Below are 54,548 nucleotides of genomic sequence, written 5' to 3'. Positions count from 1 at the left end.
CAGCGGTGACATCAACTTCACCGGCGGCACCATCTCGGTCAACGGCGCGCGCGTGCAGCTTGCTGCCAGCAACGTCGGCGTGGCCAGTGTTGCCGGCAGCAATGGCAGCCTGAATGGTGACTTCTTCGGCACCGGTGCCTCGGCCGTGGCCGGCACGGTGAAGTTTGCCGACACCAGCAAGAACACTGCGTTCGGCGGCAGCAAGAACTGACCCCGGCTCTCCCCAGGCAAGGGCAGCTGCAGCTGCGTGTACCCCAAGGAGAACGGATGCGCTTGCATGACCGGCAGGGGCTGGCGGACGCCGCCCCTGCCTTTGGCCCTGAATGACGCCGGACCCGGCAGGAACGATGTACAGGATCCACTTACCATTGATGGCTGGCACGGTTGCTGACAAGGCTGCCGGTCTCCCTGCTGTCCGGGTGCTCGCCGGGTTGCACGTGCTGCTGTTGCTGTTGCTGGTCGCGGGCAGGGCGCATGCCCAGGACGATACCCGGCGTTTGTTGGAACAGGGCGCACGCCAGCAGTCACTGCAACGCGAACAACAGCTGCTGGAGCAGGCCACGGCCGGTGATCGGCCCACGTTGACGGTCGATGGCAAGACTTACCGCGTGGAGAACACGGCCAATGATGTCGGCCAGGCCCTGTACCTGATGCTGGCGCAACGGCAGTGGACGTTGGCCCGTGGCTTCCTGCAGGAATACCGGCAGCTTGCCGATCATGATCCGTTGCTGCTGCATTACGCACAGGGATTGCTGCACCGTGTCGATGATGAACATGCACGGGCCATTGCCGAGTTCACTGCGCTGCTGGCCTTGCAGCCGGACTTCATGCTGGCGCGGCTGGAGCTGGCGCGCACCTTGTTCGAGGACCAGCAGGACAGGGAAGCGGCTGCGCTGTTCGACAGCATCCAGGCATCGCTGGCGGTGGAAGACGCGCGCAGCGCCGGTGTACGCGGGACCGTGGCACTGTTCCAGCAGGCATTGCGCAACCGCAGCCGCTGGGAGGGCTCCGTGGCGTTGGGGCCGCAGTGGAATGACAACCTCAACCGCAGTTCGGCCAGCCGCATCTGCCTTTACCAGCTGGGCAGCGAATGCCTGCTGGACCGGCAGACACCGGCTGCGCTCAGCGGCAGCGGCGTGGAATACGACGCCACATTGGCAAGGCGCGCGGCCGTGGCAGGGCATCACGGCGTATACCTGCGCTCGCTGCTGTACGGGCAGCTCTACCGGGACGCTGGCGCCTACAACGAGGCCAGCTTCGCCGCACAGGCCGGCTACAGCTACCGCAGCGCCAGCCACCGGCTGTCGCTGGCTCCCACCTTCGACTATTACCGGTGGGGCAGGCAGACCCTGTACGCCGGTTGGGGCGCACATGCGGAGTGGAGCTGGACGCCGCGGCCCCGCCACCTGCTGCGCCTCGAAGCCGACAGCAAAGCGCTGCGGTACCGCAATGGCGGTCTTGCCGACAACTACGACGGCAGCCAGAACACGCTGTCGCTTACCTATTTCAATGCCTTGAACGAGCAGTGGACGCTGTTCGCTGGCGGTGATCTTGCCGACAGCGGCGCAAGGCAAGGCGTCAATGCCTACCTGCAGCGGGGCCTGCGTACCGGCGCGGTACTGCAATGGCCCGAGGGCTTTGCCACCACGGTGATGGCCTCGCTGCGGGAACGTCGCCATGACGCCTTCAACGCCCTGCTGGACAAACGGCGCGAAGACACCGAGCAGAACTACACGCTGGTGATCAAGGCCAGCCGCTGGGCCATGGCCGGTTTCGTGCCGGTGCTTACCCTGCGCCGCACCGTCGCCCGCAGCACGGTGGGCTGGTTGTACAGCTACGACAAGAACGTTGCCAGCCTGAAGCTGGAACGAGGCTTTTGACCTTTACCGGAGACCCCCATGAACGCGCCCATCGTCTGCCTCAATGCACCCCGCAGCCAGCGCCTGAAAACCGCGACACACCAGACACATGATGCGCTGGACAAACGCATCATGGCGGCCGACATCTTTGCCAGCAGGGAGCACTTTGCCGGCTTCCTGCGTGTGCAGTACCGCTTTCACCGCGACATCGAGCACCTGTATGCCGATGCAGCCCTGGCGGCGCTGCTGCCGGCACTGGCCGAGCGCGCAAGACTGCTGAAGATCGCCAATGACCTGTCCGACCTTGGCCACGGGGTGCCGGAACCCGGCGCGCCGCCAGCGACGCTCGGTCAAGGCATTTGGCACTCGCTGGGCTGGTTGTACGTGGCCGAGGGCTCCAACCTCGGCGGGACGGTGCTGTTCAAGATGGCGCGCGACCAGTTGGGCCTGCACCGGGGCTTCGGCGCCGGTCACCTGGCGGGGCATCCGGAAGGTGCGGCACGGCATTGGCGGCAGTTCACCCAGGCCTTGGACAGCATCGTCATGGATGATCTGCAGGAGCAGCAGGTCATCGACGGTGCATGCCAGGCGTTTGTCACCGTGCGCGGCTACGTCGAGCAGGAACTGCCACGGGTTGCCGATACGCAGGCATCGCCGGCGTGAGCGGCATTGTGGCTTGCAGCACCGGCAGCCGCTGCATCAAGCGATGCGTCCGCTGACCATGCGCCCCGCCAAGCCACGGCGCGGCAGGTTGCAGCGCGCCTTGTTGCAGCTGCTTGCAGTGCTGTGCCTGGGCATTGCCTTCATCGGCGTGGTGACACCGGGGCTGCCCACCACCGAGTTCGTGCTGCTGGCAGCGTGGGCAGCCGCGCGCAGCTCGCCACGCCTGCACGCCTGGATCCTGCGCAACCGGTTGCTGGGGCCACTGCTGCTGCAGTGGCAAAGCGGCAAGCTGCCACGGCGGGCGAAATGGGCGGCAACGGCATCGATGTGCGCCGCCGGCACCTTCGCCGCCCTGACCATCCCCCATCGGCCCAGTGTGTACTTCATCGTCCTGTGCATGGCCTGTGTCCTGCTCTGGCTATGGCGCAAGCCCGAGCCTTGAGCGTGACGCCAACCATCGCCTGCTGTCACTCCCCTTCTCCCTTTTCCAATGGATCCGCCGATGTCATCCGTGACAAACCAGCTCCCTCCCGACCTCAGTCCTTGGCAGATGTTCGTGCATGCCGACCCGGTGGTGCAGACCATCATGGTGGTGCTGGCGTTGGCTTCGTTGTTGACCTGGACCGTGCTGCTGGCCAAGGGCATGGAATTGCGTTCGGCGCAGCGCGAGCTTCGGCATGCCTGCAATGGTGTACTGCAGGCCGAGCAGCTGGCGGACGCCAACGTGCTGGATGCCGGGATTGGCCGCCGTCTGCTGGATCACGCGCAGGACGAGTTGCAGCGATCAAGCGGCTTGAGCGACAAGGCGGCAATGAAGGAACGCCTGGCCTCGCGGCTTGAACGCGCCGAGCTGGCCCATGCCAGACAACTGCGGCGCGGTACCGGAGTGCTGGCCACCATCGGTGCAACCGCACCTTTCGTGGGATTGCTGGGAACGGTCTGGGGCATCATGAACAGCTTCGTGGGTATTGCGCATGCCAACGCAACCAACCTGGCCGTGGTTGCGCCGGGCATCGCTGAGGCATTGCTGGCCACCGCGTTGGGCCTGGTTGCGGCGATTCCCGCGGTGGTCATCTACAACTACTTCGGGCGCCGCTTGACCGCCGCACGTGCCGAGCTCGGTGACCTGTCCGCTGGTGTGGAGCGCCTGTTCTCGCGTGACCTGGACCGCCAGGGCATGCCCGGTAAGGGCGCCGGCGACGCGCCGGTCCGCTGAGGGGCAACACGATGGCGCGCAGAAACCACGAAGAGCACAGTGAGCTGGAAGAGAACCACGAGATCAACGTCACGCCCTTCATCGACGTGATGTTGGTACTGCTGATCATCTTCATGGTGGCGGCACCGCTGGCGACGGTGTCCCTGCCGGTGGAACTGCCGGTAAGCAGCCAGCAGACGCCGCCGGACCCGGACACCCCGCTGCAGGTCACGTTGGCGGCGGACCGCACGCTCAGCCTCAATGACGCATACGTTGCCCGTGACCAGCTGGCCCAGCAGCTTGATCTGCTGTCTGGCAGCAACCGGGAGCAACGGGTGTTTGTACGCGCGGATCAGCGCGTTGCCTATGGCGAGCTGATGCAGCTGATGGATCAGCTGCGCCAAGCGGGTTACCTGAAGGTGGCGCTGGTCGCGCAGGAGCAGGGCAGGCAATGACGGCCCGGTCGCCGATGCCGCCTGCAGTGCGTTGGGCCGGCAGTCTATTGGTGGTGCTTTTGGTACATGCGTTGCTGATTGCGCTGCACCTGCTCTGGCCCAGCGATCGGCTGGTGGTGATACCCAACGCGGCACCGCAGGCGGTGATGCTTGAGCTGGCACCGCTGCCAACCGCGGTGGCGGCCGCGCGCAGTGAGCTGGCGCCAGGCCCGCTGCAGCAGGATTCTGCCACCGCGCAGCAGAGCGCGAGGGAGCAGGTTTCACCTGCCATGCCACCGCTGCCATCGATTCCCGCGCGTGTTGCCATGGCCCGCCATGACCCTGGGCAGACCGATGCACAGCACGCCACGGCCGAGCCCGCGCAGTCCTCATCGCAGGCAGCACAGGCAAGTGCACCGGCGCACAGCGAGGCGGATGTGGCGGCGACAACGGCGGCGCCCGCTTCCAGCGTAGGTGGCAATACGCCCGCGTCCGCCGACTGGCAGTCGCGCCTGTTGGGGCACTTGCAGGCTTTCAAACGTTACCCACGCGCCGCACAACGCAGGCGATATGAGGGTGTTGCGCAGGTGCGCTATACGGTGGACCGACGCGGTACGGTGCTGTCCGCGCAGCTGGCCGGTGGCAGCGGATACCCGGCGCTGGACGAGGAAGCAGTGGCCGCCGTGCTGCGTGCAAGCCCGCTGCCACCGCCACCGGCCGAGGTGCCCGGTCAGGAGATAGAGGTGACCACGCCGGTGCAGTTCCGGCTTCGCTAGGGCGGGGGCGCGGCGGTAGATCATGGCTCGGCTGTGATCGGCCACGCAGCAATCTCCGTGGCATCCGCGCATGGGGACGTACGAATCCTGCGGCCATGGTTGTTGGCAGGTTGGCTGTCGGCAGCTTGACTGCCGCAAGAGTGAACCGGCAATGACGGTGCCATGCCTGCCGACCCCGGGAAAGTGGCTGCCGGGCCCGACCGTGGTTGGTTGTCCAACGCGTGAACGGGCCGGGTTCTTTCTTCACGTGGGATTTCCTGCGTTGGGGTGAGCGTTGCAGGGGATTCGAAACAAGGTTGGTCCCATGGCACGCCCTATCTGGAGTGGCACCCTGTCGTTTGGCCTGCTCAATGTGCCCGTGTCGTTGATGAGCGGGGAGCGGCGGGTGGATATCAGCTTCCGCATGCTGGACTCGCGCGACAAGAAGCCCATCCGCTTCGAGCGGGTGAATGCGGAAACCGGTGAAGAAGTGCCGTGGAAGGACATCATCAAGGCATTCGAGTACGACAAGGGCAGCTATGTGGTCGTCGAGAAGGAAGACATCGCCTCGGCGGCACCGCAGACGCATGAGTCCATTGATGTGGAGGCCTTTGTCGAGCGCGAAGCCATAGGACTGCGCTTCTATGAGAAGCCTTATGTGCTGGTGCCCGGGAAGAAGGCCGAAAAAGGGTACGTATTGTTGCGAGAGACGCTGAAGAAGACCGGAAAGGTAGGTGTTGCTCGCGTGGTCATCCGTACCCGTGAATACCTTTGCGCAGTCGCGCCGGAAGAAGATGCGTTGGTGTTGCTGATGCTGCGCTATCCGCAGGAACTGGTGGAGCCGTCCGACTACAAGTTGCCGGTTGGCAAACCGGCGGATTTCCGCATCAGTGCGCGCGAGGTGGAAATGGCCGCCAGCCTCATCCAGTCGATGACCACGGCGTGGCAACCGGAAAACTACGAGGACGAGTTCCGCAAGCGGTTGCAGGCCATCATCCGCAAGCGGCTCAAGGCCAAAGGGGCCACTACCCGCATCCGCGATGAGCAGGTGCCCGAGCAGGAGGACGCTGCCACCAATGTGGTTGATTTCATGTCGCTGCTGCAGAAGAGCCTGGATGAGAACAAGCGAACGCCTGCCCGCAAGCGCGCACCGGCAGGCAAGGCAGCCGCGGTCACAAAGGCATCCGCGAAAACAGCGAAGAAGACAGGAAAGAAGGCAACCCGGGCGCCGCGCAAGTCGGCGGCGCGGTGATCATGGGCGCCGCGACCGGGCAACCATCGTTGGTCAGTTCAGGCAGGCGCCTGCGTGGACGCACCTTCCTTTACCTGCTGCCTTGCGCCTACGAGGACCATGCCAAGCTGGGTATCGCCGCTGATCCCATGACACGGATGCGCGCCTTCTCATCGCGCTACTACGAGTTCTTCGACCTGGCGCAGGGCTGGCTGGTGGAGGCCGATACGGAACAGGAAGCGCGGGGCTGGGAAACGCAGTGGAAGCGCCAGCTGCGTATACATGCTGCCCCCCCTCCGTTGGGGGTCCCAGCCCGGGCCGGTGGGCACACGGAATGGTTGCGCGGCGCATCGGCCGCGCTTGCGGACCTGCGCGGCACGCTGCAGGCGCAGGGTTTCACCGTGCATGCTTGCCTGCATCGCTGGGTCGGCGAACGTCTTGCGCAACAGCATGACTATCTGGCCAGTGGCGAGCAGGCTGCACTGGCCAGATTCGGGCCGCCGCAGCTTTGGCCCTGTGCAAGTATGCAGTCTGGCTTGCGGCCGCTGCGTGATGCGTTGGACGCCTATGTCTACATGCAGTTGCCGCTGGAGGCATCGTTGTCTGCCGAACTGCGGGCGTGGCACAGGCGCAACAGCCTGCTGCCGGCATTCCAGGACGGGCCGTCATGAGCCTGCAGGAATACCGCCGCAAGCGTCATTTCGGCATCACGCCGGAGCCGCAGGCGGCCACGGGAAAGCACCTGCGCCAACAGCCCATCTTCGTGGTGCAGCTGCATCATGCCAGTCACCGGCACTACGATTTCCGCCTGCAGGTGGGGGATGCCCTGCGCAGTTGGGCGGTGCCCAAGGGGCCCAGTCTGGATCCGTCGGTGAAACGCCTTGCCGCGGAGGTGGAAGACCACCCGCTGGACTACGCGCGCTTCGAAGGTGAGATACCTGCAGGCCAGTACGGCGCCGGCCATGTCGCGATTTTCGACCATGGCACATGGCATACCGATGGGGACCCGCAGGCACAGCTTGACAAGGGGCATCTGCGCTTTGAACTGGACGGCACGCGGTTGAAGGGCGGCTGGCATCTGGTGCGCAGCGGCAAGGCAGGGCGCAAGCCGCAGTGGCTGCTGTTCAAGGCAAACGATACCTATGCAGCGGCCCGCGACGCGGATGACCTGTTGGCCGAACGCCCGGCCGATCCCAAGCCCACCGCTGCAGCACGTCGTGGACGGCAGACATCCGCGCGCCTGCGGCACGCCGCGCTCACCCTCGCCGGCGCCAAAGCGGGTGCGCCGGCGCCACGCTTCCAGGCACCGCAGCTGGCGCGTCTGGTGGATGCGGTGCCGGCCGGAGAGCGCTGGCTGCACGAGGCCAAGTGGGACGGCTACCGGTTGCTGGCGCAATGCGTGGCAGGCAAGGTAAGGCTGTGGTCGCGCAATGCGCGTGAATGGACGCACAAGCTGCCCGATATCGTTACCGCATTGCAGGCGCTTGGCATGGACCTGCTGGTGGACGGCGAGCTGGTTGCAGGCCTGGGCCGGCAGCAGGATTTCGGCCTGCTGCAGGCGGTACTGTCCGGTGAGCGGCGTGCGCCATTGTCCTATGTTGCCTTCGATCTGCTTCAGCTCGCCGATGTGGACCTGCGTGGTTGTCGGCAGGACGCCCGCAAACAGCTGCTGCAGCGCCTGCTTGCCGGCGTTCCCACTCCGCTGGTGTACAGCTCGCACGTGGCCGGGGCAGGCGAGCGCGCCCTGCAGGTGGCGGCGCAGCGCGGATTGGAAGGGATCATCAGCAAGCGTGCCGATGCGCCTTACCGCAGCGGAAGGGGCGATGATTGGCGCAAGATCAAACAACGACAGTCCGAGGAGTTTGTCGTTGTCGGTTATACCGCGCCCAAAGGCAGCCGCGCCGCGATGGGCGCTTTGCTGCTTGCCAGCCCGGATGGCGCCGGTGGCTGGCGCTACGCCGGCCGGGTCGGTAGTGGCTTCAGCCAGGATCAGCTGGTGGACCTGAAGCAGCGCTTCGCCCCGCTCAAGCGCAAGATAGCGGAGTTGGAGGTGCCGGATACGCTGCCTGCATCCGTGCAGTGGCTGCAGCCCAGTGTAGTTGTTGAAGTCTTCCATCACGGCGTGGGCAACCAGGGTCTGGTGCGGCAGGCATCGTTCAAGACATTGCGCCTGGACAAGGGCTTGGGGCAGCTGCAACCCCTTGCCAGCACCGCACATGGGAAGGAGGCGAAGATGCGCGGCAGTGAGGATGAAGTGGATACCGATACCGATGCCGATGGGAAGGTGGTGCTCAGCAGCCCGGATCGCATCGTGTACCCGGGTGAGCGCCTGCGCAAGGCGGATGTATTTGCCTACTACCAGGCGATGGCACCCTGGTTGCTGCCGGAGCTGTCCGGCCGGCCGCTATCGGTGGTGCGCTGCCCACAAGGGGTAGAACGGGCATGCTTCTTCCAGAAGCACATGGCCGCAGGCATGCAGCATGTGCAGGCGCTGCCGCTCCAGGAAGAGGACGGCGTGCATGCCGACTACCTGGTGGTGAATGATGTGGCCGGCCTGTTGGAGCTTGTGCAGTTCAATGCGCTCGAGTTCCATCCTTGGGGCGCGCTGGCGGATCAGCCCGACAAAGCAGACAGGCTGGTTTTTGATCTGGACCCCGGGCCGCAGGTGGCGTGGGCACAGATGCTCGCCGCTGCGCGGTGCGTACGCGATCGCCTGCAGGCGATGGGATTGAAATCCTTCGTGCGCACTTCCGGCGGAAAGGGATTGCATGTTGTCGTCCCATTGCGCCCTGCCTGCCCCTGGCCCGGGGTAAAGTCATTTGCACGGGCCTTCGCCGAGGCGATGGTGGCATCCGACCCGCTGGCCTATGTGGCCACCGCCAGCAAGAAGGCACGCAAAGGGCGGATATTCATCGACTACCTGCGTAATGGCAGGGGTGCGACAAGCGTCGCATCCTTCTCGCTGCGCGCCCGCGAGGGTGCACCCGTTGCCATGCCGCTGCGCTGGGAAGAACTGGGCCGGGTGAAGCATGCCAATGCCTATACCCTGGTATCTGCACCACGGCGGATGGTACGGTTGAAGTCGCATCCCTGGGGCGACTACATGCGCGTGCGCCAGGATCTGTCAAAGGTGGTCAAGGCACTCGACGCTGCCGCCAATACAAAGCCGACGCGCCGCTGAACCCCTCAATGCGTTCAGCGGCGTGCATGGCTGGCCCAACATTTTCCGGACTGGACGCTAACGGGCACGGGCGCACTCTTCGCCTGCGGTATCCCAGCCGCGACAACGAGATGAAAGCCATGTCCAGCCAACAGAACATTCCGCAGCGAGATGCCCGGGATCCACGTGACCCGCAGCAAGGCCAGGCCCAGCAGAATCCGGACCAGCAGCAACCCAGGAAAAATCCGCAGCACGACGACGAGGAAGAATGAACCTGTCGTGTGGCTCTCAACAACACCGCGGCCCGGTTCATCGGAGCGTTACCGCGCCACGGCAACCGGGCCATGATGACCCGGCCAGGCGGGTGCCGGTCAAGGAGCCCCCGCCGCATCAGCCTGATACACGCAGGTCGCCACCCGCAAAGAAGGCACCTGGCGATGAACCTGACAGAAAGAAGAGCGGCCCCTGAGGGGCCGCTCTTTGGTAACTGCATTGGATGCACTGCCGGTGTCAGCGTGCAGCCGCCGTCAACGCCGACGAGTCGACGCGCGTGACGCCTTCCACGCTCTTGGCAGCGGCGATTGCGCGATCCACCTCTGCCTGGCTGGCAACGGTGCCAGTCAGCGCCACGACGCCATTCACCGTTTCCACCTTGATCTCCAGACCGGAGACATCCTTGGTGGTGAGCAACTCGGCCTTTACCTTGGTGGTGATCCAGGTGTCGGTGCCGGGCTGTTCGGATTCATGGCCCTGCATGGCCTGGCCTGCTGCCTGAGCGGTAATGGCCGCACCACTGCATGCCAGGGCGAGAACGCCTGCGAACAGCAGCTGCTGCGTCTTGCGGATGGTCATGACACGTCTCCAAACCGAGCAACGGTGCTCACTGTCGATACTGCAGGGACTGCGATTAACGCGCTGCGTGCAAACGGTGACGGGCAGGTGCAGGGTTTGGCAAGATTCCGTCGCCCCGGGCTCAGGCAATCACCAGATCCCACGGCAGATTGGAGCCCTGGAACTTGAAACGATAGCCATCGAAATCGATCTGGCGTGCGATGTTGCCGTCCTCATCGATCATCGTATGGAAACAGATCCTGTTCATGCCGGGCGTGGCAACGCGTCGTCCATCCGAACTGCCCTTGGCGACCTGTCGCGACTCGGTGGCCAGCAGCGTTACCAGCCTGCGCTGGCGGCCAGGGCCTTCCAGGAACAGCTTTACATTTTCCATTGCGCTTTCTCCGGTATGTGATCCCCCCGAACCAAGCCATTCATCTATAGCGGTGCGCACAGGATGCGGCAAGGGCTGAATGCGCAGAAACGTCTTTGTCATCCGTTTGCATGCATCGCTGTGTCGCACCGCGTCATGTCATGCGGCGCAGACCATCACCACGGTGCTATGGAGACGATGACCACCAGCACGATGATCACCACACCGATCAGGATGATGTTGCGCTTGCTCAGCCTTCTGGGCTTCATCCGGGCTGCTCCTGTTGCAGGCAATGTTGCCTGCAACAGGCTATAGCACAGCGCCTGCAAAGCATGTGGCAAGAGCGGACAGCGCAGGTGACATCAGCGTGTTCGCCGAATCGCCTGATGCAGGCGAATCAGTCGACCACCGGCAAATTGATGAAGCTCGGGTGCTCACTGGTGTTCCAGATGCGCTGCGTGGCCTTGCGGTAGTCGCCGGGCTGGGCAAAGAAAATATTGTCCACGTACTGCTGTGGATTGCGGTCGTAGAGCGGGAACAGGCTGGATTGCACCTGCACCATCAAACGATGCCCGGGTTGCAGGGTCTGGTTCACGTTGGGCAGGTCGAACGTGTAGGTCTGCGGTGTGTCGGGGGTGATGGCCTTGGGCTGGCTGAAGCTCTCGCGGTAACGGCCACGAAAAATGGTGACCGCCAGCGGCAACTGGTAGCCGGCCATCTTCGGGTTGTCCGGGTATTGGTCGGGGTAGACGTCGATCAGTTTGACCACCCAGTCGCTGTCGCTGCCAGAGGTGGAAGCACTCAATTGAACCTGCGGGATGCCGGCCAGCTTCATTGGCTTGTCCAGCACCGGCCCGGTATAGGTGAGCACATCGGTACGGCCATCGACGAAGCGCTGGTCGCGCACCAGCCAGGTGGTCCAGACATCGCGATCGCCCATGTTGACCGGGCGCGGTACGAACGGCACCGGCTTGGCCGGATCGGCGATGTACTCGGCGTACTGCGCGCCGGTACGGGTGCTGTTGAAGTCCAGCTGCGCATCGGTGTTGAGATAGAGCCGGCGTGCGTTGCTGGTGCAGCCTTGCGTGCAGCTTTGCGGCCAGTTGTTGTAGGTCTCCCAGCGATTGCTGCCGGCGTTGTATACCCACACCGGCGGTGTATTGGCGGCCGGCGCGCCGTCCTTGAGGTACTGGTCGAAGAAGGGCTTGAGCACATCACGCCGCCACTGCAGTGCGGTGTCGCCGTTGAAATCCAACGCGCCCAGCGCGCTGCCGTTGTAGTTGGCACCGCTGTGCCGCCACGGCCCGATCACCAGGAAGTTGCGGGTGTTGTCGTGGTCCTTGGATTCCAGCGCCGCCCAGGCGGTATGCGCGCCGTAGATGTCTTCCTGGTCCCACAGCCCTTGTTCCCACATGGTGGGCACGCGGATCTCCGGCAGCTTGGCCAGGAGTTTGTCCAGCGCCTGCTGCTGCCAGAACGCGTCATAGGCCGGGTGCTGGCTGACCTTGTGCCAGGCCGGGATCTGCTCCAGCCCCTGCGCCTTGGCAAAGGCACCGACCGAACCGGCCTGCAGGAAACTGCTGTAGTCATCGCCGCCGGGCATGGTGATTCTTGCACCGGCGCCGCGCGCGGTCATCTGGCCGGTGAAGTAGCCCAGGTTGATCTGCCGATACGCACCGTGCTGGAACCAGTCATCGCCCATCCAGCCGTCGATCATCGGGCTCTCCGGCGCTGCGACTTTCAGTGCCGGATGTGGATCAAGCAGGGCCATCACCACGGTGAAACCTTCGTAGGAGGAACCGAGCATGCCGACCTTGCCGTTGGATTCGGGCAGGTGCTTGACCAGCCAGTCGATGCTGTCCCAGGCGTCGGTGCTGTGGTCGATCTTGCTTGGGTTGAGCGGGCCGCGCGGTGGCCGCGTCATCACGTAGTCACCTTCGGAGCCGTACTTGCCGCGCACGTCCTGGAATACGCGGATATAGCCGTCCTCGGCAAACACGGTGTCGCCCTGTGCGAGCGCATCGACCAGCCCCGTCGCGCCCGGCGTGCGGTCGACGCGGCCGGCGGCGTTGTACGGCGTGCGGGTGAACAGGATCGGCGCGTTGTGCGCGCCCTTGGGGATCATGATCACCGTATACAGCTTGACCCCATCGCGCATCGGGACCATCACCTCGCGTTTCTCGAAATCGCGGGCGGGCTGCGGGGCGACAAACTTCTTGCCGGTGATGTCCGGCGTCATCGGCGAGACCTGCGCCGCGGCGGGCGTTGCCATGCCCAAGCAGGTGATCGTGGCGATGGCTGCAGCCAGGGTCAGGGTCCGCATTGCTCTACCTCAAGCGCGTGAGTAAGCGCTGACGCTATGCCTGTGTAGTGGCAGTTACACATGGCAAAGGTCATGGGGTGGTGAAGCAACAGCAGGGGCAGAGCAGGAGCTACCCCTCCCCAACCCTCCCCTTGCCTGCGGCAAAGGGAGGGGGCTGTTTGCTGCGTTCTGTCAGTGCATCGCAGTGCCGCGTTTGCCCCCTCCCTTGCGCCTGGCGCAGGGGAGGGTTGGGGAGGGGTGCTTTTGCGCTATTGCTGTTGCTTCTACCTGCAGGCAGCAACAAGCCAGCACCCGTCACCCAGCCAGCAACTCCACATGCTCCCCGGCAGGTCCACGCAGACTGCGCCGCTCAGCCGTCACCGTCACGGCCCAACCGGCTTCACGCAGCACGGTGTCATCCACAGCCGGCAGGCGCAGCGCCAGGCTGTATTGCCCGGCATGCCTGAGGTTGGCCATCGCTGGCAGTTCCACCTGATCGATCTCCACCATGCACTGCCCCGGCATCGGCACCACCGCGACCGGGTAGCGGCCTTCCAGCGGCTTGCCGTAGGCGCGGTTGAGCACGGTGATCCTGGTGTCGAACGCCCAGCCCTTGGCGCCGAGCAGGGCCGACCAGGCGCGCTGCGAGGCCTCGCGATCCGGCGTGGTCATCACTCCGATAAAGGTGTTCGCAACCGTCGCGTCGGTCATCGGCAGGTCGAACGGTGGCACCTGCGCCTTGATCTGGGTGAGGTAAAGCAACTCACCGCAGGGGCCCAGTACCTGGGCGGCGCGGATGGCATCGCTCAGTTCCAGATTGGCGGCAGGGCCCAGCACCTTGAAGGGGGCATGCAGGCCGGCGGCCAGCGTATCGATGTCCCCCACCAACACCTCCAGCGACAACCAGCCGTGGCGGAACATGGGTTCGGCAACAACCGCCGAGGCGTCCTCGATCACCCGCAATACCGGCTCGCCGGCGCTATTGGCCAGCCACGCCAGCGGCACGCCAACAAGATCAGCCAGCCCCAGCGCGGCGGCATCGCCCGCATCCAGCGTGGTGCGCTGATGCACCTGCATCGCCAGTTGGCCGACATAGGCATCGCAGACCTGCTGCAGGTCCCGGGCAATCAGGGTGGCGTGGAGGATGCCCTGTTTCATGTGCGGCGCTCCGCGGCCAGTTTGCGTTCCAGCCAGGGCATCAGGCCGCCACCGGCGACGATCTCCATCAGCTGGGGCGGGATTTTTTCACAGTCGAATTCGCGCCCGGTGCTGTGGTTGATGATGCGGCCCTCGACCGGGCGGACTTCCAGCGCGTCGCCACGCGCGGCCTGCAGGTCGGCGCAGACCAACGCCGGCACGCCGAGGTTGAGTGCATTGCGGTAGAAGATGCGCGCGAACGACTTGGCGACGATGGCGCCCACCCCCAGTTCGGCCAGGGCCTGCACCGCTTGTTCGCGGGAGGAGCCAATGCCGAAGGATTCACCGCCCACCACGATGTCGCCAGGGCGCACTTCGCTGGCGAACGCCGGGTCCACCGCTTCCAGGCAGTGGCTGGCGAGCACGCGCATCGGTTCGCGCATATACGGGCCGGGTGCCAGCACATCGGTGTCGATGCGGTCGCCGAAGACGAAGGCCTTGCCACGGACATTCATGCGCCTACTCCCAGCAGTTCGCGCGGATCACAGATTTCGCCCTTCACCGCGGCGGCGGCAACACTGTACGGCGAGCCCAGGTAGACCTGTGCATCGGCCGAGCCCATGCGGCCCTTGAAATTGCGTGCCGTGGTGGACATGCAGACTTCGCCACTGCTGAGCATGCCGGCACCCATGCCGGCGCAGGCGCCGCAGCCGGATGGCAGCAGGATGGCACCGGCTTCGGTCAGGGTGGCAAGGGTGCCTTCGGCCGTGGCCTGGGCGGTCATTGCCACCGAGGCCGGGGCGATCAGCAGGCGCGTGCCCTTGGCGATCCGGCGGCCCTTCAATACCTCGGCGGCCATGCGCAGGTCGGTGAGCTTGGCACCGGTGCAGGCACCGATATAGGCCTGGTCGATGCGGACCTTGCCGTGCTCGCCCACCGGCCGGCTATTGGCCGGGCTGTGCGGCGCGGCTACGTGCGGTGCGATCTGCGCGGCGTCGTAACGGTAGTGATGCAGGTAGTTGGCGCCCTCGTCGCTGCGCCACTGCGCAGGATCGCCGAGGAAGGGCTTGCCGGCCTGTTCCAGTGCGGCCAGCGTGGTTGCGTCGGGCTCGACGATGCCGGTCTCCGCGCCCAGTTCGGCGGCCATGTTGCACAGGGTCAGGCGCTCATGCATCGGCATGGCCTGCACGGCGCTGCCGCCGTACTCGAAGACCTGGCCTTCGTTGCCCATGCCGTACTGGCCGCACAGCATCAGCATCACGTCCTTGGCGCTGACGCCGGCGGCGAGCCTGCCATCGAGTTGCACGCGGGTGGTCTGCGGCACGCGCAGCCAGACTTCGCCGGTGACCAGGGCGCCGGTGATGTCGGTGGCACCCATGCCCACCATGAAGGCGCCAAACGCGCCGCCGCTGGGCGAGTGCGAGTCACCGCCCACGCAGAACATGCCGGGCTGCACATGGCCGTGTTCCTGCAGCACCACGTGGCAGATGCCGAGCATGTCGTAGTGGGTAACGCCCTGCGCCTGCGCCCACTTGCGGGTGAGGGCGAGGATGTCGGCGCTTTCCATGTCCACGGCGGGCACGAAGTGGTCCGATACCACCACCACCTTGTCCGGGTCCCACACCTTGGCGCCGAGCTTTTCCAGCCGCGAGGCCACCCGCCGTGGGCCGCCGGAGTCGTGCATCATCAGCAGGTCGAGCCTGGCGGTGAGGATTTCACCCGCGCGCACGGTCTCACGCCCGCAGGCACGGGCGAGGATCTTTTCGGCAAGCGTTGCACTTACAGTCGCACTCAAACGGGCGTCTCCGGGTTGTTGGCTTCGTAATCCAGGCGCATCTGGTAGCGCAGCTGGTCAGGGCGGTATTGGATTTCCAGCAGGTCCTGCAATTGCTGGTTGGCATTGAACGAGCGCCGCTCCAGGGTCATCACTGCCTGGCCGGTGGACATCTGCAGGTGCATGGCCGACAGCGCGCCCACGCGTAGGGCCGACACGGTCTGCTGCACCCTGGCCACATCGATGCCGCAACGGCGGAACAGCTCGATGCGCGAGCCATGGGCCAGGTTCTCGGCGTTGAAGTCCGGGTGCACGGTGCGGGTCCAGCTGGCGTAGTAGCCGAACGGGTGGCCGTGACGGCTGCGCACGCGCACGCAGCGCACCAGGGTTTCGCCGGGCGCGCTGCCGAACAGCTCGCGGATGGGCTCGGGCGGTACCACCCGTTCCCAGCCCAGCAGGCGCACCTGGGTGTTGCCGGCCAGGGTGTCCAGGCTGTGCATCAGCTCGCCCAGCGGGGTCTTCAGCGGCATCGGGATGGTGGAGGTGCGCACCTTGCCGCCGACCACCCGCGTGCCGCGGCCGCGCTGGCGCACCAGCAGGCCGTCGTCGGCCAGCAGCTGCAGGGCCTGGCGCACGGTGACCCGCGAAATGCGCAGACGCCTGGCCAGTTCCTCCTCGCGTGGCAACTGCTCGCCGTCGCCGATCTCGCCGCGCTCGATCAGCCCGCGCAGGAAGCCCTGCAGCTGGTGGTAGAGCGGCGCATGCACGTCGCGGCGGAGGATGCCCTCCAGGGATTGAGTGGTGAACGGGTCCAAGGCGAGGGTTCTGGCAGAGTCAGAATAATCTTAATGATATAACTATATAACTATATTTGACCGGTGCCGCAATCACCGCTGCGGGCTACATACGGCGCCCGCTCTGTGCCATTCTTTGTCCGGACATTGTTGTAGTGGCATGCGTTCCCCGTTCACCCTTACGCAACAGGTGTGCCGATGAAACGTTTCTACCCGTGGCTGATCTGCATCGTGGCCATGCTGATGCTGGCGATCTCCAATGGCATGACCATGACCGGGATCACCGCCTTCGACCCGTCACTGCTGGACGAGTTCGGCTGGAGCCGTGGCCAGCTCAAGTTCCGCGACATGTTCAACCTGCTGCTGGCGGCGCTGCTGTCGCCCTTCGTCGGTGCGCTGATCGATCGCATTGGCGTGCGCAGCTTGGCCCTGTTCGGCAGTGTGCTGCTGGCGATCCTGTACGCGGCCTACTCGCAGGTGCATTCCATCGCCCATGTCTACCTGATCCATGTCGGCTTTGCCGCGGTGGTGGTGAGCAGTGGCCTGAGCGTGGCGGTGATCATGGTCTCGCAGTGGTTCCAGACCCGCCGGGGTACCGCGCTGGGCATTGCGCTGGTGGGCAGCAGCCTGGGGGGCATGCTGGTGCCCAAGATCATCGTCGCCTTGTTGCCGGCGCATGGCTGGCGCGGCAGTTTCCTGCTGATGGCGGTTATCCCGCTGGCCCTGTTCGTGTTGTGCCTGGCACTGGTGCGTTCACCCGATGGCAAGGGCCTGCGGCGCTGGGGCGAGGGCCAGGCCGTGGCCACCAGCAGTCCGGGGCGCTGCAGCCTGCTGCCGGACCTGAGTTATCGCCAGGCCCTGCGCACGCGCACTTTCTGGGCGTTGGCACTGGTGGCGGTGACCACGTTCTGGGGAATCATGTCGCTGTCCTCGCACCTGATCCTCAACATGAAGGACCTGGGTTTCAACGGCAAGCAGGCGGCCGATGGCATGTTCCTGCTGTTCGGGCTGGGCATGGTCGGCAAGTTCCTGTTCGGCTTCCTGGCCGATGTGACCACCTCCAAGAAGGTATTTGTCTGCAACGTGGCGCTGATGGCGGTAGGCGCGGTGATCATCGCCCTGCAGCAGGCCAGCCTGTTGTGGACCGGCTTGATCGTGATGGGTCTAGGCTGGGGCGGGCTGTACGCGATACTGCAGCTGCAGATCGTCGAAGCCTTCGGGCTCAGCGCGGCCGGCAAGATCCTTGGCACCATCTCGCTGATGGACGCCACCTCGGCGGGTCTGGGCATCTGGCTGACGGCGGTGATGTTCGATCACTTCGGCAACTACCACGTCGCATTCACGGTGATCGCGGTGCTGGTGGTGATTGGTTTGCTGGCTTCGTTCTTCGTCCGTGACGAGCGGCGCCTGGCGTTTGCTGATGCGGCAGGCGAGGGCGCGCAGGCATCAGGGCAGGATTCGGCCGTGGTGCGCGGAATGGTTTGACACCCCGCTCGCCACACCCGATCACGTCGACGCGCTGTCACCGTAGCCCGGGCAAGCGCAGCGCACCCGGGAAATGGGCCGCAGCTGCAGGACCGGCGTAAGCAGCGAAGCTGAAATTGCGGAGCGTTGCGCCATCTGACGATCTGCATGCTTCACGGCTTACGCCGCTCTTACAACAGCAATCAGGCTACGCGCTTTCGATGTTTCCCCGGGTGCGCTTACCCGGGCTACGTTGGTCATGGGTAGGGCTGTACAACGACAAAGGCCCGCTTGCGCGGGCCGTTGTCGTGCACGTCACCTGGCAGAATTCAGAACGGCTTGAGCTTGCCCAGCACCATGATGGTCAGGATGATCAACCAGATGCACAGCACCGGGATCTTCACCCGCGCCACCAGCTGCTTGAGCGACTGCTGATCAGCATCACTCGCCGTGCCGGTCACCACCTTGCCGAACAAGGGGCCGAACGGACGCAGTTGAATGCGCACCAGCAAGCCCATGCTGATGATGCCGGCGAACAGGATCAGCTTGGCACCCAGCCAGCGGCTCTGCACGATGAAGCCACCCTCACTCAACGCATCGATGCCCGCGGCTACGCAGCCGACCAGCACCAGCAGGCGCAGGTAGAAATCCACGCGCGCGATGCGCAGGCCGGCGGCCGAGTGTTCCTTGAGGAAGGCTGCCCAGGCCAGGCCCAGCCACGCCAGCGTGCCCAGCCATACCAGCCACAGCCAGCCCTGCAGCGGCAGCAGCCCGGCCTGTGTGGCCACGGTCAGCCCGGTGCCCAGCGCCATGATCAGGCAGGTACGCGGGATCATGTCCAGCAGCATCATGGCCTTTGCCGAGAACAGGCGCACCGGCAGCGGCTGCGCAGGGTCGGCGATCTTGCCGGCGATGTAGAACACACCCAGGTCGCCGCCCAGCCAGTAGCCGCCGATCAACAGGTGCAACAACAACAGCAGTTGGTAATCCATCGTGGTCTCCAAAAGACATCGCTCCCGTGTGGGAGCGATGTGTGGGGCAAAGTGGTGGTGCTTACCAGAAGCGGTACTTGAGCTCGAGGCCGTAGGTGCGCGGCACATTGGGGTAGATCACACCGATGCCCAGGCCGGCAATATCAAAGCCACCGGTGGAGGAGAACTCGTTGCCCAGGTTCTTGCCCCATGCAGCCACCGACCAGTTGGCATCACGCGGCTCGTAGGAGATGCGTGCGTTGTACTCGGTGTTGGCGCGGGTCATGATCAGCCGCGAGGTGTCCTGGTTCTGGTAGTACTCATCGGTATGGCGGGCCTGGCCACTGAACACCAGGTCGGCGTTGCCGACCGGCTGCACATAGGTGGCTGCCAGGGTCCACTGCATGTCCGGCGAACTCTTCATCGAGCGGCCCTTGAAGTAGGCCGCATTGACCGCAGCATAGTCCTTGTACTCACCGTCGATGGTGCCGATGCTGGCATCCACGCGCAGCTTGCTGGTCAGCTGTGCCTGGGCGTCCACCTCGAAGCCCTGGATCAACGCACCGGTGGCATTGGTCATCACGAACACGCCATCGGAGTTCACCGCGGTCAGCTGGATGCCGTCGTAATCCAGGCGGTAGTAGTCGGCGTTCAGACGCAGGCGGTTGTCCCACAGCGTGGACTTCACGCCTACTTCGTAGGCGCGCAGGGTCTCGGCATCCACCGGGGTGACAGTGTCATAGGTGGTGCCGCGGCCGTTGAAGCCGCCGCTCTTGAAGCCGGTGGTGACGCTGGCATAGCCCATCACGTTGTCGTTGAAGTCGTAGGACAGCAACACCTTCCAGTCGGGGCGGTTCCAGCTCTTCTCCAGCGCCTTGCTGTAGTTCGGGTCACCGTTGGCCTTCACCGAGCGCACCAGGAAATCCTTGTTCTCGTAGCTGTAGCGGCCGCCCAGGGTGAAGGTCAGCTTGTCGGTGAACTTGTAGTCGCCCTGTGCGTACAGCGCGTACGCGGTGGTGTCCTGCTTGACGTAGTTGGTGCCACCGCGGGTGAAGATGTCATTGCGGGTGGGCTGGTCGTTGTGCTCCTTGAAGGCGAAGACACCGGCCACCCAGCTGAACGGCCCTTCGGTCTGCGAGGTGAACTGGGCCTCGTAACCGCGCTGGTTCTGCTTCTGGTCCTGTTCCAGGTGGTAGCGCATCTGCTCGGTGCCATCCACGTCCATGTAGAAGTGATGCTGCAGCTCGCGGTAGTGCAGGATGCTGCGCCAGGAGAATGCGCCGAAGTCGGTTTCGTTGGTCAGGGCGACGCCGAACTGGTCCAGGTCGTTGATGCCGAGCGTGTCGGTGCGGGTCCTGTAGAAGCTGCCCAGCTTGGGCGTGACCTTGTCCGTGTTCGGGTCCAACGCCACCGGGGTACCCCAGGCCGGGGTGGAGCGCTCGCGCAGGCGGTCGATGCTCAGGGTAGCGTAGGAGGCTTCACCCCAGGTGCTGGCCAGCGACACGCGCCCGGCCACGACCTTCTGGTCGTTGACCATGCGGTCATGGGTCAGGTCCTTCATGATGCCGTCGCGGTTGCGGCTGAGCACGGCCGCCGACACGTCCAGGGTTTCGCCGATGCGGGTGGCGAACATGGCGCGGCCATCCAGCCGCCCGAGGTTGCCGGCGCTGGCATCGAAGGCCAGCTTGTCTTCGCCGGTCGGCTTCTTCGAGATGTAGCGGATGGCGCCGCCGGTGGCATTGCGGCCGTACAGGGTGCCTTGCGGGCCGCGCAGTACTTCGATGCGGTCCACGTCGTAGAGGTCGAGCATGGCGCCGTTCTGGCGTGCGATGTAGACGTCGTCGATGTACAGCGCCACGGCCGGGTCGTTGGTGAACATCGACTCGTCGGCGCCGACGCCGCGCATGATGATCTTGGCGCCCGAGCTGGTGCCGGTGTTCTGTTCGATGATGATGTTGGGCGTGGTGAACTTGACGTCATCCACGCGCTGGATCTGCATGCGGTCCAGGGCCGGCCCGCTGATCACGCTCATGCTGAGCGGTGTTTTCTGGATCTGTTCTTCGCGTCGCTGGGCGGTCACGCTGACCTGGTCCAGCTGCACGGCTTCCTTGTCAGACGACTGGGCGTAGGCATCGCCGCTGCCGATGGCCGTCATGATCGCAACAGTCAAAGCACTCCGGTACAGAACATCTTTCATGACTCGCCTCGTAGCGTGATGAAGGAAAAGCTCGTTCGGGTGGGGGGAAAACATCAACATATAGATATATCAATGCTTCCTAACGAGTATTCCGCCATTTGTCCGGACAATCAACCGGACTATTGCACGTTTTTTACATGCGGCAAGAACGTGTTGAATCCACTGTAACCACATGAATCAAAAGAATTTATATAAAGTTAATGGGCTTTATTGTTTGTCTTATAGGTTTGGTTGTTAGGTCAATTGAAGATTGATTGCTGCGGGTGCAGCACATCATCCAGGTGCGGCAAACCGTGGGCACGGTCACACACGACCCTGATTAGATTATTGATATAACAATAGTCATATCCGCCAATGGGTCCGACCATGCACAGCACCCGCAGCCGTCGTCAGTTCATCCGCATCGGTGATCGCGCCGTGCACTACCGTTATGCAGGGCAGGGGCCGGTGTTGATGCTGTTGCATCAATCACCGCAGAACTCGCGCATGTGGTTGCAGATGATCGAGCGCTTCGCTGATCGCTATACCGTGATCGCACCGGACACGCCGGGCTTTGGCTATTCCGATCCACTGGCCGATGCGGCACCGGGCATTGACCGCTTTGCCGAAGCCACCCTGGAGCTGGCCGATGCGCTGGGCATCGAACGCTTCGCATTGTTCGGCATGCATACCGGTGGCCTGATCGGCATGCACCTGGCGTGGAGGGCACCGGAGCGTCTGCACTGTCTGATCATCGATGGCTATGCCTTGTTCAACGATGCCGAGCGCGCACGCTATACCGATCGCTACCTGCCGCCCTTCGTTCCCAGCTGGGATGGCGGTCACCTGCGTTGGCTGTGGTCGCGCATGCGCGAGCAGCTGTACTTTTTCCCATGGTGCGATCCATCGGCCGAGTGTGCGATCGCGTTGCCACCGTATGACACGCAGGGCACGCACGACGCTGCAATGGACATCCTCGATGTGGGTGACAACTACCGCAGCGGCTACGGTGCGGCGTTCCGCTACACCCAACGGCAACGTGTGGCCGAGCTGCAGTGTCCGGCATGGTTGATCTACCGCCATGATGACGTGCTGCTGAGCCATCGCGCGCGGCTGCCGGCGCTGCCGGCCAATGTCCGCAGCGAGGAAGAGCCCGATGGTGTTGAAGGTCTGCATCGGCGCATGGACAGCCTGCTGCAGCAGTCCACCCAGCCGCTGCTGGCGCCTGTCCCGCTGGCTGCGCGCGAGAAGGACGGTTGGACGCGTCGCATCATCGACACGCCGGTAGGCGAAGTGGCGGTAAGGTTGCGCCGCGGCAGCAACGGTGCGGTGTTGCATATCCATTCGCCCGGGCAGGCACCGTTGCCGGTAGCTGTATTGCAGGTCGATGCGCGCACGCAGATAGCGGTGGAGTTGCCGGGCCATGCAGGCTCGGCGGAAATCACCGCGCCACTGACGGTGGAGACCATGCAGACTGCCCTGTGTGCGGTGCTTGAGGACGTGGTGCCCGGACAGGCCGTGGCGGTGCAGGCATACGAGGCGGCGGCAGCCTACGTAGCGGACCTGGCGGCCTACCTGGGCGCACGTCTTACGGAAGTCGCCTTGCACAGACCGTGGCTGTTGCAGGCGGACGAATGTGCCTGCCTGCTCGCGCGCCTGCCGGACCCTGCGCTGCATGCCGCAGGCGGGCATATGGCCGAGGCCTGGCAATGGGAGCGGGAGCGTCACCTGCTGTGGCCGTGGCTGCCAGCCAGTGCCGCAGCGCGCCGTCTGGTGGCCGCGCCGGATGCCGCGCAGGTGCATGCCAACGTGGTTGAGCTGTTGCGTCTGGGGGCGCAGCTGCCACTGGTATTCGCCGGGGTAGCGGTGGCCGACACCGGCCTGCGCTTGTCAGCCTTGCGCGTACCGGTGACGGTGCATGCGGATGCGCAGGACGACTACCAAGGCCGCAGCGCGGCCCTGGTGACAGACCTGGCGACGCGTTGATGGCCAGCGGCGCAGCCGCCTTGCAGCGGCTGCGCCGGTTACTCACACCGGTTGCAGCAACTCCAGCTGTTCCCCGTCCGGGCCCAGCAGGGTGGCGATGGCGCAGGGGCCAAACCCGGGTACATCCAATACTGCACGCGCGATCAGTTCAGCACCCAGCTGTTGCAGCTGGGCCACATCGGCGTCCAGCGCATCGCTGAGCAGGGTGGCCGAGAGGATGCCGATATTGGGTGGCACCGCGAGGTCGCGCAGCGGTGCATCCGGCAGGTGCTCCATGTCCAGGTAGGCGAACATTTCCACCCGTCCCGGCACGATGTGCCCGTCCTTGATCAGGTTGACGTTGTGGATGCGCACCGGCCGGTCGGTGCCGAGCAGGGTCTGCAGTTCGGGGAAATCGAGCACGCGGTCGAACAGCACCTCGAAGCCCAGGGCGCGATAGAACGCAACCGAACGCGCTACATCGCGGGTTGCCAGGGCAATGGTCTGCACCACGCTGACATCGGTGTTCAGGGGGCCGCGCAGTTCGCCGCCTTTTTCGTAGGAGAACACGTCAAGACGGATACCGTCCGGATCGTCGTTGATCGAGTCGCGCACCGCGACCTGCTCGCTGACCTCCCAGTAGCTGGGTTCGTGCGCACTGCTGCCGCCGGCAGCGGTAATGGCCTGCATGGTGGCCAAGGCGTCCCGGCAGCGGAAGTTGAGCGCGTAGTAACCACTGCCGTTGTAGAGATTGCCGGCGTTCCACAGGCGTTGGCCCGGCGCGTCGAATGCAACCAGGCGGATTCTTCCCAGGCCCGAATCATCGGGCGCAAGCATGGCGTACTCGCCACGCAGGCTGGAATCAAAACGCCATAGCGGTGCCAGATCCGGGGCAAGCGCGGCGCGCGTCTGCACGCGATAGCCCAGTGCGTTTTCGTAAAAGGCGCAGGCTTGCTGCAGGTTGCTCACGCCAAGGGTAACTGCCTTCACTTCGGACAACATGCCGGACTCCTGCAACAGGAACGTGGAAAGGTCCTACCTGTTCCGATCCTGCAATATGTCCGGACAAATTGTCCAGTGATGCTGGTCGTATCGCGCACCACGGTAGCGTCGGGGTCACCCATGTAGTGCCGAGCCATGCTCGGCAAGGGGTTTTACCGGGGAGTGCGTCTGCCGAGCATGGCTCGGCACTACACCGGGGAAGCGTGTCTGCCGAGCATGGCTCGGCACTACGGGAGGGGCTTGTGGGAGCGCAGGCAGCAGCCCCTCTCCCGCCTGCGGGAGAGGGGTTGGGGTGAGGGTGCTTCTGATTGCGCAGTTGCGGCGGCCTGCCGCCCTCAGGCGGCAGCGCAGGCCTCAGTCATGCCCGCCAGCATCCACATCCAGTGTCATCTGGTAGGTGAACTGGTCCGGGCGGTACTGCACGCTCAGCAGGTCGACCAGGTTGCCGTCGCCGTCATAGGAGCGGCGTTCCAGCGACAGCAGCGCGGTGCCGGGTTCCACCTTCAGGTGCATGGCGGCAATGGCATCGGCATTGACCGCCGACAGCACCTGTTCCACCTGCTTGATCTGGATGCCCACGGCCTGGAACAGCTTCAGGCGCGAGCTGTTGGCCAGCTTGGACTCGTTGAAGTCCGGGTGGTCGGTGCGGGTCCAGCTGTTGTAGTAGCCAAACGGGGTGTCGCCACGCAGGCGCAGGCGGATGGCGTGTACCAGCACATCGCGGGGGCCGGTGTCGAACAGCGCCCGGATCGGCTCCGGCGGCACCGCACGGCGGAACTGCAGCAGTTGCACCTTGGTGTGCTCGGCCAGTACCTCCAGGCTTTCCAGCAGCCCGGTCAAGGGGCTGTGCATGGGCTTGGGCCGCGAGCGGTGGATGACATGCGTGCCCTTGCCACGGCGGCGCTCGACCAGACCCTCGGCGGCCAGCTCGTCCAGCGCCCGCTTGGCGGTGATGCGCGATACACCGAAACCTTCGGCCAGGTCGAACTCGGTGGGGATACGTGCACCGCGCGGGATCTCACCATTGAGGATGCGATCACGCAGCAGGCTGAACATCTGGTGGTAAAGCGGCGTCGGCAGGTCGTTGCGCAGCAGCTTGTGCGCGTTGGAACTCAGCAATGTGGCCAGCGTCTCCTGGGACATCGTCGCTTCACCCTCCTTTGGCTTAATGCTATAACGATATGACAAATAGGGTAGATCATGATCACTGAAGACACTGTGATTTGCTGGAGCCGTGACGGAGCGCTCGCTCGCATCGGTATCCACCGACCGGACAAGCGCAACGCCCTGGCCACCCGCCACTGGGCCGCGATCGAGGCCGCACTGGACGAAATTGCCGCCAGTGACGCCCAGATTGTGGTGATCTCCGGCGTACCGGGTGCCTTCAGCGCCGGTGCCGATATCGACGAACTGGGCCAGTTGCTGGCAGCGCCGGCGGCCTTTGCCGCCAACAATGCCCAGGTCCAGCGCACCCAGCTCAAGCTGCAACGCCTGCCGCAGACCACCCTGGCCGTCATCGACGGTGCCTGCGTCGGTGGTGGCCTAGGCCTGGCGCTGGCCTGTGACCTGCGCCTTGCCAGTGCCCGCAGCCGGTTTGCCATCACCCCAGCCAAGCTCGGATTAGTTTACAGCGCCGACGACAGCCGCCGGTTGGTCAATACGGTCGGCATGGCGCGCGCCCGCGAAATGCTGCTGACCGGGCGCCTGCTCGATGCCCAGACCGCACAGGCCTGGGGGTTGGTCAGCCAGTTGGCCGGTGAGGAGGGTATCCAAGCGGTGGAACAGGCACATGTCCAGCAACTGCTGGCCACCTCCGGCCAGGCGCGGCGGGCGATCAAGACCGTGCTCGGCCACCTGGGGGGGGACGCCAGCATCGATCTGGCCCAGGCCGATGCGGCCTTCAACGATGCCTTCAGCAGTTGCGATTTCGTCGAAGGCGCCGCTGCCTTCCTGGAAAAGCGCGCCCCGCGCTTCAGCTGAGTACGCCATGTCCGCCTACCTGATCATCGAAGCCCACATCACCGACCCGCAGCGTTTTGCCGCCTATGCCCGCGCAACCCCCGAGGTGGTGGCGCGCTACGGCGGCCACTACCTGGTGATGGGCGGCGAGCAACAGAGCCTGGAGGGCGAGCACGCCGCGGCCCGCACCGTGGTCTCGCAGTGGCCGGACCGCGCCGCCGCGCTGGCGTTCTGGCACAGCCCCGAATACACCGCGATCAAGCCGCTGCGTGCGGGCACCGGCACTTTCCGGGTGCTGCTGGCCGACGGCGCGCGCATCCAGATCCTCAACGACACCGCTACCGAAGGTAACGCCGCATGATCGACGCCTATCGCGCGCTGGCACTGCAGACCACCTGCCGTGCCATCAATGCCTGCACCACGCCGGAGGACGCCGCTGCCACCGTGGCCGACAACATCGCCCGCGTCGGCCGCCAGATCCGCGCCTCCAAAGCCTTCATCGGCGCCGACCTGAAGCTGGTGGTGCTGCCGGAATACTTCGCCACCAGCTACCCGCTGGGCGACACCATCCCCGGCTGGGCAGCCAAGGGCTGCTTCGCGATGGATGGCAGCGAGTACGAGCAGCTGGGCCGCATCGCCCAGGACAACGGCGTCTACCTGTGTTCCAACGCCTACGAGCGCGACCCGCACTTCCCCGAGCTGTACTTCCAGTCCTCGGTGATCCTGGATGACAGCGGCAACCAGATCCTGCGCTACCGCCGGCTGATCTCGCTGTACGCGCCCAGCCCGCATGATGTCTGGGACAAGTACCTGGACGTGTACGGCATCGACGGCGTGTTCCCGGTGGCGCGTACGCCGCTCGGCCGCCTGTCCTGCATCGCCTCGGAGGAAATCCTGTATCCGGAAATCGCGCGTGCGATGGGCCTGCGTGGCGCCGAAGTGTTCCTGCATTCCACCAGCGAAGTCGGCAGCCCCGAACTGACCCCCAAGGACATCGCCAAGCGCGCCCGCGCGCTGGAAAACATGGCCTATGTGGTCTCGGCCAATACCGCCGGCATCAGTGGCGTGGACATCCCGCTGGGCAGTGCCGATGGCATGAGCAAGATCGTCGATGACCAGGGCCGGGTGCTGTCCGCCGCCGGCACCGGCGAGTCGATGGCCGCCTATGCCGACCTGGATATCGCCGGCCTGCGCCGCCGCCGGCTGCGCCCGGGCATGGGCAATTTCCTCTCGCGCTTGCCGCAGGCGGCAATCAATGCCGGCCTGGGCAGCACCGCCTTGAAGCCCAACGCCCTGCTGCAGGGCGACAGCTTGAAGATCCCGCAGCGGGCCGACTTTGCCGCCCGCCAGAAAGCCACCCTTGATGCACTGTTGAGCGCCGGAGTACTGGGCAATGACTGACGCAACCACGCTGCCACTGCGCAACCCCCGCACCGGGCTGTCCGACGGCGAGCTGCCGATCACCAGCGCCAGCGAAGTCGCCGTGCTGGGCGCGCAGCTGCGCCAGGCGCAGCTGGCCTGGGCCGAGCGCAGCATCGAGGAACGCTGCGCGTGCCTGGGCGCCCTGGCCGACGCGCTGGTCGCGCGTCGCGATGGCTTCCTCGATGCATTGCTGGCCGATACCGGCCGCTGGCATGAATCGCAGATTGAAGTGGACGGCACGGTCGGCGCGATCCGCCGCTGGGCGCAGCAGGCCGCAGGCTGTCTTGCGGAAAAGCCGGCCCAACAGGAAGCCATCCCTTTCATCCAAAGCCAGCAGACCTGGGTGCCGTATGCGGTGGTGGGCGTGATCAGCCCGTGGAACTTCCCGCTGATGCTGACCCTGATCGATGCCGTGCCGGCGCTGGCCGCCGGCTGCAGCATCCTGGCCAAGCCCAGCGAGGTCACCTCGCGCTTCGTGCCGCTGTTGCGTGAAGCCCTGGACGAAGCGGGTCTGGGTGCGGTGTTCAAGCTGGTCACCGGTGCCGGTGCCACCGGCCAGGCGGTGATCGAGGCCAGTGACCAGATCTGCTTCACCGGTTCGGTCGCCACTGGCCGCAAGGTGGGCGAAGCCTGTGCGCGCCGCTTCATTCCGGCCTCGTTGGAGCTGGGTGGCAAGGACCCGGCGCTGGTGCTGTCCGATGCCAACATCGCACATGCCGCACGCGCACTGGCCTGGGGCAGCTTCGTCAACGGCGGCCAGAGCTGCATGTCGATCGAGCGCGTCTACGTGGAAGCGCCGGTGGCCGATGCCTTCATCGCCGCGTTGGTGAAGGAAGCTTCCGCACTGGAGCTGGCCTGGCCGGACCCCAAGCAGGGCCAGATCGGTCCGGTGATCGCGGCCTCGCAGGTCGAACTGGTGCGCGGCCAACTGGCCGACGCCAAGGCCAAGGGCGCACGCGCGTTGACTGGTGGTGAGCTGATCGAGCAGGGTGGCGTCTGGTGTCCGCCAACGGTGTTGGTGGATGTCACCGACGAGATGGCCGTGGTTGCCGATGAGAGCTTTGCCAGCGTCCTGCCGGTGATGGTGGTGGCGGATGAAGCTGAAGCCATTGCCCGTGCCAACGCCACCGAGTTCGGCTTGTCGGCGGCGGTGTTCACGCAGAGCCCGGAGCGCGCCCAGCGTGTGGCGCGCCAGCTGCAGGCCGGTGGCATCTCGATCAATGACGCCTGCCTCACCGGCATGGTGCAGACCGCCGAAAAGCAGAGTTTCAAGCTGTCCGGCATGGGCGGTTCGCGCATGGGCACGGCCTCGATCCGCCGTTTCGTGCGCGCGCGTGCCTTGCTGATCAACAACGGTACGGCATCGCCGTGGTGGTTCCCCGCCGCGTGAGGCTCAGCAGGCCAGCACGAACTGGCCGAGAAAAATACCGGCGCCCAGCAACCACATCGCCAGCATCGCCGGGATGCTGACGATGCGCAGCGCCCAGCGTGGCCCGCGCGCGGCCACGCGGGTGATGCGGAACATCAGGAACGACAGCACCAGGCCGCCGAGGAAAAAAGCAGCAAACACGCCCCAGCCCAGGGCCCAGAAGGCCATGGATTTCGGCTCGAACTCTTCCGGACACTGGGCCATGGCCAGCGCTGACGGTGACAGTACGTAGAGCCCGAAGGCAAGCAGGCCCAAGCCCAATCTGGTTGAACGACACAGCATCAAGACGGTTCTTCCCCAAGAGACGTCGTAAGAGAATCCTGCCACAACTTCCGGGTCAAAGCTCCAACACGCCCGGGTTCATCTTTGTCTGCGGATCCAGTTGCTGCTTGATGCCACGCAGCAGCGCTGCGGGCGCATCGTCCATCACGGAAAGAAAAGGATAGGTGCGCCCAATCTGGTTGGACGCACCGCCGAGCTCGGCGAACAGGTCGCAGGTCTGTTGCCGCAGATCCGCCACCAGCGCACGCGCAGTGGGATTGTCCGGGCCGCACGCCAGCTTGGCCGCCGCGTCCGGCGTCAGCTTGGCGGCATGCAATGGCTGCCAGTTGTCCTGCCAATGAAACACTGCTTCAAAGCTGAAGCTGTAGTTGCACAGTGCCGAACACAGGTAGGTGACGCGCACGCCGCAGACGTCCATCGCCGCACGCTGCGCTGCGATAAGCTGCTGGTGCGCGCGGATCAGCGCGGTGGCGCGTGAGTGCGCCACTTTCACATTCAACGCCGCCCAGCGGCTGCCGGTGGCACCGAGTACCGCATTGAGTCCGGGGAAAGGATCGGCACGCGCGATGCGTGGCACGGTGGCGGCAATGGCGATGCCGCTGTGCTCATGGGCAAGGCGCTGTGCGCTGGTCAGGTCATGCGCCACCGCTGCCTCGCTGTTGCCTGCGGCCACAAGATGCAGGGTGAATGCATCGGCGGGCACCACCTGGCGTCCGGCCCGCGCCATCCCCAGCAGGGCCCGGCATTTGCCACCGACGCCGGTGGCCGTATGCAGCACCTGGCGCACCGCACGCAGCGCGGCGCCCAGGCTGCGGTCGTGTTCGACATTGGCGGCCACGGCACCGGCATCCAGCACATAGGCTTCCTCGGCGATGCCGGCCCGTGCAATTGCCGACAAGGCCAGCCCGGCGCGCTCGAAATCGGCGAAGGCGAACGAGGCATAGCCGGTGTGCGCCGGCAGCGGAATCAGGCGGAACGCGGCACGGGTCTTGATGCCGAAGGCACCGCCGTCATGCATGAACAAGCCGGTGGTATCCGGCCCGAAGTTGCGGAATACCGGCTCGGCCTCCACCTTCAAGGCCCATTGCCCGGTACGCAGCAGCCCGCCATCGGCGGTGACGAGCTCGACCCCCAGCACGTTGTCGGCGGCAGCGCCGTAACGCGCGCTGCCGAAGAACAATGCGCCATGGCTGAGGCCGCCACCGATGCTGGCACCGGCACCGGAGAACGTACCGAAGTAGGGCAGGCGCAGGCCCAGCGGTGTGAGGGCGTCGTGCAGTTGCTTCCAGGTCACGCCGGCCTGGGCGACGACGTACATGTCCTCGGCGCTGATGTGCTCGATGCGGTTGAGCGCGGACAGGTCAACCAGCACACTGCCACTGTCCTGGCAGCGGTAGCCGCCGGTATAGCTCAGGCCGCCGCCGCGTGGCACCACCGACAGGCCGGCCGCGCTGATCCGTGCGACCGCCTGTGCCAGCGCCGCGCCATCGGTGGGGCGGATGACCGCCACCGGTGCGGGCCCCCTGCTGTAAAGATCGCCGGCCATCAGTTCGAGGGTGGCGGCATCGCGCAGCACGGCGGCTTCGCCCAGTACTGCGCCAAGCTCGGCCAGCAGCGCGGCGTGATCGGTCATGGTCATGTCGGCTTGAAGATGCTGACGACGACGATCGCCGCGATGAACAGCCACAGCACCCCCAACACCGAGGTCGCCTTCACATAGGTGCGGCGGATGATGGCGTTGGTGACCGCGGTGGGCCCTTCCTGTGCCATCACCTTCCAGGTACGGAAGTGGCTGATCAGCGCCAGGCGGATGCCGACACCCGAGGCCATCACCCCGGCGTACAGCGCCAGCTTCAGGCGCAGCCACAGCGGCATTTCCCAACTGCCGCCAAGCAGGCCGGTAGCCAGTGCGACCAGCAGCGCCATGAAGACATAGCGCGAGCCGCGATCAATCGCACCCAGGGTGGTGCCGGTGCGGCTGTGGCGCAGCCGGTGCACGGCTTCGACAAAGCCAAGCCACAGCACGCACAGCACGCCGGCGATCTTCGCCGTGGTTTCCGCACCGGGGATCAGCCCGTACAGCGCGGCCAACGAGAAACCCAGCCCGGCCTGCAGCACCAGCGCGTAGCGCACATGCTGGTCCACGTGCATGACGTGTTCCATCAAGCGGTTGCGCTCGGCGAAGGGGATATGGCTGCCATAGGAGACATAGCGGTAGGTGCTGTTGATCACCAGCTCCGAGCCCAGCCAGTAGCCCAGCACGGCGATGTGTGCCACCAGCAGGATCTGCAGCAGCATCTCAGTGCTCCACCACGGCATAGCTGCTCAACTCGTAGGCGGTCTGCATGTAGCCGGTGACCGCGGCCCGCAGCAGGATGTAGTGCTCGTCGGCGGTCACCCACAGATCGTAGTCCGGGTGTTCCTCGGGCATGCCGACATCGAGGATGCGGAAATGGCGTGCCCTGAAACGCCCGGCAATGACCTCGATGTCCTCCTCGCCCACGTACTCGATGGCCAGCTGCACCGGGAAGATCATCGGCCCGGTGGCACCGCGGTGGTCGGGAGAGGACAGCAGCATGAAGAACGTCTGCTTGCCGGGCCCCTGGGCCAGGTCATACAGCGACATCGCATAGGCATCGTTGATGATGGCGTGGTTGCCGAAGGCCAGCAGCGGCGCCTGCAGCGGGAAGCGCTGCGACACGCGGCCTTCCACCGTGGTGGTGGATTCGCACTGGGCTTCGTTGGCGTTGAAGGCAAACCAGCCCGAGCCGCGGAACTGCCCGCCCACGGCGATGCGCACGAAGCACTCCTGCGGTCGATTGTCCGCGTCCAGACGCAGGTTGACGTCGCGGACTACGGCCGGTGCGTCATCGATTTCGCAGTGCGCGGCGAGTACCCGCGAGCCGTCGCGGTGCACATCCAGCCGGAAGCTCTCGCGGCCACGCTCCGCATCCAGGCGGTGGCTCTGCTTGCTGGTGTACTGGATGCTGCCGGTGATGGAACGGGTGATGCCGGTCATGCCGTGGTCTCCTCGGGAAGCGGGTCGATCTGCAGGATGCTCACCGGCACGTTGTCCGGGTCGTAGACGATCATTTCGCGGTACAGGCCAGCCGGTGAACGCGCGCTGGCGGTGCGCTTCGGGTAGGCCAACGGCGGGGTCAGGAAGCGATGGCCGGCGGCCTGCAAGGCGCTGTGCAGCGCATCGAAGCGCCGGCAGGACAGGACCAGCGCGCTTTGCCCGTAGGCAGGCTTGCCCAGCGGTGGCGCGAGCGTCTCCAGCGCGGTCTGGCTGATCTCGAACAGGCCCAGGATGACCGGCGCATCCGCGCAGGCGGCCAGCAGCGCGATGCGCATGCGACAGGCCGGCAACTGCAGCAGGCCGCCGGCCATCGGGCCTTCCAGGGTTTTTTCTTCCACTACCACAAGGCCCAGCGCATCGCGATAGAACCGCAGCGATGCCTCAAGGTCACGACAGAACAGGGTGAACCGCTCGAACTGAAGTTCCATGCCACTCCTCGTTGCCGCAAGGGACTGCGACGGCCGCGGTATCCGCAGCCGCACTGCCACGGAAAGAAAGATCAGGGGGCTGACAGGTACTCGATCAACGCCTGCCGCCGTGCCGGGTCGGGTACCGCAATCACCATGCGGGTGCCGGGCACGTGCTTGGCGGGTGCGGCCAGATAGGCGTCCAGCTGGGCCGCATCCCAGGTGATGTTGCTGGCCTTCAGGGCCGGGGAGTAATCAAAGCCGGGATTGCTGCCGGCCTTGCGCCCGACAACCCCCCGCAGGTTGGGTCCCATGCGCTGAGGTGCACCGGCATCGCGGCTGTGGCAGGCCACGCACGTGGCAAAGGCCTGTTCGCCGCTTATTTGTGGCGTGGGTGCGGGTGTGGATGCAGGTGCCGCAGCGACAGGCGCTGCCGGGGGCGAGCCGGCGGCAGCCGCGGCGGGCACAGGGGCGGGCTGCTGGCTGCAGGCTGCGGCCAGCAGTGAAACCGCGATGATCGACAAAGAGCGCATGGCAGGTCCTGGTGGAGTATCAGAAGGGCTTGACCACGCCAAGGAAGGCCGTGGCCAGCAACATCAGGTAGACAAGCCACACCCAGAGGCGGGTGCGGTTCATGGTGCGCAGCAACGGCAGCTCGGTGGCATCGCTGCTGCCTTGCTTGAGCAGCGCGCCCAGTTGCGCGCCGACCGGCTTGAAGGTGACGTCGATCATGATGGCGGCGGCAAAGATCACGCCGAACATCAGCGCCTTGCTGGCCAACCACAACGGGGCCAGGGGCGCGCCCTGCAGCAACGAGGCCAGCCCCAGCCACAGATAGAACAGGGCCAGCAGCCACCGCAGTACCGACTCGATGCGGCGGTTGCGCGCGGCCCGTGGGGTCTGGTCGTGGCGATGGGCGTCCCACACCAGCCACAGCCAGAACGCGCCCACCAGCCACGCCAGCAGCAGTGCCCAGCCCGGCAGCGTCCAGTAGCCGCCCACATGCACCACGCTCAGGCTCACCGGCACCATCAGTGCCCAGGCGCTGCGTGGCACCATGTCCACCTCCACCAGCAGTTTCAGCAGCGCGATGCGCTGCTCCAGCGAGTAGGACTGGCGACGCCGGAAGTGCTGGCCAAGCAGGAATACGCCGACATCGGCGCCCAGCCACAGCACGAACAGCAGCAGGTGCCCGAACACCAGGATTGGATACTGCAATGCAGCCACGTCCCGTCCCTTGCCCGCATGGCGGGTGCTTATATTTGTCCGGACAAACAAATATCAGAACGGGCGGCACAAGAAAAGCTGCTAGGTCGCATTACGTGCGCCAAGCGTTTCCGCAAGGCGGAAAGCGGCAGGATCGGTCCGAGCGCCCTGTTCATTGCGGTGTAGCCTGTGCAGGTGCAACATCGGATGGATACCGACATCTTCCTTCCAGCAGGAGCCCGTGATGAACGTGCAAGCCCATTTCGACCTGAGCGGAAAGGTGGCCATCGTCACCGGCGGCGGCAACGGCATTGGCCGCGCCAGCGCGATGATGCTGGCGGCCTACGGTGCGGCGGTGGCCATCGCCGACCTGAAGCCGGCCGCCGCCGAGAAAGTGGCGGCGGAGATTGTCGCTGCGGGCGGCAAGGCCTTGGCGCTGGAGTGCAATGTGCTCAAGGACGAGGACCTGGTGCGGGTGGTGGAGCGCACCGCCAATGAACTGGGCGGCATCCACATCCTGGTCAACAACGCCGGTGGCGGCGGGGCGGGCCGCGAGAGCCCGTACAAGATCAGCCTTGAACAATTCGAGCGGCCATTCCAGATCAACGTCTTCAGTGCCTGGCGGCTGTCGCAGCTGTGTGCGCCGCATATGCAGAAGGGCGGCTACGGCTCGATCATCAACATGTCGTCGATGAGCTCGATCAACAAGAGCCCGGCGATCAGTGCCTACGCCGCATCCAAGGCGGCGATCAACCATATGACGGCGAATCTTGCGCATGACTACGGTCCTGCCGGCATCCGCGTCAATGCGGTGGGGCCGGGCGCGGTGCGCACCGATGCGCTGGCTACCGTGCTCACGCCGGAGATCGAAGAGCGGATGCTGTCGCATACGCCGATCAAGCGCCTGGGTGAGGCCGAGGATATTGCCGGCGCGGTACTGTACTTCGCCGCACCAATATCCAACTGGGTCAGCGGCCAGACCTTGTTCGTCAACGGCGGCGGTGTGCAGACGCTGGATTGACGCCGGGCCTATTCGGGCAGGGTGGACAGGAACTCGATCACGGCCTGGCGGCGCGCCGGGTCGGAGGTGGCGTTGACCATCTTGCTGCCCGGCACCTGCTTGGTCGGTGACTTGATGAAGGCGTCCAGGGTCTGCGCATCCCAGGTGATGTCGCTGGCCTTCATCGCTTCGGAGTAGTTGTAGCCGGGGGCGGTGCCGGCCTTGCGGCCGATCACGCCGTGCAGGTTGGGGCCGACACGGTGGCCGAGGTCGGCGCGGGTGTCATGGCAGCCGGCGCAGATGGCGAAGGCGCGTTCGAGCTCGCGCTGGTGCGGGTCGGCGTTGGCTGAATGATTGAAGGCATCGCGCTGGCCGCAGGCGCTGAGCGTCAGGCAGGCGAGGGCGATCAGGGGCAGACGGGGCATTGCATTCTCATTGCGCTGGCGGTTGTGGCTGTGCGGCGCTGGCAATGATGGCCGGTGCTGGGAGGGGAAGCAAAGGGCTTGGGTTTTTGGCAGGCTGGGGAGCTTTGAAGGAATGGCTGAAGCAAAGGCCGAAGCCGAAGCTCCCCTCATCCGCCCGTTGGGCACCTTCTCTCGCAAGCGGGAGAAGGGAGACTTCACGCTTTTTTTGAGCCGTTGGAAAAAGCAAAAGCAAAGGCAACAGCAACAGCAGGGGCAAAGGCAAGAAGCCAAAGCCAAAGCCAAAGCCAAAAAGCAAAGAGCAAAGAGTAAAGCCCTTCACCTGACGTTGAGCTTCTAGAGCTTAGACGCGGGCCGCTTAAAAACGTTGATCGAGTCTGCGGCTCTTCGCCTCCGGCTGTGGTTCGTAGAGCGGCCGAAGCCAGCAATGCCGTCCTCAGCAAAATTTTGCCGAAGTAGTCCCCTCTCCCGTTTACGGGAGAGGGGTAGGGGTGAGGGCAGCTCTTAGGCGTTTGTCCTTTAGGGTTTTCAGCTTTCAAGCTTTCAAGCTTTCAAGCCTTCAGCTTCAACGCACCGGCCCCCCAACACTCACTTCTTCGCAGCAAACGTCCTATCCAGACTCTGCTCGAAAGTGTGATACCCGATGCGCTCATACAGCTCCTCGCGGGTCTGCATGGTCTCCACCACATTGCGCTGGTGGCCATCACGGCGGATCGCGGTGTACACGTTCTCCGCGGCCTTGTTCATCGCGCGGAACGCCGACAGCGGGTAGATGCACATCGCCACGCCCACCGAACCCAGCTCCTCGGTCGAGAACAGCGGGGTCTGGCCGAATTCGGTGAGGTTGGCCAGCACCGGCACCTTCACTGCATCGACAAAACGCTTGTAGGTCTCAAGGTCGTACGAGGCCTCGGCAAAGATGCCGTCGGCGCCGGCTTCCACGCACGCCAGCGAGCGCTCGATCGCCGCATCCACGCCTTCCATCTGGATGGCGTCGGTGCGTGCGATCAGGAAGAAATCCGGGTCGGTCTTGGCATCGGCCGCGGCCTTGACCCGGTCCACCATCTCGCCCAGCGACACGATTTCCTTGTTCGGGCGGTGGCCGCAACGCTTGGCGCCCACCTGGTCCTCGATATGGCAGGCCGCCGCACCGGCCTTGATCAGCGACTTCACCGTGCGCGCGATGTTGAATGCGCTCGGGCCAAAGCCGGTGTCGATGTCCGACAGCAGCGGCAGGTCGCAGACGTCGGTGATGCGGCGGATGTCGGTGAGCACGTCGTCCATGGTGTTGATGCCCAGGTCCGGCAGGCCCAGCGAGCCGGCGGCGACGCCGCCACCGGACAGGTAGACCGCACGGAAGCCCGCCCGCTTGGCCAGCAACGCATGGTTGGCGTTGATGGCGCCCGGGATCTGCAGCGGGCTTTCTTCCTTCAGCGCCGCGCGGAAGCGGGCGCCTGGACTGACAATGCTCATCGAAACTCCTGTGGTTGGTTGGCGATGCTTACATCGCCGGGTAGTTCGGTCCGCCGCCACCTTGCGGGGTTACCCACACGATGTTCTGGGTCGGGTCCTTGATGTCGCAGGTCTTGCAGTGCACGCAGTTCTGCGCGTTGATCTGCAGGCGGGTATCGCTGCCTTCGCCGACGAATTCGTACACGCCGGCCGGGCAGTAACGCGCTTCCGGGCCGGCATAGGTGGCCAGGTTGACCTTGACCGGAATGCTGGGGTCCTTCAGCGTCAGATGGCTGGGCTGGTCTTCCTCGTGGTTGGTCGAGGACAGGAACACCGAGCTCAAACGATCAAACGTCAGCACGTTGTCCGGCTTGGGATAGCTGATCTTCGGCTGGCTGGCGGCCGGCTCCAGGCATTCGTGGTCGGCCTTGGTACGGTGGATGGTCCACGGCGCGTTGCGGATGCCCAGCTTGGGCAGCAGCCACTGCTCGATGCCGGTCATCAGCGTGGCCAGGGTGCGGCCCTTCTTGAACCACTGCTTGAAGTTCTTGGATTGCAGCAGCTCGGCCTTCAGCCAGCTGTTCTCGAAGGCCTCCGGATAGGCGCTCAGCTCATCGCGCGAGCGGCCGGCGACCAGCGCGTCAAACGCGGCCTCGGCGGCCAGCATGCCGGTCTTGATCGCGGCGTGGCTGCCCTTGATGCGGCTGACGTTGAGGTAGCCGGCCTCGCAGCCGACCAGGGCGCCGCCCGGGAACACGGTCTTGGGCAGCGACAGGATGCCGCCGGCGGTGATCGCACGCGCGCCGTAGGCGATGCGCTTGCCGCCTTCCAGGTGCTTGCGGATGGCCGGGTGGGTCTTGAAGCGTTGGAACTCCTCGAACGGGCTCAACCACGGGTTCTTGTAGTCAAGGCCGACCACGTAGCCGATCGACACCTTGCCGCCCTCGGCGTGGTACAGGAAGGCGCCGCCGTAGGTGTCGTTGCCCAGCGGCCAGCCGGCGGCATGCACCACCAGGCCCGGCTCATGCTTGGCCGGATCGATCTGCCACAGCTCCTTGATGCCGATGCCGTAGGACTGTGGGTCCTTGCCGGCGTCGAGCTTGAATCTGCTGATCAGCTGGCGGCCGAGGTGGCCGCGCGAGCCTTCGGCGAAGATCGTGTACTTGGCATGCAGTTCCATGCCGCGCTCGTAGTTCGGGCCCGGCGTACCGTCCTTGTGGATGCCCATGTCGCCGGTGGCCACGCCCATCACCGCGCCGTTTTCGTCGTACAGCACCTCGGCGGCGGCAAAGCCCGGGAAGATCGACACTTCCAGCGCTTCGGCCTGCTGCGCCAGCCAGCGGCTCACTTCGCCCAGGCTGATGATGTAGTTGCCGTCGTTGTGGAAGCACTCCGGCAGCAGCGCGTGCGGGGTGGCCTTGGCCTTGGTTTCGTCCAGGAACAGGAACTCGTCGCGGGTGACGGCCTGCTTCAGCGGCGCACCGCGTTCCTTCCAGTCCGGGAACAGCTCGTTGAGCGCGCGCGGGTCCATGATCGCGCCGGACAGGATGTGTGCGCCCGGCTCGGAGCCTTTTTCCAGTACGCACACCGACAGCTCCTGGCCCTTTTCCACGGCCAGCTGGCGCAGGCGGATTGCGGTGGCCAGGCCGGCAGGGCCGGCGCCGACGATGACGACGTCAAATTCCATCGCTTCGCGCGGCGGCAGGGCGGTGTTGGCTTCAGTGTTCATGCAAGGGCTCTTGGGTAAAGGCCGCCGCGTTGAGGGCGACGACGGTTGCCTGGAACCGCCGCCTCAACGTGAGGCGGCGATGATCTGCGAAGGCGCAGCGTTCCAGATCAGCCCTGCGTTGTCTGCCAGATGGGCGAACACGCGTTCCAGGTGCTTGATGCGGTGCGGCTGGCCCATCACCCACGGATGGATGTTGAGCGCGAGCAGGCGACCCTGTCCGCTGCGCTGCGCTTCCTCCAGCAGGAAATCGCAGGCATCGACCATCTGGTCCGCATACTCGGCCTCGGCATGCAGATTTTCGCCGACGATGAAGCGATCTTCCAATTCCAGTGACAACGGCAGGGCGGTGAGCGGGCCATTGGCGGTCTGGAAGGGGTAGGGCAGCTCGTCGTTGATCCAGTCGCCAAACCACTGCAAACCGGCCTGTTGCAGGAGTTCCGGGGTGTTCTCGGACTGCGAGCGGGCCGGTGACAGCCAGCCCTGGATGGGGCCGTCGGCATACGGGGTCAGCGCGGCCAAACTGCGCTGGATGTATTCAGCTTCGCGCGCCGGGTCCAGCCCGCCGTAGTGCACGCTGTCCATGTTCCAGCCGTGCGCCACCAGCTCGGCGCTGCGCGCCTTGAGCCGGCGCAGCAGGGCCGGGTAGCGCTCGGCCAGTTCGCCGTTGACCGCGGTGCTGGCGCGTAGACCGTACTTTTCCAGCGCATCCAGTACGCGGAACACGCCCACCCGGTTGCCGTAGTCGCGCAAGGTGTAGTGGCGCAGGTCCGGGTAGGGCATGACCATGGAACCGTGCGGCTTGAAGCCCTCACCCTTGGGGTTGAGCGGGAAGTGTTCCAGGCTCAGGTTGATCCACAGTGCCAGCGGTTTGTCGTCGGGCCAGCGCACGGCCGGGCGTTCGGCCAACATCGACCAGCTATAGCGCGCGTGGTCCATGCCGTGGCGCAGGCGCGGGTATTCCAGGAAGCTGCGATCTAGGCTCATGCCGCGTCCTCCGCGTTGATCGCCGCCATCGAGGCCAGCGCGTCGTCGTAGTGATTGGCCAGGTAATGCTGGGCGATCTCGCGGCCGGTGGCCTTCCACACCTTGTCGTGGCTGCAGATGTAGTCCATGGCGTCGTGGAAGGCCGCCAGCCGGTGCGGGTGGCTGACCTGGTAGGCATGCAGCGGCACGCACATCACCGTGCCGGAGTGTTCGCCTTCGGCGTACAGGCGGTCGAAGGCGTCCTTGATCATCTGCCCGTAGCGGCGCGGCTCGATCTTGTTGGTGACGTAGACGATGGTGTCGTTGAGCTCCAGCGAGTACGGCACCGACACGAAGCGCTTGCCGGAGCGGGTCTTCACCGGCGTCGGCTGGTCGTCGTGGAACAGGTCGCAGGTATACAGGCCGCCGGCCTCGGCAAACAGGTCGATGGTGGCGTCCGAATGCGACAGCGCCGGCGCCAGGTAGCCATCGCAGTGCTGGCCGGTGTGCTCGGCGATCAGCGCCATCGAGTGCGCGATCATCTCCCGCTCCTGTGCCTCGTCCAGGCCATAGGTGTAGCGGGTGTTGTAGATGCCGTGGCTGAAGAATTCCCAGTTGCGCTCGGCCGCCATCTGGATCACTTCCGGATGGTGCTTGAGCATGGCCGTGGACAGCGACACCGAGCCGCGCAGGCCGTACTGGTCCATCACCCGCATCATCCGCTGGTGGCCGACACGGTTGCCGTAGTCGCGGGTGCCATAGCCCTGGATGTCGGGTAGCGGGCGCGGCCACGGCTTGCGTGCCGGGTTGGCCGGCGGCGCGTACTCGTAGAACTCGATGTTGGGCGCGATCCACAAGGCCACGCGGGCGCCGCCCGGCCATTCGATCTTCGGCCGGCTGTCGTAGGGCCAGTAGTCGAACAGGCCCGGGTCGGATTTGCTCGCGGTGCTCATGCGCGCAGCGCCTGCAGCTGCGCGGCCACGTGATCCACCGATTCCACGTCGCCGTACTTGAGCATGATGTCGCTGAGGTTGGCGAAGTGCGGGATCTCGTGCTTGTCGGCCACGCATTCTTCCGGAACGATGCTGCGGTAGCCGCGCGACAGGCTGTCGATCACGCAGGCGCGCACGCAGCCGGAGGTGGAGCCGCCGGTGATGATCAGCGTGTCGATCTTGTGGAAGGTCAGCAGCGACCACAGGTTGGTTTCGAAGAACGGGCTGGCCATGCGCTTGTGCATGACGATATCGCCAGCCTGCACATCGGCGCGGGGGTCGAACTGGGCGCGCTCGGAGCCGTGCTTGATGTTCTGCAGCGAGTCCGGGGTATTGGTGCGGGTGCCCCAGGTACCGGCATCCTCGCCCGATTCCAGGTAGGCCACATAGGTCCACACCACCGGCAGGCCGAGCGCGCGCACCTGCGCCGACAGCGCATTGATGTGCTCGATCTGGCGCGGATCGGTCTCATAGGCGGTCTTGAACGCGGCCAGGTCGGTATAGGCGCGCTGCACATCGATGTTGACGATGGCCGGGCGCGCGCCGAAGCCGAACCTGGCACGGTTGGGGTTGGCCTTGACCTGCTCCCAGTACTGGCGGGCAGTGAGGTTGGACGTTTCCATCACGGGCATGGGGTCTCTCCGTTGCAGCAGTGGGGGTCAGGCCTTGGCGGCGCGGGCACGTTCGTCGCGCACCAGGGTGGCGGCCAGCAGGGCCAGCACGATCAGCCCGCAGATCAGGCTGAAGGCGACGTGGTAGCTCTTGGTGAGGTCGAAGATCTTGGCCGTCACCCAGATGCCCAGGCCGGCGGTGGTGGCATCGAGCAGGGTGATGGTGCCGAGGATCTTGCCGGCCGCGCTGAGCCCGAAGGCGTTGACCGCCAGCAGCTGGATCATCGTGTACAGGCCACCCCAGCCCAGCCCGAACAGGGCCAGCGAGTACCAGATCAGGTCGGCGCGCAGGGTCGCCAGGATGACCGCGCCGGCGGCCATGATCGCCAGGTTGACCAGAAACACGCGCTTGGGCGGCAGCACGTCGGCCAGGAAGCCGAATAGGAACTTGCCCACCATCGCCAGGCCGAACATCAGGCCCAGGCCATTGCCGGCGGTGGCCGGTTCAAAGCCCAGGTCGCGCATGTGCAGAAACAGGTTGGAGGCCACCGCCATGATCGAGAAGAAGGTGGTCATGGCGACGAAGGCCAGCACCCAGAAGGTGCGGGTGCGCATGGCCTGCTGGTAGTTCAGGTCCGGCAGCGAGGCGGCGGCCGGCTTGCCCGCAGCCGCCTTGGCGGCCAGCGTGTCGGCGCCCCAGGGCTGGATGCCGCCCGGGCGCGGGCTGCGCACGAACAGGAAGGCCAGGACCAGGAAGACCAGCGGGATGGCGGTTTCCCACAGCAGCGCGGCGCGCCAGTCCATGCTCTGCATCAGCTGCACGCCGAGCTTGGGGAACACCATGCCGCCCAGGCTGGTGCCGACCAGGGCAATACCGATCGCGGTACCGCGGTGGGTGGCAAACCATTGCGAGACAAAGATCACCGCCACATTCAGGCCGCCGGCGACCAGCACGGCGGCAAAACCGACGTGGATCCAGTACAGGTGGGCCAGCGAATGGATGTGGGCATAGGCGGCGTACAGCGCGGCCAGCAGGGCGATGCCGGCCAGGATCAGCTTGCGCGGGCCGACCTTGTCGATCAGTGCACCCAGGAAGGGCGCCATCCAGCCGGCCAGCACCAGGGTGATCAGGTCGCGTAGCTTGAGCTCGCTGCGGGTCCAGCCGAAGTCCTTGAGCAGGGATTCGTCAAAGGCGGTCAGGCCGGTCACGGTGAGGCCATTGGAGACCAGCAGCACCAACATCCCCATTACCGCCATCAACCACGGGTAATAACGCTTCATCAAGCACCTCAATCGTTTGGGTTACGGCAGGTAGATACGCCGGTGGGGGATTTCCGCCTCCGGCGTTGACCGGGGACGAATGGCATGCCTACACTTTGTCCGGACAAAGTGTGCCACAGTCTTTTACCCGGGAGGAAGCCATGCAAACCGTCATCGTCCTGTTCAACCTCAAGCCCGGCGTCAACCGCGAGGAATACGAGGCCTGGGCCCGTGCCAGCGACCTGCCGGTGGTCAATGCGTTGCCGTCGGTGGAAAAGTTCGAGGTACTCAAGGCCAGCGGTCTGTTGATCGGTGAAGGCAGCTCCCCTTACGACTACATCGAGCTGATGCGCATCCCGGACATGGCGGCGTTTGGCGCTGACCTGGCCGACCCGGCCGTGCAGGCCGGTGCGGCGCAGTTCCAGCAATACGCTGACAATCCGTTGTTCATCCTCACCAGCGCGCTGTAAGCGCACAAGGAACATTGGTCATGGCTCGTTTCCCCGAATTGCAGGGCAAGGTCGCACTTATCACCGGCGCCGGTCGCCGCGCCGGGCTGGGCGAGGGCATTGCCCGCCGCCTGCTGCAGGAAGGCTGCAAGGTGGTGCTGACCGACATTGGCAAGGTGCGTGGCGCCGAAATGCCGGTCACTGCGGTCGGCACCGGCGAGGAAATGGCGCAGGTGGCCGCCGAGCTGGCTGCCAGCACCGGCGGCGAATGCGTGGCGATGGCCCTGGACGTGCTGGAAGAGGCGCAGGTGGAAGCGGTGGTCAAGGCCACGGTGGAACGCTTCGGCCGCCTCGACATCCTGGTCAACAACGCCGGCATCGGCTATCTGATGAAGTCGCTGGTCGACATCGAGGCCAGGGAATGGGACGCGGTGCTGGGTGTGAACCTGCGCGGCGCCTTCCTGACCATCAAGCACGCTGGCCGGCAGATGATCGCCCAGGGCGGCGGCCGCATCGTCAACATCGCCTCGCAGGCGGCCAAGTCGGCGTTCCCGCATGCGGCGGCCTATTGCTCGTCCAAGCATGGCCTGGTTGGCCTGACCCGGGTGGCATCGCTGGAACTGGCCGGGCACGGCATCAACGTCAATGCGGTCTGCCCGAACCACGTCACCACCGGTTTGGGCGCGTGGCAGAACGAATACTTCGCCGAGAAGCAGGGCAAGAGCGTGGAGCAGTACCTGGCCGACATGCGTGCGCGCATCCCGGCAGGTCGCCCCGGCCTGGCCTCGGACACCGCGGCGGCAACGGCCTTCCTGTGTTCGGACGATGCGGTTTACATCACTGGTGAGGCGATCAATGTCTCCGGTGGTGAGGAGAACCATTGAGGTAAAGGCTTTCCCAGGAAAATTTTCAGATCGTCATTCCCGCGGAGGCGGGAATCGCTCTTGGCTCCTCGCCTTTGCCCTTTCGCTTTCGACAAGGAAGCCCAAAGCCAGAGCGATTCCCGCCTCCGCGGGAATGACGGCACAAGAGCAGAAGCAGCAAAGCAGAAGCAGCAAAGCAGAAGCAGCAAAGCAGAAGCAGCAAAGCAGAAGCAGCAACGCAGAAGCAGCAACGCAGAAGCAGCAACGCACACCACCACGCACCCCATAAACGTACCGAGATTGCCATGTCCAAACCCGTCTACCAGTGGCCCAACAACGCACGCCTGGCCTTGTCGGTGGTCGTCAACGTCGAAGAGCTGTCCGAGTACAACGTCGGCCAGGGTGACAAGATCACCGAGCCGGTGGACGAGCTGCATGTGACCCTGTCCAAGCCGGTGCGCAATTACGGCAACGAGTCCAATTACCGCTACGGCGTCAATGAAGGCCATGCGCGCGTGGCCGCGCTGCTGGACAGGTACAACGTCACCAGCACCTATACCGCTGCCGCGGTGTCGCTGGAGCGTGCACCGGAAATCGCCGGCTACCTGCGCGGCAGCCGCCATGAGGTGTGCTCGCACGGCCACCGCTGGATCCACCAGTTCCGCTTCAACGAGGAACAGGAACGCCAGTTCATCCGCGACGCCGCTGACAGCATCGAGAAGACCACCGGCGTGCGTCCGGTTGGCTGGCTGTCGCGCTACCTGCATACCGCCTCCACCCGCCGTCTGCTGCAGGAAGAAGGCTTCCTGTACCACATGGATGACTACTCGGCCGATGCGCCGTTCTGGGGCGATGTCGACGGCAGCGACAAGCCGATGATCGTGGTGCCGTACCAGCTGGACACCAATGACATGAAGATGTGGGTGGCCCCGTCCTACCTGCCCAGGGATTGGCTGGACTACGCCATCGACAGCTTCGACACGCTGTATGCCGAAGGCGAACACAGCCCCAAGGTGATGTCGCTGGGCCTGCACCTGCGCATCATCGGCCGCCCGGGCCGCATCGGCGCGTTCGAGAAGTTCCTGCAATACGTCGCGCAGAAGCCGGGCACCTGGTATGCCACCCGCCGGCAGATTGCCGAGCACTTCGCCAGCCAGGTGGGTGCGGCATGAGCGCAGCACTGAGCACGCCGCGCCGCTGCCTTTTGTTCGTGCCGGGCTCGCGCCCGGAGCGTTACGCCAAGGCCGTGGCCACCGGCGCCGACCAGGTCTGCATCGATCTGGAAGATGCGGTTGCGCCGGGTGACAAGGAAAGCGCACGCGCTTCGCTGTTCGCCTTCCTTGCCGCGCTGCCGCAGACCCGCAGCGAGATCGGCCTGCGCATCAATCCGCTGTCCAGCGCGCTGGGCCAGGCGGATCTGCAGGCACTGGCCGCCTCCGGCCTGAAGCCGGCTTTCGTGATGCTGCCCAAGGTTGAAACCGTGGCCGAACTGCAGCAGGCCGATGCCGCGCTGGCAGCCATCGATACCGTCTTCATCGCCCAGATCGAAACCCCGAAGGGGCTGCTGGATGCACGCGCGCTGGCCACCGCCATCCCGCGCCTGCAGGCACTGATGTTTGGTGGCTTCGATTACATCGTTGCATTGCGTGGCCGCGCCAGCTGGGAGAGCTTCTTCCATCCGCGCGTGCAGCTGGCAACGATTGCCGCCGAAGCCGGCGTCGGCTGCATGGACGTGCCCTACCTCGACATCAAGGACGAAGCCGGCCTGGTCCAGGAAACCGAGCGCGTGATCGACCTCGGCTTCACCGCCAAGGCCGCCATCCACCCGGCCCAGGTCGACCCCATCCAGAACGCCTATCTCCCCACCGCCGCCGAGTACGACCGCGCCCAGCGCGTGGTTGCCGCGCTGGCGGCCAGCGGCGGCGAGGCCATCCAGCTGGACGGCAAGCTGGTGGACCGCCCCATCGAAATCGCAGCCGAGCGCGCCATCGCGCTCGGTGCGCTCGGCGTCCGCGCCGGCTGAGCACGCCGCTTCATTGAACGCCTGATCACACCCCTCTTTGACCAAGCTGCGCCCAGCGCCAGCCCAACCCGCACCAAAAGGACATTGTCATGGTTCAGAACGTCAAGCAGATCTCCGAAAACCGCTTCCGCGAAACCTTCGGCCGTTACTACGAAGAGTTCAATGTTGGCGACATCTACGAGCACCGCCCCGGCCGCTCCATCACCGAAACCGACAACACCTGGTTCACCCTGCTGACGATGAACACCCATCCGATGCACTTCGACAAGGAGTACGCCAAGGCCTCGGAGTTCGGCAAGGTGATTGTCTGCTCGCCGTTCACGGTGGCCCTGATGGTCGGCATGAGCGTCACCGACGTCAGCCAGAAGGCCGTGGCCAACCTGGGCTGGAGCGACATCAAGATGACCCACCCGCTGTTTGTTGGCGACACCCTGGTGGCCGAGTCCAAGGTGCTGGACAAGCGCGAATCCAAGTCGCGCCCGGGCGCAGGCATCGTCACCGTGCAGACCGACGGTTTCAACCAGGACGGCAAGCTGATCTGCAGCTTCAACCGCACCATGCTGATCGCCAAGCGCGGCCACTCGGTGGAAGACAAGGTCAACTACTGAGGAGCCGATGATGAGCACCGAACAGGAACAACTGTGGGGCCCGGACGAAGAGCAGGCATTGCTCGACTCGATTGACAACTGGGTGGAGAAATCCGTCGCGCCCATCGCACAGGAGTACGACCAGGAAGACAAGTACCCGCATCACCTCGTTGAGGAGATGAAGGACCTGGGCCTGTTCGGTGCCACCATTTCGCCCGAATACGGCGGCCTGGGCCTGCCGGCACGCATCTACGCCAAGATCGTGATCAAGGTATCGGCGGTGTGGATGGCGCCGACCGGCATCTTCAACTCGCACCTGATCATGGCCGCGGCCATCGAGCGTTGCGGTACCGAAGAGCAGAAGCGCAAGTACCTGCCGCGCATGGCCACCGGCGAGCTGCGTGGCTCGCTGGGCCTGACCGAGCCCAACGCCGGCACCGACCTGCAGGCGATCCGCAGTGTTGCCAAGCGCGAGGGTGACCATTACGTCATCAACGGCGCCAAGACTTGGATCACCAATTCCATGTATGGCGACATGGTGTTGCTGCTGGTCAAGACCGACCCGGAGGCGCAGCCGCGCCACAAGGGCATGACCATGTTCATCGCCGAGAAGGGCGAGGGCTTCATCGTCGCCAGGAAGCTGAAGAAGTCCGGCTACCGCGCCATCGACACCTGCGAGCTGGTGTTCCAGGACTACAAGGTGTCGGCCGACTGCATGTTGGGCGGCGTTGAAGGCCAGGGCTTCCAGCACGCCGTGGGCGGCCTGGAGCTGGGTCGCATCAACGTGGCCGCACGTGGCTGTGGCATCGCCGAAGGCGCACTGCGCCTGTCGGTGCGTTATGCACAGGAGCGCATGACCTTTGGCAAGCCGATTGCCGAGCACCAGGCCATCCAGCTCAAGCTGGGCGAGATGGCGGCCAAGGTGGAGGCGTCCAAGCTGCTGATCGAGAGCGCCGCCAACGCCTACGACAAGGGTCTTCGCTGCGACATGGAAGCCGGCATGGCCAAGTACTTCGCCACCGAGACCGGCGCCTACTGTGCGCAGGAAGGCATGCGCATCTTTGGCGGCTACAGCTATTCGGTGGAATACGACATCGAGCGTTTCTACCGAGACGCCATGTTGATGTGCATTGGTGAAGGCACCAACGAAATGCAGCGCATCATCATCGCCAAGCAGCTGGTGGCAAGAAACAAGATCTAAACGCTCAAAGCCCCTCTCCCACCGGGAGAGGGGTTGGGGTGAGGGTAAGGACGAAGCCTGCTGGTACTGGTGACGCCAACCCTCATCCGCCCCTTCGGGGCACCTTCTCCCGAAGGGAGAAGGGGAGGCGGCATCCCTTCACCGCGGTCCTCAACCGCCGCGGTGCTTTTTACAATCCAGAGGCCACACATGAAAGACCTTCCCCTGCAGGGACTACGCATCCTTGCCGTCGAACAATACGGTGCCGGCCCCTATGGTTCGATGCACCTGGCCGACCTCGGCGCCGAAGTCATCAAGATCGAATCCCCGCCGGGCGGCGATGTGTCGCGCGCCACCGGCCCGTACTTCCTGGGCGAAGGCGACAGCCTGTTCTTCCAGACCTTCAACCTCAACAAGCGCTCGCTGCGGCTGGACCTGAAAGCCGCCGAAGGCCGCGAGGTGTTCGAGAAGCTGGTCGCCAGCGCCGATGCCGTGCTCAACAACCTGCGCGGTGACCAGCCCGGCAAACTCGGTCTGGACTACGCCACGCTCAGCAAGCTCAACCCGAAGATCGTCTGCGCCCACTTGTCCGCCTACGGGCGAGACAACGAACGCGCCGCATGGCCGGGCTACGACTACCTGATGCAGGCCGAAGCCGGCTTCATGGCGCTCACCGGTGAGCCGGATGCACCGCCAGCACGCTTCGGCCTGTCCATGGTCGATTTCATGACCGGCACCACCCTGTCGATGGGCCTGCTGGCCGCCATCATCGGCGCCATGCGTACCGGCCAGGGCCGCGATGTCGATGTCAGTCTGTTCGACGTGGCCCTGCACCAGCTCAGCTACCCGGCCACCTGGTATCTCAACGAAGGCCACCGCACCGAGCGCCTGTCGCGCAGCGCGCACCCGTCCACTGTGCCCTGCCAGGTCTACCGCACCGCCGACGGCTGGGTGATGGTGATGTGCATGCTGGAGAAGTTCTGGCAGACCTTCGTCGAAGGCATCGGCACCCCGGCCTGGGCCGCCGAGCCGCGCTTTGCCAACTTCGCCTCGCGTCGCGATGTGCGCGAGGAGCTGACCGTGCTGGTCGATGCCATCCTCAGCACCCAGCCGAGCGCGCACTGGACCCAACTGTTCGCCGGTCGCATTCCGATCGCGCCGGTGCTGGACATCGCCCAGGCACTGGACAACCCCTATGTGCACGACGTCAACATGCTGCAGGATGTCGAGCATGCACAGGGCACGCAGCGCCTGCTGCGTAACCCGATCAAGCTCGACGGCCAACGGCTGAGCGGCGCCGCTTGCCCGCCGCTCAACGCCGATGCCGACGCGCTGCTGCGCGAGCTGGGCTACAACGATGCAGACCGCGCGCGCCTGCTGGGCGCGTGAGGCAACGGAGCCGATGATGAAGCTTGAAGGTGTACGCGTACTTGATCTGTCGCTGTTCCTGCCGGGGCCGCACCTGACCATGGTGATGGCCGACCACGGCGCCGACGTGATCAAGATCGAACCGCCCAGCGGCGAACCGGTGCGCGAGGTCGGCTTGAAGCAGGCCGGGGCCAGCACCTGGTTCCGCAACACCCATCGCGGCAAACGCTGCATCGTGCTGGATCTGAAAAGTGCTGATGGCAAAGCCGCATTCGCTAGGTTGGTCGAGTGGGCTGATGTGGTGGTGGAAGCGTTTCGCCCCGGCGTCGCCAAGCGCCTTGGCATCGACTACGCCAGCTGCAAGGCGATCAATCCCAAGCTGGTGTACTGCTCGATCAGCGCATTCGGCCAGACCGGGCCCAAGGTCAACCGCCCCGCCCACGATCTGGCCATGCAGGCCGATACCGGCGTGGTTAGTTTGAATCGCGCGCCAGATGGCACCCCGGCCATGCCGCATATGCCGGTGGCCGACATGGCCGGCTCGTTGATGGCGCTGAACGGCATCCTGATGGCCTTGTTCCGCCGCGAGCGCACGGGCGAGGGCGACTACATCGACCTGTCGATGCAGGACGCGCTGATGGCCTGGTTGCCGAACGTGCTGGGCCCGCCGTTCGCGCTGGGCCGCGATCCGGTGATCAAGGAAGAGCGCAGCTGGGGCGGCAATGCGCTCTACAAGCTCTACCGCTGCGCCGACGACCGTTGGATCGCGCTGGGCGGTGCCGAGCACAAGTTCGCCGAGAACCTGCTCAATGCGCTGGGCCGCGCCGACCTGATCCACCTCTGCCACCTGCCACCGGGCAGTGCCCAGGACCCGGTCAAGGACTTCCTGGCCGAAACCTTTTCCCGCCGCACCCTGGTGGAATGGACGCTGTTCCTGCACGACATCGACGTGTGCTGGGCGCCAGTCAAAACGTTGACCGAAGCCTTCAACGATCCGCACACCCGTGCCCGCGAGATGGTCTGGACCGATGCACAGGGCGGCACCCACCTGGGCATCCCGATCAAGTTCGCCAACGAGCCGGGTCGGATCAATCCGCAGTTGGACGCTATCGGCGGATCCACCCAAGCCGTGCTTGACGAGCTGGGCATCACCTCCTGACCCCCTCCCGTGCGCTGGAGGCGCTGTAGACCAGAATTGCTGACGGCGGCGTTGCCGCCGTTGTGCTCAAGGCGCGGTGGAAACCTCGAATGCCGTGTCATAGCGGACTTCGGCCTGTGGCACATCGCCGGCCAAGGGCAACGCCATGAAGTACTCCGCAGGCACACCTGGCAGGCGTAGCTGCGGGAAGTTGCGGAAACCAAAGCGCTGGTAATACCCGGGGTCACCCAGCACGACACAGCCCGCTGCCTGCAGTTGCTCAAGGCGGGCGATGGCCGCCTGCATCAAGGTGCTGCCGATCCCTTTTCCCTGTTGTGCGGGCATTACCGAGATCGGTCCCAGCCCGTACCAGCCGGGGCTGCCGTCGCTCAGCGCCACCGGTGACACCGCCACATGCCCCAGCAGCTGCCTATCCATCTCGGCAACCAGCGAGATACTCAGCTGTCCACGGCTGCGCAAAGCCTGCACTATCGCCGCCTCGGTCCCGCTGGCATGGGCCGCGTTCGCAAACGCCGCCTGCGTCAGCACACCGATCGCGGCTGCATCGTCCGGTGTTTCATCACGTACGCGCATGCTCAATAGGCCCTGCCATCCACGGCAACGCGCTCGATGGCCGCCAAGTCCAGGTCCTCGATGCAACGCAGGTTGATGGCGGCAGTCTCGCTACCATCGGCGGATCTGCCCAGCCCGAATGGCTGGCAACCACAGGTGCTGCAGAACTGATGCTCGATCACATGGCGGTTGAACGTATAGGTGCGCAGCGCGGCTTCACCCTGCCGGATATGCAGGGCCTCGCGCGCTATGAACCAAAGCAGGAAGCCCTTGCGGCTGCAATGGGAGCAATTGCATTCGTAAGCCTGTTGCGGGTTGCCTTCACACGCGAAGCGCACCGCACCACAATGGCAACTACCGGTAACCATGGTCTACCTCATCAGGCCGGGCACATCGGCGATGGCCCTTCGGTGCGCAGCATAAACCGCCTGGGCCAGCCGGGCAGCTGCACGGGCAGGCAGATCGGCATCCCGCCGCAGGCAATTCGCTTTCACCAGATACACAAGGTTGTCGTGTAGCCCGCCGGATCAAAGGCATGCAGCACGATCTCCACGGGCACCCTGCTGCTGCCATGGAAGATGGGCTGGGCCTGGTATCGGCTTAGTTTTCCCGCGCGGAACAAAGGCAGGATGGCGTCCTGGTCGATACGGCGCTTCTGCACGGCCACCCAAGGTGGGACGAACACCTGGTTGTCGTCGGCGGCCGCGCCGCCCAGCTCGTCGGGCAGCAGCTGCAGTATTGCCAGCTCCCCGCGAAGGACTGCCAATTCACAGCTTTCACGGCTGGTGAAGCGCGCAAAGTCGGCGACGGAAAAAGCACGGGCCGGGAACCCGATGGGCATGGACATCTCCTGCATGCTCGGTGCCGAAAACAGAAACGTGGCTGGCGTGGAGCAGCTCCACCCGAGGCAGCAGGAACGTCTTCATGGCGCGGAAGCGGAACGGCATGCGCCAGCATCGAGACGCTGTTGCACGAACCACCGGGGCGGTTGCACAGAGCATAGGCAAGCAGGGCCGGTGACCGAAGTGACCAGTCAGCATCAGTTGGCCATAACGGTACAGCTGCGGTACGAGCGTACCGCGGTGAATCTCAGGGCAGGCGGTGCAGGGTCATGGCACCCGCTGCCAGCGCGGCAACCACAACGGCCAGTATCCAGGCGCCGTGGCGCAGGCGGAACGGGATGGGGTGCCGGCCAAGCGATCTTTCGGTCTCGCGGGTGTCCAGCAGCCAGCCGTGATTGCACTGGGTGCAAGCCAGCTGATAGCGCTCGTCATAGACAAAGCCGAACAGCAGATCGAACTGACCGAACCTGTAACTGAGCCGTGGCTCGAAGGCGGTCTGCGTACCGCACTTCGGGCAGTGCCGCTGTTCGGTTGGACCGATGGCAACCACGCGTTGCCCTTGGCCGACAAGGAACATCATTGGCCCATATCCGCCGGCAACACAGCCAGTGCTGCGACTGCGCGGAAAGCCTGCCCAGGTACCATCACGCGCGCGTTCCTGCCTGCTTCCAGTGCAGGCTCAGCGGCCATGCATCGCCTCGGCAGCGCGGTAACCTTCAACAGCCCCATCGTAGAAGTCCATCAGCTGCGCACGCTCCTGCCAGAGCAGGGCCAGGCCGATGAGCGCGGCCCAGGTGTACAGGGTGGATCGCTTGATGCTGAAGTTCAGCGTGCTGGGCCTGCGTTCACTGGTCATGCCCTCTCTCCTTGATGGGGGAGTGGTGTCGGCATCAAACCGACGGCGTCGAGCTTCCGAACAGTTTGATGGCCAACGAGGTCGCCACCAACACCGCACCGACAATGGACGTCGCCCGGGCGCGGGTGTCCTGCGGCGGCTTTGCAAGATCATTGCGATGGATGCCATGGGCCATCAGGGCAAAGCCGATGCCACCGCAGATGCTACGCAGCTGCTGGCCATGAAAAATGAAGTCGATCATGTGCACGCTGGCAAAGACCACGCTCAGGATGAGGAAGATCTTTGCATTCCTGCTCAGCGGGCTGTTGCTTATGGATGTCACGGCATTGCTCCCTGCGGCCTGATCGCGTCCGGCCGATTCTTCCAGAGCGGAGCGCCGCCGACAAGCAGCCCGCAGCCATGCCTCGGCAAGGATGGGTATGCCTGACCGTCAGCGGCTCAGCCCGGTGGCTGCCACAGCTCCACCTTGTTGCCTTCCGGATCAATCACCCAGCCGAACTTTCCCTGCTCGGAGGTCTCGGTACGCTCCAGCACATTGCAGCCTTCCGTGCGCAGTACCGTCAGCAGGGCGTCCAGATCATCAACGCGGAAGTTGATCATGAAGGACGCAGTGCTGGGTGCCATGTAGTCGGTGTCCTGCGCGAACGGGCTCCATATCGTCATGCCCTTGGCGCTGCCTTCGCCGCCCCAGGGAAAGATGGCGCCGCCCCAGTCATTGGTATCCAGGCCCAGATGGTCGCGGTACCAGGCACTCAGCGCCTTCGGGTCGGCTGCCTTGAAGAAGATGCCGCCTATGCCGGTAACGCGCTTCATCGCTCTCTCCACTGCTCGGGAAGGGTTCCCTGACGTTCGCCAAGCGTGCCGTAGCAGCTCGTCCTTGCCAAGATGGCAGGGGACGACGCTCAGCGTGGCCGGCCCTCCGCATCGATCAGGCCCGCGTCCAGCATCACCTGCCGCTCATCATCATGGGATATCCAGAAGGCCGCCTTCGGCCCATTACCCGGGTCATACAGGAAATAGGTGATGAAGAACCTGAATTCCTGGGCCTCACCACCGGTACTGGCAAAGCGCATCCACCAATGGACCTTGGCCATGGTGTAGTTGTCATCCAGTGGGGTCGCGGTCACCTCCAGCACCTTGGCCTGCTGGAACCCAAGCGACTCGAAGAATTGCTGCCGCGCGGCCATTGCCTGCGCAAGCGCCGGATCATTGCGGCCGCACTGCACCCCGTTTGGATCTGCCGCCAGGAATTGCTCGGTGTACAAGGACGCGGTCAGCACCGGATCAAAGCTGTTGGCGGCCTGCTCGTAACGTTTGAAGAAATCGTCGACGCGCTTCATGTGCAGCTCCGATAGCTGTTTTGTGTGCATGCTGCCGGATCTGCCGGCCAGGTTGGCGCAGTGGTCTGCGCGATGGTTGCGTCGGTTCTGGATTCTTCCGGGTGTCAGCAATGGCAATCCCGCAAGACAGATTATGCCCCGAAGGAAATTCACGTGGGACGGAAATGCAGTCTGGCAACTGTTGAACCTGTTCATGCCGACATACGCGGCACGCAACATGAAGTAAGCAACAGCAACACAACGAATATCGCTAGAGCCTAAGCGCGAGAGGCAGGAGCACGGTTGCTTGAAGTTGACAGGGGTTTCCTTACGGAATTGTTAGGCACCACCAGCGGCTGTCTAGCCACTGGACTTGCCCACCCAGCCCGCCTCAACAGTCTCCACAGCGGACAAGATCTGTTGCGCAAAGGCGCGTGCCTGTGCAACGTCAAACTCCACCGCAGCCTCGTAAGGCATTGCCACCACTTTGATGAAAATGACTCCCTCGTCCTGGCGAGCCTCGCAGGACACTGTCTCTTGGTACGACTGTTCTGGACTGGTCGTCATGTTTGTTGTGGTGCCTAACTCTGGAATTAAGCCGACTCGCGAAGCGAGTTCGGCTTGAATGAGTAAAAAGGAAACTCCCCATCCCTGCGGATAACCGCTCGGTCTTGAAGGACCATGATGGCTTTCACCATCGGTATGTCTGGACGAGGAGTTTCCAATGCGCACTATAACCATTGGTGTGGACTTGGCAAAACAGGTGTTCTCGGTATGTGCGGCTGACGCGGCAGGACGTATTCAAGAACGGCGGGAGCTTCGCCGGGAGGCATTCATCCAGTGGCTACCCAGCGTTCCGGAGGGTACGGTGGTGGCGATGGAGGCCTGCAGTGGCGCCCATCACTGGGCGCGCCGCTGCCAGGACTATGGCCTGCAGCCGCGACTGATAGCCGCCCAGTTCGTCGCCCCATTCCGCAAGAGCCGCACGGCCAAGAACGACCGCAACGATGCCGAAGCGATTGCGACCGCTGCCCGTCAGGGCAATATGCGC

Annotated in this window: 61 protein-coding genes (1 of these 61 running past the window's edge); 29 read left to right on the top strand and 32 right to left on the bottom strand. The window is 64.8% G+C overall.

Annotated elements, in window-relative coordinates:
* The 11 genes from B2527_RS13015 to B2527_RS12965 all read left to right on the top strand — a co-directional run.
* On the top strand, positions 1-211 hold the final stretch of the coding sequence (locus tag B2527_RS13015) for a Slam-dependent surface lipoprotein (protein WP_293714139.1). Its footprint begins 557 nt before the window's first position; the window shows 211 of its 768 coding nt (coding positions 558-768); its start codon lies beyond the left edge, outside the window; it ends in the stop codon at positions 209-211.
* 160 nt (positions 212-371) lie between these two features.
* The gene (locus tag B2527_RS13010; protein WP_293714138.1) at positions 372-1,880 is read left to right on the top strand and encodes a surface lipoprotein assembly modifier; all 1,509 of its coding nucleotides are present in this window, start codon (positions 372-374) and stop codon (positions 1,878-1,880) included.
* 18 nt (positions 1,881-1,898) lie between these two features.
* Positions 1,899-2,522 (top strand): biliverdin-producing heme oxygenase, encoded by a 624-nt coding sequence (locus B2527_RS13005; protein WP_293714137.1) that lies wholly within the window; start codon positions 1,899-1,901, stop codon positions 2,520-2,522.
* Between the two features lie 43 nt (positions 2,523-2,565).
* Entirely contained in the window at positions 2,566-2,964 is a 399-nt protein-coding gene (locus tag B2527_RS13000; protein ID WP_293714136.1) for a YbaN family protein, read from the top strand.
* Positions 2,965-3,024: 60 nt separating this feature from the next.
* Positions 3,025-3,738, top strand: coding sequence for a tonB-system energizer ExbB (gene exbB, locus B2527_RS12995; RefSeq protein ID WP_293714135.1), 714 nt, complete (start codon positions 3,025-3,027; stop codon positions 3,736-3,738).
* Between the two features lie 11 nt (positions 3,739-3,749).
* A complete protein-coding gene (gene exbD, locus B2527_RS12990) occupies positions 3,750-4,172 on the top strand; it encodes a TonB system transport protein ExbD (RefSeq protein ID WP_293714134.1) in 423 nt (140 codons plus the stop codon).
* Positions 4,169-4,927 (top strand): energy transducer TonB, encoded by a 759-nt coding sequence (locus tag B2527_RS12985; protein WP_293714133.1) that lies wholly within the window; start codon positions 4,169-4,171, stop codon positions 4,925-4,927. Before exbD ends, B2527_RS12985 begins: the two co-directional genes overlap by 4 nt.
* Before the next feature lie 304 nt (positions 4,928-5,231).
* Positions 5,232-6,158, top strand: a complete 927-nt coding sequence (locus B2527_RS12980) for a Ku protein (RefSeq protein ID WP_293714132.1) — start codon at positions 5,232-5,234, stop codon at positions 6,156-6,158.
* A 2-nt stretch (positions 6,159-6,160) separates the two neighbouring features.
* On the top strand, positions 6,161-6,808 hold the full coding sequence (locus tag B2527_RS12975; RefSeq protein ID WP_293714131.1) for a GIY-YIG nuclease family protein: 648 nt from the start codon (positions 6,161-6,163) through the stop codon (positions 6,806-6,808).
* Positions 6,805-9,318, top strand: a complete 2,514-nt coding sequence (gene ligD / locus B2527_RS12970; RefSeq protein WP_293714130.1) for a DNA ligase D — start codon at positions 6,805-6,807, stop codon at positions 9,316-9,318. Before B2527_RS12975 ends, ligD begins: the two co-directional genes overlap by 4 nt.
* Before the next feature lie 119 nt (positions 9,319-9,437).
* A complete protein-coding gene (locus B2527_RS12965) occupies positions 9,438-9,569 on the top strand; it encodes a hypothetical protein (protein WP_293714129.1) in 132 nt (43 codons plus the stop codon).
* 238 nt (positions 9,570-9,807) lie between these two features.
* Here the strand turns inward: B2527_RS12965 and B2527_RS12960 are convergent, their stop codons facing one another.
* From B2527_RS12960 to B2527_RS12930, 7 genes are all read right to left on the bottom strand, one after another.
* Positions 9,808-10,149 carry a BON domain-containing protein gene (locus tag B2527_RS12960; protein ID WP_293714128.1) on the bottom strand — a complete coding sequence of 114 codons (342 nt, stop codon included), beginning with the start codon at positions 10,147-10,149 and terminating at the stop codon, positions 9,808-9,810.
* A 121-nt stretch (positions 10,150-10,270) separates the two neighbouring features.
* Complete coding sequence (locus B2527_RS12955; protein ID WP_293714127.1) at positions 10,271-10,522, bottom strand: hypothetical protein; 252 nt, start codon at positions 10,520-10,522, stop codon at positions 10,271-10,273.
* A 376-nt stretch (positions 10,523-10,898) separates the two neighbouring features.
* Positions 10,899-12,824: a CocE/NonD family hydrolase gene (locus tag B2527_RS12950; protein ID WP_414717088.1), complete on the bottom strand. Its 1,926-nt coding sequence runs from the start codon at positions 12,822-12,824 to the stop codon at positions 10,899-10,901.
* 294 nt (positions 12,825-13,118) lie between these two features.
* Complete coding sequence (locus B2527_RS12945; protein WP_293714126.1) at positions 13,119-13,961, bottom strand: hypothetical protein; 843 nt, start codon at positions 13,959-13,961, stop codon at positions 13,119-13,121.
* Positions 13,958-14,455, bottom strand: a complete 498-nt coding sequence (locus B2527_RS12940) for a 3-isopropylmalate dehydratase (RefSeq protein ID WP_293714125.1) — start codon at positions 14,453-14,455, stop codon at positions 13,958-13,960. Before B2527_RS12940 ends, B2527_RS12945 begins: the two co-directional genes overlap by 4 nt.
* Positions 14,452-15,735 carry a 3-isopropylmalate dehydratase large subunit gene (locus B2527_RS12935; RefSeq protein ID WP_293714124.1) on the bottom strand — a complete coding sequence of 428 codons (1,284 nt, stop codon included), beginning with the start codon at positions 15,733-15,735 and terminating at the stop codon, positions 14,452-14,454. Before B2527_RS12935 ends, B2527_RS12940 begins: the two co-directional genes overlap by 4 nt.
* The gene (locus B2527_RS12930) at positions 15,732-16,529 is read right to left on the bottom strand and encodes a GntR family transcriptional regulator (RefSeq protein WP_293714123.1); all 798 of its coding nucleotides are present in this window, start codon (positions 16,527-16,529) and stop codon (positions 15,732-15,734) included. The genes B2527_RS12935 and B2527_RS12930 overlap by 4 nt, the downstream gene beginning before the upstream one ends.
* A 177-nt stretch (positions 16,530-16,706) precedes the next feature.
* Here B2527_RS12930 and B2527_RS12925 point away from each other — a divergent pair, with 177 nt between their 5' ends.
* A complete protein-coding gene (locus tag B2527_RS12925; protein WP_293714122.1) occupies positions 16,707-17,993 on the top strand; it encodes an MFS transporter in 1,287 nt (428 codons plus the stop codon).
* Between the two features lie 308 nt (positions 17,994-18,301).
* Here the strand turns inward: B2527_RS12925 and B2527_RS12920 are convergent, their stop codons facing one another.
* Together B2527_RS12920 and B2527_RS12915 are read right to left on the bottom strand one after the other, a co-directional pair.
* Positions 18,302-18,964, bottom strand: a complete 663-nt coding sequence (locus tag B2527_RS12920; RefSeq protein WP_293714121.1) for a hypothetical protein — start codon at positions 18,962-18,964, stop codon at positions 18,302-18,304.
* Between the two features lie 61 nt (positions 18,965-19,025).
* Complete coding sequence (locus tag B2527_RS12915; RefSeq protein ID WP_293714120.1) at positions 19,026-21,140, bottom strand: TonB-dependent receptor; 2,115 nt, start codon at positions 21,138-21,140, stop codon at positions 19,026-19,028.
* Between the two features lie 366 nt (positions 21,141-21,506).
* On the opposite strand from B2527_RS12915, the gene B2527_RS12910 reads away from it, so the two are divergent.
* Positions 21,507-23,105: an alpha/beta fold hydrolase gene (locus tag B2527_RS12910; RefSeq protein ID WP_293714119.1), complete on the top strand. Its 1,599-nt coding sequence runs from the start codon at positions 21,507-21,509 to the stop codon at positions 23,103-23,105.
* 42 nt (positions 23,106-23,147) lie between these two features.
* On the opposite strand, the gene B2527_RS12905 is transcribed toward B2527_RS12910, so the two are convergent.
* Positions 23,148-24,086 (bottom strand): VOC family protein, encoded by a 939-nt coding sequence (locus tag B2527_RS12905; RefSeq protein ID WP_293714118.1) that lies wholly within the window; start codon positions 24,084-24,086, stop codon positions 23,148-23,150.
* A 354-nt stretch (positions 24,087-24,440) separates the two neighbouring features.
* Entirely contained in the window at positions 24,441-25,229 is a 789-nt protein-coding gene (locus B2527_RS12900) for a GntR family transcriptional regulator (protein WP_293714117.1), read from the bottom strand.
* 57 nt (positions 25,230-25,286) lie between these two features.
* Between B2527_RS12900 and B2527_RS12895 the strand changes: the two genes are divergently transcribed.
* Genes B2527_RS12895 through B2527_RS12880 form a run of 4 tightly spaced genes read left to right on the top strand, consistent with a single transcriptional unit; the run spans position 25,287 to position 28,857 of the window.
* Positions 25,287-26,066 carry an enoyl-CoA hydratase/isomerase family protein gene (locus B2527_RS12895; protein ID WP_293714116.1) on the top strand — a complete coding sequence of 260 codons (780 nt, stop codon included), beginning with the start codon at positions 25,287-25,289 and terminating at the stop codon, positions 26,064-26,066.
* Positions 26,067-26,073: 7 nt separating this feature from the next.
* On the top strand, positions 26,074-26,406 hold the full coding sequence (locus tag B2527_RS12890; RefSeq protein WP_293714115.1) for a DUF1330 domain-containing protein: 333 nt from the start codon (positions 26,074-26,076) through the stop codon (positions 26,404-26,406).
* Positions 26,403-27,446 carry a nitrilase-related carbon-nitrogen hydrolase gene (locus B2527_RS12885; protein WP_293714114.1) on the top strand — a complete coding sequence of 348 codons (1,044 nt, stop codon included), beginning with the start codon at positions 26,403-26,405 and terminating at the stop codon, positions 27,444-27,446. Before B2527_RS12890 ends, B2527_RS12885 begins: the two co-directional genes overlap by 4 nt.
* Complete coding sequence (locus B2527_RS12880; protein WP_293714113.1) at positions 27,439-28,857, top strand: aldehyde dehydrogenase family protein; 1,419 nt, start codon at positions 27,439-27,441, stop codon at positions 28,855-28,857. The genes B2527_RS12885 and B2527_RS12880 overlap by 8 nt, the downstream gene beginning before the upstream one ends.
* Positions 28,858-28,860: 3 nt before the next feature.
* On the opposite strand, the gene B2527_RS12875 is transcribed toward B2527_RS12880, so the two are convergent.
* From B2527_RS12875 to B2527_RS12845, 7 genes are all read right to left on the bottom strand, one after another.
* Entirely contained in the window at positions 28,861-29,151 is a 291-nt protein-coding gene (locus B2527_RS12875; RefSeq protein ID WP_293714111.1) for a hypothetical protein, read from the bottom strand.
* Positions 29,152-29,233: 82 nt separating this feature from the next.
* Positions 29,234-30,817 carry an FAD-binding oxidoreductase gene (locus tag B2527_RS12870; protein ID WP_293714109.1) on the bottom strand — a complete coding sequence of 528 codons (1,584 nt, stop codon included), beginning with the start codon at positions 30,815-30,817 and terminating at the stop codon, positions 29,234-29,236.
* Positions 30,814-31,476, bottom strand: coding sequence for a hypothetical protein (locus B2527_RS12865; RefSeq protein ID WP_293714107.1), 663 nt, complete (start codon positions 31,474-31,476; stop codon positions 30,814-30,816). Before B2527_RS12865 ends, B2527_RS12870 begins: the two co-directional genes overlap by 4 nt.
* A 1-nt stretch (position 31,477) precedes the next feature.
* Positions 31,478-32,197 (bottom strand): hypothetical protein, encoded by a 720-nt coding sequence (locus tag B2527_RS12860; protein WP_293714105.1) that lies wholly within the window; start codon positions 32,195-32,197, stop codon positions 31,478-31,480.
* Positions 32,194-32,685, bottom strand: a complete 492-nt coding sequence (locus B2527_RS12855) for a VOC family protein (protein ID WP_293714103.1) — start codon at positions 32,683-32,685, stop codon at positions 32,194-32,196. The genes B2527_RS12860 and B2527_RS12855 overlap by 4 nt, the downstream gene beginning before the upstream one ends.
* Before the next feature lie 71 nt (positions 32,686-32,756).
* Positions 32,757-33,197 carry a c-type cytochrome gene (locus B2527_RS12850; protein ID WP_293714101.1) on the bottom strand — a complete coding sequence of 147 codons (441 nt, stop codon included), beginning with the start codon at positions 33,195-33,197 and terminating at the stop codon, positions 32,757-32,759.
* A gap of 19 nt (positions 33,198-33,216) precedes the next feature.
* Entirely contained in the window at positions 33,217-33,891 is a 675-nt protein-coding gene (locus tag B2527_RS12845) for a hypothetical protein (RefSeq protein ID WP_293714099.1), read from the bottom strand.
* Between the two features lie 223 nt (positions 33,892-34,114).
* Between B2527_RS12845 and B2527_RS12840 the strand changes: the two genes are divergently transcribed.
* Positions 34,115-34,891 carry a glucose 1-dehydrogenase gene (locus B2527_RS12840; RefSeq protein WP_293714097.1) on the top strand — a complete coding sequence of 259 codons (777 nt, stop codon included), beginning with the start codon at positions 34,115-34,117 and terminating at the stop codon, positions 34,889-34,891.
* An 8-nt stretch (positions 34,892-34,899) separates the two neighbouring features.
* Here B2527_RS12840 and B2527_RS12835 read toward each other — a convergent pair whose 3' ends face one another.
* Positions 34,900-35,295 carry a c-type cytochrome gene (locus B2527_RS12835; protein WP_293714095.1) on the bottom strand — a complete coding sequence of 132 codons (396 nt, stop codon included), beginning with the start codon at positions 35,293-35,295 and terminating at the stop codon, positions 34,900-34,902.
* Positions 35,296-35,407: 112 nt separating this feature from the next.
* Here B2527_RS12835 and B2527_RS12830 point away from each other — a divergent pair, with 112 nt between their 5' ends.
* Entirely contained in the window at positions 35,408-35,632 is a 225-nt protein-coding gene (locus B2527_RS12830) for a hypothetical protein (RefSeq protein WP_293714094.1), read from the top strand.
* Positions 35,633-35,880: 248 nt separating this feature from the next.
* Here the strand turns inward: B2527_RS12830 and prpB are convergent, their stop codons facing one another.
* From prpB to B2527_RS12800, 6 genes are all read right to left on the bottom strand, one after another.
* On the bottom strand, positions 35,881-36,765 hold the full coding sequence (prpB, locus tag B2527_RS12825) for a methylisocitrate lyase (RefSeq protein WP_293714093.1): 885 nt from the start codon (positions 36,763-36,765) through the stop codon (positions 35,881-35,883).
* A 28-nt stretch (positions 36,766-36,793) separates the two neighbouring features.
* On the bottom strand, positions 36,794-38,473 hold the full coding sequence (locus B2527_RS12820; protein ID WP_293714092.1) for an electron transfer flavoprotein-ubiquinone oxidoreductase: 1,680 nt from the start codon (positions 38,471-38,473) through the stop codon (positions 36,794-36,796).
* A 63-nt stretch (positions 38,474-38,536) separates the two neighbouring features.
* The gene (locus B2527_RS12815) at positions 38,537-39,457 is read right to left on the bottom strand and encodes a polysaccharide deacetylase family protein (protein WP_293714090.1); all 921 of its coding nucleotides are present in this window, start codon (positions 39,455-39,457) and stop codon (positions 38,537-38,539) included.
* Entirely contained in the window at positions 39,454-40,389 is a 936-nt protein-coding gene (locus tag B2527_RS12810) for a polysaccharide deacetylase family protein (protein WP_293714088.1), read from the bottom strand. The genes B2527_RS12815 and B2527_RS12810 overlap by 4 nt, the downstream gene beginning before the upstream one ends.
* Positions 40,386-41,060, bottom strand: a complete 675-nt coding sequence (locus tag B2527_RS12805) for an isochorismatase family protein (protein ID WP_293714086.1) — start codon at positions 41,058-41,060, stop codon at positions 40,386-40,388. The genes B2527_RS12810 and B2527_RS12805 overlap by 4 nt, the downstream gene beginning before the upstream one ends.
* 27 nt (positions 41,061-41,087) lie before the next feature.
* Positions 41,088-42,320 carry an MFS transporter gene (locus B2527_RS12800; RefSeq protein WP_293714084.1) on the bottom strand — a complete coding sequence of 411 codons (1,233 nt, stop codon included), beginning with the start codon at positions 42,318-42,320 and terminating at the stop codon, positions 41,088-41,090.
* Positions 42,321-42,460: 140 nt separating this feature from the next.
* Here B2527_RS12800 and B2527_RS12795 point away from each other — a divergent pair, with 140 nt between their 5' ends.
* From B2527_RS12795 to B2527_RS12760, 8 genes are all read left to right on the top strand, one after another.
* Positions 42,461-42,769, top strand: a complete 309-nt coding sequence (locus B2527_RS12795) for a hypothetical protein (protein ID WP_293714082.1) — start codon at positions 42,461-42,463, stop codon at positions 42,767-42,769.
* A gap of 20 nt (positions 42,770-42,789) precedes the next feature.
* Positions 42,790-43,632, top strand: coding sequence for an SDR family NAD(P)-dependent oxidoreductase (locus B2527_RS12790; protein WP_293714080.1), 843 nt, complete (start codon positions 42,790-42,792; stop codon positions 43,630-43,632).
* 284 nt (positions 43,633-43,916) lie between these two features.
* Complete coding sequence (locus tag B2527_RS12785; RefSeq protein ID WP_293714078.1) at positions 43,917-44,783, top strand: polysaccharide deacetylase family protein; 867 nt, start codon at positions 43,917-43,919, stop codon at positions 44,781-44,783.
* On the top strand, positions 44,780-45,634 hold the full coding sequence (locus tag B2527_RS12780; protein WP_293714076.1) for an HpcH/HpaI aldolase/citrate lyase family protein: 855 nt from the start codon (positions 44,780-44,782) through the stop codon (positions 45,632-45,634). The genes B2527_RS12785 and B2527_RS12780 overlap by 4 nt, the downstream gene beginning before the upstream one ends.
* Before the next feature lie 89 nt (positions 45,635-45,723).
* Positions 45,724-46,242, top strand: coding sequence for a MaoC family dehydratase (locus tag B2527_RS12775; protein WP_293714074.1), 519 nt, complete (start codon positions 45,724-45,726; stop codon positions 46,240-46,242).
* 10 nt (positions 46,243-46,252) lie between these two features.
* Positions 46,253-47,422 carry an acyl-CoA dehydrogenase family protein gene (locus tag B2527_RS12770; RefSeq protein WP_293714072.1) on the top strand — a complete coding sequence of 390 codons (1,170 nt, stop codon included), beginning with the start codon at positions 46,253-46,255 and terminating at the stop codon, positions 47,420-47,422.
* Between the two features lie 189 nt (positions 47,423-47,611).
* A complete protein-coding gene (locus tag B2527_RS12765) occupies positions 47,612-48,790 on the top strand; it encodes a CaiB/BaiF CoA transferase family protein (protein WP_293714070.1) in 1,179 nt (392 codons plus the stop codon).
* A 16-nt stretch (positions 48,791-48,806) separates the two neighbouring features.
* Positions 48,807-49,928 (top strand): CaiB/BaiF CoA transferase family protein, encoded by a 1,122-nt coding sequence (locus B2527_RS12760; RefSeq protein WP_293714068.1) that lies wholly within the window; start codon positions 48,807-48,809, stop codon positions 49,926-49,928.
* Positions 49,929-49,994: 66 nt separating this feature from the next.
* Here the strand turns inward: B2527_RS12760 and B2527_RS12755 are convergent, their stop codons facing one another.
* Positions 49,995-50,501, bottom strand: a complete 507-nt coding sequence (locus tag B2527_RS12755) for a GNAT family N-acetyltransferase (protein WP_414717087.1) — start codon at positions 50,499-50,501, stop codon at positions 49,995-49,997.
* Here B2527_RS12755 and B2527_RS19640 point away from each other — a divergent pair.
* Entirely contained in the window at positions 50,480-50,998 is a 519-nt protein-coding gene (locus B2527_RS19640) for a hypothetical protein (RefSeq protein WP_422664253.1), read from the top strand. The genes B2527_RS12755 and B2527_RS19640 overlap by 22 nt on opposite strands.
* Here B2527_RS19640 and B2527_RS12745 read toward each other — a convergent pair.
* From B2527_RS12745 to B2527_RS12720, 6 genes are all read right to left on the bottom strand, one after another.
* Positions 50,971-51,321 (bottom strand): hypothetical protein, encoded by a 351-nt coding sequence (locus B2527_RS12745; protein ID WP_293714062.1) that lies wholly within the window; start codon positions 51,319-51,321, stop codon positions 50,971-50,973. The two genes, B2527_RS19640 and B2527_RS12745, sit on opposite strands and share 28 nt — an antisense overlap.
* A gap of 248 nt (positions 51,322-51,569) precedes the next feature.
* On the bottom strand, positions 51,570-51,902 hold the full coding sequence (locus B2527_RS12740; protein WP_343124759.1) for a hypothetical protein: 333 nt from the start codon (positions 51,900-51,902) through the stop codon (positions 51,570-51,572).
* A 99-nt stretch (positions 51,903-52,001) separates the two neighbouring features.
* Positions 52,002-52,178, bottom strand: a complete 177-nt coding sequence (locus B2527_RS12735; protein ID WP_293714060.1) for a hypothetical protein — start codon at positions 52,176-52,178, stop codon at positions 52,002-52,004.
* A 34-nt stretch (positions 52,179-52,212) separates the two neighbouring features.
* Entirely contained in the window at positions 52,213-52,500 is a 288-nt protein-coding gene (locus B2527_RS12730; protein WP_293714058.1) for a hypothetical protein, read from the bottom strand.
* A 116-nt stretch (positions 52,501-52,616) separates the two neighbouring features.
* Positions 52,617-52,991: a VOC family protein gene (locus B2527_RS12725; RefSeq protein WP_293714056.1), complete on the bottom strand. Its 375-nt coding sequence runs from the start codon at positions 52,989-52,991 to the stop codon at positions 52,617-52,619.
* Positions 52,992-53,080: 89 nt separating this feature from the next.
* Positions 53,081-53,518 (bottom strand): hypothetical protein, encoded by a 438-nt coding sequence (locus tag B2527_RS12720; protein WP_293714054.1) that lies wholly within the window; start codon positions 53,516-53,518, stop codon positions 53,081-53,083.
* Positions 53,519-54,221: 703 nt separating this feature from the next.
* Between B2527_RS12720 and B2527_RS12715 the strand changes: the two genes are divergently transcribed.
* The coding region (locus tag B2527_RS12715; RefSeq protein ID WP_293714053.1) for an IS110 family transposase at positions 54,222-54,548 on the top strand (327 nt) is incomplete at its 3' end.

This window comes from Stenotrophomonas sp. UBA7606 (genome assembly GCF_002477705.1).
Taxonomy (GTDB): domain Bacteria; phylum Pseudomonadota; class Gammaproteobacteria; order Xanthomonadales; family Xanthomonadaceae; genus Stenotrophomonas.
Note: the sequence above shows the minus strand (reverse complement) of the source record. Positions and strands in the feature narration are given on the sequence as shown.

What these genes read in the sequence shown, in the direction of transcription:
- B2527_RS13010 (WP_293714138.1), top strand. Translation starts at nt 372, where the DNA reads ATGGCTGGCACGGTTGCTGACAAGGCTGCCGGTCTCCCTGCTGTCCGG.
- B2527_RS13005 (WP_293714137.1), top strand. Translation starts at nt 1,899, where the DNA reads ATGAACGCGCCCATCGTCTGCCTCAATGCACCCCGCAGCCAGCGCCTG.
- B2527_RS13000 (WP_293714136.1), top strand. Translation starts at nt 2,566, where the DNA reads ATGCGTCCGCTGACCATGCGCCCCGCCAAGCCACGGCGCGGCAGGTTG.
- exbB (WP_293714135.1), top strand. Translation starts at nt 3,025, where the DNA reads ATGTCATCCGTGACAAACCAGCTCCCTCCCGACCTCAGTCCTTGGCAG.
- exbD (WP_293714134.1), top strand. Translation starts at nt 3,750, where the DNA reads ATGGCGCGCAGAAACCACGAAGAGCACAGTGAGCTGGAAGAGAACCAC.
- B2527_RS12985 (WP_293714133.1), top strand. Translation starts at nt 4,169, where the DNA reads ATGACGGCCCGGTCGCCGATGCCGCCTGCAGTGCGTTGGGCCGGCAGT.
- B2527_RS12980 (WP_293714132.1), top strand. Translation starts at nt 5,232, where the DNA reads ATGGCACGCCCTATCTGGAGTGGCACCCTGTCGTTTGGCCTGCTCAAT.
- B2527_RS12975 (WP_293714131.1), top strand. Translation starts at nt 6,161, where the DNA reads ATGGGCGCCGCGACCGGGCAACCATCGTTGGTCAGTTCAGGCAGGCGC.
- ligD (WP_293714130.1), top strand. Translation starts at nt 6,805, where the DNA reads ATGAGCCTGCAGGAATACCGCCGCAAGCGTCATTTCGGCATCACGCCG.
- B2527_RS12965 (WP_293714129.1), top strand. Translation starts at nt 9,438, where the DNA reads ATGTCCAGCCAACAGAACATTCCGCAGCGAGATGCCCGGGATCCACGT.
- B2527_RS12960 (WP_293714128.1), bottom strand. Translation starts at nt 10,149, where the DNA reads ATGACCATCCGCAAGACGCAGCAGCTGCTGTTCGCAGGCGTTCTCGCC.
- B2527_RS12955 (WP_293714127.1), bottom strand. Translation starts at nt 10,522, where the DNA reads ATGGAAAATGTAAAGCTGTTCCTGGAAGGCCCTGGCCGCCAGCGCAGG.
- B2527_RS12950 (WP_414717088.1), bottom strand. Translation starts at nt 12,824, where the DNA reads ATGCGGACCCTGACCCTGGCTGCAGCCATCGCCACGATCACCTGCTTG.
- B2527_RS12945 (WP_293714126.1), bottom strand. Translation starts at nt 13,961, where the DNA reads ATGAAACAGGGCATCCTCCACGCCACCCTGATTGCCCGGGACCTGCAG.
- B2527_RS12940 (WP_293714125.1), bottom strand. Translation starts at nt 14,455, where the DNA reads ATGAATGTCCGTGGCAAGGCCTTCGTCTTCGGCGACCGCATCGACACC.
- B2527_RS12925 (WP_293714122.1), top strand. Translation starts at nt 16,707, where the DNA reads ATGAAACGTTTCTACCCGTGGCTGATCTGCATCGTGGCCATGCTGATG.
- B2527_RS12920 (WP_293714121.1), bottom strand. Translation starts at nt 18,964, where the DNA reads ATGGATTACCAACTGCTGTTGTTGTTGCACCTGTTGATCGGCGGCTAC.
- B2527_RS12915 (WP_293714120.1), bottom strand. Translation starts at nt 21,140, where the DNA reads ATGAAAGATGTTCTGTACCGGAGTGCTTTGACTGTTGCGATCATGACG.
- B2527_RS12910 (WP_293714119.1), top strand. Translation starts at nt 21,507, where the DNA reads ATGCACAGCACCCGCAGCCGTCGTCAGTTCATCCGCATCGGTGATCGC.
- B2527_RS12905 (WP_293714118.1), bottom strand. Translation starts at nt 24,086, where the DNA reads ATGTTGTCCGAAGTGAAGGCAGTTACCCTTGGCGTGAGCAACCTGCAG.
- B2527_RS12900 (WP_293714117.1), bottom strand. Translation starts at nt 25,229, where the DNA reads ATGTCCCAGGAGACGCTGGCCACATTGCTGAGTTCCAACGCGCACAAG.
- B2527_RS12895 (WP_293714116.1), top strand. Translation starts at nt 25,287, where the DNA reads ATGATCACTGAAGACACTGTGATTTGCTGGAGCCGTGACGGAGCGCTC.
- B2527_RS12890 (WP_293714115.1), top strand. Translation starts at nt 26,074, where the DNA reads ATGTCCGCCTACCTGATCATCGAAGCCCACATCACCGACCCGCAGCGT.
- B2527_RS12885 (WP_293714114.1), top strand. Translation starts at nt 26,403, where the DNA reads ATGATCGACGCCTATCGCGCGCTGGCACTGCAGACCACCTGCCGTGCC.
- B2527_RS12880 (WP_293714113.1), top strand. Translation starts at nt 27,439, where the DNA reads ATGACTGACGCAACCACGCTGCCACTGCGCAACCCCCGCACCGGGCTG.
- B2527_RS12870 (WP_293714109.1), bottom strand. Translation starts at nt 30,817, where the DNA reads ATGACCATGACCGATCACGCCGCGCTGCTGGCCGAGCTTGGCGCAGTA.
- B2527_RS12865 (WP_293714107.1), bottom strand. Translation starts at nt 31,476, where the DNA reads ATGCTGCTGCAGATCCTGCTGGTGGCACACATCGCCGTGCTGGGCTAC.
- B2527_RS12860 (WP_293714105.1), bottom strand. Translation starts at nt 32,197, where the DNA reads ATGACCGGCATCACCCGTTCCATCACCGGCAGCATCCAGTACACCAGC.
- B2527_RS12855 (WP_293714103.1), bottom strand. Translation starts at nt 32,685, where the DNA reads ATGGAACTTCAGTTCGAGCGGTTCACCCTGTTCTGTCGTGACCTTGAG.
- B2527_RS12850 (WP_293714101.1), bottom strand. Translation starts at nt 33,197, where the DNA reads ATGCGCTCTTTGTCGATCATCGCGGTTTCACTGCTGGCCGCAGCCTGC.
- B2527_RS12840 (WP_293714097.1), top strand. Translation starts at nt 34,115, where the DNA reads ATGAACGTGCAAGCCCATTTCGACCTGAGCGGAAAGGTGGCCATCGTC.
- B2527_RS12835 (WP_293714095.1), bottom strand. Translation starts at nt 35,295, where the DNA reads ATGCCCCGTCTGCCCCTGATCGCCCTCGCCTGCCTGACGCTCAGCGCC.
- B2527_RS12830 (WP_293714094.1), top strand. Translation starts at nt 35,408, where the DNA reads ATGGCTGAAGCAAAGGCCGAAGCCGAAGCTCCCCTCATCCGCCCGTTG.
- prpB (WP_293714093.1), bottom strand. Translation starts at nt 36,765, where the DNA reads ATGAGCATTGTCAGTCCAGGCGCCCGCTTCCGCGCGGCGCTGAAGGAA.
- B2527_RS12820 (WP_293714092.1), bottom strand. Translation starts at nt 38,473, where the DNA reads ATGAACACTGAAGCCAACACCGCCCTGCCGCCGCGCGAAGCGATGGAA.
- B2527_RS12815 (WP_293714090.1), bottom strand. Translation starts at nt 39,457, where the DNA reads ATGAGCCTAGATCGCAGCTTCCTGGAATACCCGCGCCTGCGCCACGGC.
- B2527_RS12810 (WP_293714088.1), bottom strand. Translation starts at nt 40,389, where the DNA reads ATGAGCACCGCGAGCAAATCCGACCCGGGCCTGTTCGACTACTGGCCC.
- B2527_RS12805 (WP_293714086.1), bottom strand. Translation starts at nt 41,060, where the DNA reads ATGCCCGTGATGGAAACGTCCAACCTCACTGCCCGCCAGTACTGGGAG.
- B2527_RS12800 (WP_293714084.1), bottom strand. Translation starts at nt 42,320, where the DNA reads ATGAAGCGTTATTACCCGTGGTTGATGGCGGTAATGGGGATGTTGGTG.
- B2527_RS12795 (WP_293714082.1), top strand. Translation starts at nt 42,461, where the DNA reads ATGCAAACCGTCATCGTCCTGTTCAACCTCAAGCCCGGCGTCAACCGC.
- B2527_RS12790 (WP_293714080.1), top strand. Translation starts at nt 42,790, where the DNA reads ATGGCTCGTTTCCCCGAATTGCAGGGCAAGGTCGCACTTATCACCGGC.
- B2527_RS12785 (WP_293714078.1), top strand. Translation starts at nt 43,917, where the DNA reads ATGTCCAAACCCGTCTACCAGTGGCCCAACAACGCACGCCTGGCCTTG.
- B2527_RS12780 (WP_293714076.1), top strand. Translation starts at nt 44,780, where the DNA reads ATGAGCGCAGCACTGAGCACGCCGCGCCGCTGCCTTTTGTTCGTGCCG.
- B2527_RS12775 (WP_293714074.1), top strand. Translation starts at nt 45,724, where the DNA reads ATGGTTCAGAACGTCAAGCAGATCTCCGAAAACCGCTTCCGCGAAACC.
- B2527_RS12770 (WP_293714072.1), top strand. Translation starts at nt 46,253, where the DNA reads ATGAGCACCGAACAGGAACAACTGTGGGGCCCGGACGAAGAGCAGGCA.
- B2527_RS12765 (WP_293714070.1), top strand. Translation starts at nt 47,612, where the DNA reads ATGAAAGACCTTCCCCTGCAGGGACTACGCATCCTTGCCGTCGAACAA.
- B2527_RS12760 (WP_293714068.1), top strand. Translation starts at nt 48,807, where the DNA reads ATGAAGCTTGAAGGTGTACGCGTACTTGATCTGTCGCTGTTCCTGCCG.
- B2527_RS12755 (WP_414717087.1), bottom strand. Translation starts at nt 50,501, where the DNA reads ATGCGCGTACGTGATGAAACACCGGACGATGCAGCCGCGATCGGTGTG.
- B2527_RS12745 (WP_293714062.1), bottom strand. Translation starts at nt 51,321, where the DNA reads ATGCCCATCGGGTTCCCGGCCCGTGCTTTTTCCGTCGCCGACTTTGCG.
- B2527_RS12740 (WP_343124759.1), bottom strand. Translation starts at nt 51,902, where the DNA reads ATGATGTTCCTTGTCGGCCAAGGGCAACGCGTGGTTGCCATCGGTCCA.
- B2527_RS12735 (WP_293714060.1), bottom strand. Translation starts at nt 52,178, where the DNA reads ATGACCAGTGAACGCAGGCCCAGCACGCTGAACTTCAGCATCAAGCGA.
- B2527_RS12725 (WP_293714056.1), bottom strand. Translation starts at nt 52,991, where the DNA reads ATGAAGCGCGTTACCGGCATAGGCGGCATCTTCTTCAAGGCAGCCGAC.
- B2527_RS12720 (WP_293714054.1), bottom strand. Translation starts at nt 53,518, where the DNA reads ATGAAGCGCGTCGACGATTTCTTCAAACGTTACGAGCAGGCCGCCAAC.